This window comes from Bradyrhizobium sp. CCBAU 45384, from assembly GCF_028128665.1.
Classification (GTDB): Bacteria; Pseudomonadota; Alphaproteobacteria; order Rhizobiales; family Xanthobacteraceae; genus Bradyrhizobium; species Bradyrhizobium manausense.
This window is the reverse complement of record NZ_LBIZ01000101.1, coordinates 1-55,696: the sequence shown is the minus strand read 5'-3', so window position 1 is coordinate 55,696 and position 55,696 is coordinate 1. Positions and strand designations below refer to the sequence as shown.

Below are 55,696 nucleotides of genomic sequence, written 5' to 3'. Positions count from 1 at the left end.
GCGAGATGGGCCTGGGCGCACCATCCAACAGCCTGGCGGCCAGAGCTACGGCCTTGGCGGCAGATCAGGAGCGATTTCGCTTTCGACGCTCTCAATGATCGCCCGCTCAACCTCCGAGGCGAGCACGGTAAGATGCTCAGCCAATCTGGTAAATAACTCACGCTTTTTCGGATCGGTCGCTAGGTCCCGGATAAGAGCGCACTCCGCAGCGTCCCGCTGTAGCTTCTCTAGCTGAGCCTGCATGTCCTTCATCTGGGCCCCTATGTTCCCTTGTAGGAACATTACAAAGAACGAGTTTGGGTCACAAGTGAACAGAGGGGGTGCCTGATTGGGATTAGCCTAGTGATGCACGGCGCGCGTCTGCCGTGTGCGCCGGCCCATCGGACCGCCGGCCCATTCGGCTCCAGCCCCGCGAGTGGCCGGCTGGTCCGAGGCGACTTTGCGCAATATCAAAACGAGTTGGTTTACTCTGGCTAGGCTGCTCACGTAGCCGAACAACCTCTTGTCGGGCTGCTGAGGTTATGGCTCCTAGGCACACCGGGCCTCGCCTTACTGCTTATCCGCGTCGCCATGGCTTGCAAGGTCCCGTCATGCAAGTGCGACAGGAGGCTCGACATGTTCACCAGAGATTACGCCGACGATCTCAGCGCGACCGTGCGCTATGCGCTAGAGACAACGCGTGCTGTTGCGGTCTGCCCCTTCCATTCTGATGTAACCATCCGCATTTGTGATGATGCAGCCGAGAGCCATGCGTTCGAGCGCGCCAAGAGGGTCATCAAGAGCGATGGCACCAACTGGGAGCCGGAGGCTCTTCGGCGTGAGATCGGTCGGCAGCTCAGTGAAGCCGCAGACGGCAATTGTCCCCATTGCGCGTCGCATTGAGCCGCGATGCAAAAGAAAACCCGCCCGAAGGCGGGTAGCGCAAGGTAGCGCGATGGATGATCAATCAGTCAGAGACACACACACCTCCGTTGCTCTTCGGCGCGCTGGGCCTCGCTAGACCGATGGTGAGTTGGCTAGTATCCGCCGATGCCTCGACTATTCGAGGTTTTTGGTGCGGCGTCATAACCGCTATCTGATGGGGAGAAGCGGGCATCCCGGCCAAGGTTAGCTTTGGCGTAACCGAACTCTCCTCAACTTGTTCGGCTCCCAGCACTGCTACTTGGTGCCGCGAGATCGGAAAGCCCGTTACTTCAAAGGTCGGAAGGCGCAACGTGCATGCATTAGCTTGATGTGACGTTGCACCGGCAATGGAGGCAATGGCAGTTGCGATCAAGATCAGATTTTTCATGATGATACCCCACTCGGATTAGAGATAATTCCACCACGAATTCCGTAGTCACCTTAGTTTTAATTCAGCGACCCAACATGTGAACCTGTTCACTAGCGGCGGCGCCAATTCTGTTCGCACGCACTGCTGTTCTTTTGCAGTAAGTGCGGTGCCCCCCGACGAAAGAAACCCCGCCCCCAGTCATGGGAAGAACGGAAGTCTTGATTGGGGCGGGGGGCTAGTGCACTCAAAGCGGCGGCCCGAGCCTGTCGCCGGTCTGAAATCCTACGTTGCTGGTTAGTTTGGTCTGTTCGGTAAGGCACGTTCGCGTAAAGAATTTTAGGACAGTGTCCCGGACCGTAGATTTTCGGGATAATCGACCAGTGCTAAAGCAGGCACCGTTCTCGGCGGCAGTAGGAGCCGGAGATACGGGATGTTGGCCGAGGCTTTGGGCTGTAGTTCAGCCTCGCTGCGCTCAAGATCGCTGGGGACTACTTCTGCAACAGCAGTCCCAACGTTCGCGCCATGCGCCTCACCGATCCCGCGTGGCGGCCGAGTTCGGCGGCTATCCTCGATGTGCCAACTCCCTGCCGGGCGAGCCTGACCAATCGTCGGATTTCCTGCTCGGCCCATTGCTTTGGCTTCGGCGTTTTCATGGTGAGCGCGACCTGCAAAAAGCCGGAGAAGCTTCTCGGTCCGATAAAGATCGTCACTTGGAGAGCGGAGATATGTAGCTTCGGTCTAAGACGGTCGGTCTGACCGCGCCGTCGAACAGCACCGTCACGCCGGGGGTGCGAGTACTGATTTCGACAATGGGTACCGGTCTTGTCGGCCAAGTTTGGAAACTGAACGATCCCCAGCTCGCTCATCTTGAAGCGACTGCCGACAACAAGCCTGTCATCCTGCTGAGCGGGTCATTTGGCGACTCCGAACCCGTCTCATTGTGAGCCGACAAGACGTTTCTGTGGGCTCGCCTTGGCCTTCGTCTTTGCTGTCACGAATTGAACTCCGACGTGGGACCCGTCCACCAAACCAGCTCGCAGCGCCGAAATGCCAGTCCAGTTGACGACAGAACTAGGAAGAATTCCTGTGCCTTCAGGGGGTCCGTTGAGCCCTCGACCTCAAGCTTGGCGCCGCTTGCGGAGGCATCAACGAGAACGCAGCTTCTTCGCCACGTGCCATCAACACCCATGATGCTCACGATGTGTTTGTGTTCAAATCGAACGCGGTGCGCCTTTCGATTGTCCTCTGCCTTCTGCAATCCACGTTCAAATCAGTTCGTTCGAATAAACACGTCGCCTCTCTGCGGGTCTCTGCAATCAGCAGATCGATCCGCGCCGACTGAGCGAGTAAGGTCGTCCTGGTTGTCTCGTTCAGCTTAGTTTGTCCGACGATCAATCGGATGCAGCCATTCGCGACCTCAAGAAGGAAGATCGCGTGACGAGCGTCATCTACTGTTTGAATTCCGAGAGCTTGAACCCGCGACAATAAAGCGAGGACGTTCATCAAAACATCGCGTGGTCCATAGTACGAGGGACTCGTCGCGGTCTTTGCTTTGGATGGCCGTTCAAATTTTATCACTGACGACATCTGTCGCAAATCTCTAATGCCGATCGGCTGGTCGTGACGAAAGATCAAAAGCGATGATGAAAAAAGACAAGCTATACGCGCACAAGGGGATTCCTATCCCCACTCGGGCAAGCATTTGCCGCCGCAAGGATGGCCACGCCGACCGGCTGTAGACTGTCCCTGTTCAGAATTTAAGGTCAAAGCGGTTAAAAAACAGTTAACAGGTTGCGAGCAGCCAGTAACCTAGCACACAAGTTGCATCGAGAACGGATCGAAATTCGGCGAACAATGGTTTGCCGGGTTCCGAGGTCGCGGCCGATGTTCTAGACATTGCAGATGGGAGCATCAGGCCGCCGACCCGTTCACTTGGATCGCACCTTCCTTCGCGACGCGGAAGCTACGAACGTAGTACCCTTGTCGCTGAACGGCTGACCTAATCTCGTCGCTTACTTTGCGAATTCTTTTTCTGCTCTTACGCCACCTTTCGCCGGAGTAAGCCGGCGGAATCTTAGAACGAGCAAGTCACGCGTCCCGTTGCGATAGACATCAAACACTTTCCGCCCCCCGTGAATATTGAACTAAGAATTCAAATGCGCTTTGGGTCACCCTCAATCGACCAGCTTGGCGCCTATGATGGCGCGCAGGTTGTAACCCTGCAACAACATATGCCGCTTGTGAATTGCAGGGAGAAACGTGGTGCTGTGGCACCATCTACTTAGATTTCTGTTTGGATGTTGTTCGCATGCCACGCCAACGCACCAACTCTGATCTTGATCAATGCGAGCTGGCGGTCGAGGAGATCGTCGCCGCTTGCGACGGTGATCTGCGCGATGCGCTCCGAGCGCTAATGCTGCTGAATGAGCGGCTGGAGCTGAGATTGGGGCAGATGAGTGAGGTTCATCCTGCTCACCAGCGGGTGTGTTAGGGACATAGACGCTCGCATCGGGCCTGAGCCATTGAATGTGGATGAGGGCGTGCTTGGGTGGCAATCTCTTTGAGAAATGGCGTCCCTAGGGGAGACGAAGGGCAATTGAAGGCACTGAAACAAAGAACAAATCAGCCTTGCTGCAAGTCGATTGCTGCTACTCCCTGCTGCCACCTTCAAGCCAATAGCCGCCGAGGTTCTCAGGGCGACCGCCCAAGGGTAGCGAGCGACGCGGGGATTATTCCGGCAGGCCCGCCTTTCGTAGCAAATCGCCGATGAAGGCCCGCCCTTCGGCCGTTTGGTGCGGCAAGAAGTAATTTGATATCCGCTTATGAGGTCTGATCTGAAGCAATCGCCTCGTTGCGTCGCGCGCTTTTTCGAGGCGACCCGCCCCCGCATGAGCAACCACCATCGCGGCGAGCGCATCGCCTTGGTTCGGCTGATCACGGATTGCTCTTTCGGCCCAAGCGACGGCCTCATCATAACGTCCCGCTGACAAATGTGCGTGCGCCATTGCGGCCTCCATCGCGTGGAAGGCCAAATCGAGTGGACTCAGTCGCATCGCTTGCTGGAGATGAGCTATTGCCAGATCGGGCTCTCCGAGGAAGAGCCTGACCCAACCGCTTAGGTTCCATGAACGCGCAAGATTTGGGTTGAGCATCAGCGCTTTATCAACAATGGATGCACCTTCCTTTAGCTCCTCGCCGTTGGAAGCAAAGAAGGCCAATGTCGAGCCTCCCCAAGCGAGGGAAAAACCATCATCCATTCCGAACCGGATCGCCGCGCGTGAAAGTCTTCGCGCTTCTTCGAGGTCGCCGTCCCGCATTCGCCCCACCGTCCAGCGCCAAATATAACAATACGACGCGAACCCGTAGGCTTGAGCATATTCCTTGTCGAGCTCGATGGCCTGATACAAGAGCCGGAGCGCCTCTTCAGTACTCTCGTCCGTCCAACTGTAGATGTGGTCGGAGGCCCGCAAGAAGCAATCATAAGCATTGAGGTGTGAGGGGGTCTTGCGCTTGACACGCATCATCTCTGCCGTAAGTATCTTTGGGTCAATTGCGCCGACTACCCCGCTGGCAACTTGATCCTGCAGATCGAAAAAATTATCCAATGAGCCGTCAAAACGGTCAGCCCACAAATGCGCACCCGTGAGAGCGTCTATGAGCTGGCACGTGATACGGACTTTGCTCGCGGCCTTCCGGACGGAGCCCTCAAGGACATATCGCACACCCAACCTTCGCCCTACATCCTTCACATCAACAGCTTTGCCCTTGAACGCAAAACTCGAATTGCGAGCAATCACGAACAACCATTTGAAACGCGAGAGCGCGGTGATGATGTCCTCTACCACTCCATCCGCGAAGTGGTCCTGCTCCGGGTCGTCTGACATGTTCTGAAAAGGCAGGACGGCGATAGAAGGCTTGTCGGGAAGCGGTGGGAGGCTGTCAAAGTCAGGAATGCGAGCAGCAACCTCTCGCAGCTCTTTCGTTCCATCCACCAGATAAGCCCTGATCGGCTCTTGGATGTTCTTCACCTGTTGGGCACCAAGTTCCACAAAGGTCATCGGCATGACCTTGCGAACCTGGTCAAACGTTGCCCCGGAGATGCACACGGCTCCAGGTGTCGCCAATGTTTGCAGTCGTGCTGCAATGTTGACGCCGTCCCCAAAGAGGTCCCCTGCTCGCAACATCACGTCACCGATGTGAACCCCAATGCGGAAGTTGATCTGCTTATCGGAGGGGATACCCGCATTCGCTTTCGCCAGCGCTGCCTGAGCGTCGACTGCGCACTGCACCGCATCCACAGCGCTCCCGAACTCTGCAAGCACACTGTCGCCCGCCGTATTTGCTATGCGGCCCCTGTGGTCACCAATGAGCTTGTCGAGGATCGTGCGTCGCTCGGTGAGCTCCTTGAGCGTACCGACCTCATCGGCCCCCATGAGCCTACTGTAGCCCTCCACGTCCGCCGCAAAGACTGCGACGAGCTTACGGCTGACTGCCATGGGGTCTGACATGGCGGACGCTACCCTTCAGGCGCCCCGGCCAACCGCATGCCTTCGATTAGGCGATCGCGTCCAGCACGGTAAGTCGGGTTGTCGCTGTTCGAATAGGTAACATCGCGATAGCGGCGTATGGTGAAATGTGGATCGAGCGCAAGCCCCGCATTCACGCAAGCTCGCGCTTCGTCCAGCCTGCCGAGCCGCGCGAGTACGGCGGCAAGATCGAAATGGGTCGCGGAATAGTTCCGGTTTGCGTCGAGGCTCCGGCGCATCCAGATGACTGCTTCGGCGTCGGCGCCAAGCTGCGCCTTGGCAAGGCCTACCATTAACATCCATCGGTGTGCAAAGGTATCGCGAGGAGAGAGGCGGAAAGCTTCGTTGATGTGAGCTTCGGTCTCTGCTCCCAGACCGAGAAATACCTTGGCAAGCCCGATGAGACCATGAGCGCGGGCTAGATTCCGGTCGAGCGTCAACGCCTGCTCGCATTCCGTGATGGCCTGCGCAGCGCGTTTCGTGAACATTTGCACGAAACCCAGATTCGCGTGGGCCTGGGCGTGGTTTGGGGCGAGCGTCAACGCTTTGGTGAGAAACACTTCGGCCGAGGTGAGCCGCGCTGACCAGTCGTCAGTCATGACGGCACCTCCAAGAAGGGCGTCGGCACGCGCCAGTCCGACCATGGCCTCGATGTTTTCGGGATCGAGCGCAAGGGCCTTCTCGAAGAAACCACGCGCTTGTACCGTGCAGTTGGGCGTCAGCCCCTTGTTGAGCCAACTGGACCCTTGGAAAACCAGGTCCATCGCGTCTGGATGTGATGAACGCTCAGCCTGGCGGGCTTCAGCGGCGATGAGTTCGGCATCAAGGCTGTTGGCGAGCCTCGACACGATTTCGTCCTGCACGTCGAAGAGGTCAGCGATGGGCTTGTCAAAACGCTCAGCCCAGAGATGCTTGCCGGTTTCGGCATCAATCAGCTGCACGTTCACGCGGAGCCGCTTGCCACCACGCTGCACTGAGCCTTCGAGCACGTAGCGGACGTTCAGTTCACGCCCGAGCTTCTTTACGTCCACGGCCTTGCCTTTGAACGTGAACGCGGTGTTGCGCGCAATCACGAACGCACCACTGATGCGCGACAAGTCCGTAGTCAGGCTCTCTGTCACACCGTCTACGAAGTACTCTTGCTCGGGATCGCCGCCGAGGTTCGCGAATGGCAGCACTACAATGGACAAATGCGGAGCCGAAGACGGAGGCGGGACAACCCGGTCCGCGTAGCTCGCGTTCAGGCCAACCGCGTAGGAACGCACTGGACGCGCGATGTTCTTGAGGGTTTTTTCGCCCAGATCAGCGAACTCGATCTCGACCTTGCCACGGACCTGGTCGTAGGCCGAAGACGAGATACAAATGCCACCCGGTTCAGCAATACCCTCAAGCCTTGCGGCTACGTTGACCCCGTCTCCGAGAATATCATCGCCGTCAATAAGGATGTCGCCGAGGTTGATCCCGATCCGAAAGAGCATCCGCTGGTCCTGCGGTATCCCTTCGTTCCTCTGGGCCATCACTGCCTGCACCGCGACCGCACACTCGACCGCATCAACCACCGAAGGAAACTCAAGGAGCACGCCGTCCCCTGTGGACTTCACGAGCCTTCCCCCGCGCTTGGCCACGAGGGCATCAATGGCTACCCGGTGTTCGTGGAGGGCGCGCGCGGTGCCGACCTCGTCTAGCCCCATGAGGCGCGAATAGCCTGCCACGTCAGCGGCGACAATAGCCGCCAACCTGCGTCCGACCTTTGCTGGCTGCTCGCGCTCCATGGCCTAGCCGCGACAGGCGATCACCTCTGCATGGATGTCGCCTGCGGGCAGTCTCGGCCTGGGGGGCGGCGTTCGTCAACCAGTAGGAGGAGCCGAGGCTGTTTGCGACACTTGCTGACTGATTTGTATCAGCCTTTGGCCGAAAGCGATGGGGCCGATGCCTCTCAAGCCGAGCAGGCGACGACCCCATGGAAATTTTTGAGGAACATTGGATTGGGACACAATGGAGGACACAACCCGATTAGTGAACTGATTTTACTTACGTTTTCACCGCCAGACACTCCCTGCGCAGTGGTTTGACGGCTTATGTCGTGATCTCCCCGGGGAGCGATGCACTATTGCCCCCGTCGTCTCGCAGATGACTGATGCAAGGACCCGGTCGGGTCACACGCATCACCACGAGCCTTGGCGCACAGGCTCCGGGCGCCAGGACCACACGATTTTGCCGTACGCGGACCACACCGGTCGTTTGCGCGATGCCTTCGCTCACGGTTGCCCGCCCTGCAAAGCCCGATCGCGCCGATGTGGCCCACGCCCACCGCCGTCCGGCCCGCGTCGTGACGATCGCGATACGCCCCTCTTCCATGGGCCGGGTTGCCTCGACATATACGCCATTTCCGAATTTCGGTAAAGTTGAATATTTTTAGGCGAGCGGATTGACTGGCATTTTGGGTGTTTTGCCCGACAGCCAACGCAAGATCTTGTCGCCCCTTCGTAGGGTGGATTAGCCGAAGGCGTAATCCACCACTGTCCTCTTCGCGGTGACAAACGCGGTGGATTACGCCGTCGACTGCGCTTCGCGCAGCCGTCGTCTAATCCACCCTACGAGACCACCGGGGTCCCATTAATCGCGTGCCTTAACCAATAATTAATTATAGGTTTGCGGGCAGGTGATGGACCGGCCTAGCGTTGCGATGGGGAGCAGTCTCGCGAAGCCAAACGAGTGTGGTGCGTATCATGATGTCCAGATCATATGGGGCCTTGTTCGCCTCGTTCAGCGCAGCCGCGCTGCTTCTCAGCTCCAGCGAAAGCTTTGCACGACCGGGCGGCGCCGCGCCGCACGGCATGGTGACCGCCGCGCCGGCAGTGCGCCCGCCGATCGCGCCGGGCGCGCGGTTCCATGGCCACGGCCATCGCTTCAACAATCCCTGGGTTTACTGGCCCGGTGGCGGCGCTTTCTACAGCGACGGAGCCGGCTACAGCGAGCCGTTCGCTTACGCCGACCAGCCCGCCACCAACGATGTTCGCTATACCTACACCTACGACGTTCCCTGGGACTGGGCGCATCGCTTCCCGCCGAACGTCGTGCCGTCCGACCGGCCCTATGTGTCGAGCTGCCCAACGGAGCAGGTGACGGTGCCGGGCCGCGGTGGTGCCGAGCACACGGTCAACATCACGCGCTGCTACTGAGCAGCGCGCCGCATTTCACGGCTTGCTACAAAATGCCTACGGCGGCCGCCTGGTCGCGCTCGGACTGTTTTCGCCTGACATTGGCGAGCTCACGGCTGCAGACGACAAACGCGTTCGTTCCCGGGCGCAGCCCGAACTGACCGCAGATATCCCGATCCTCATCGGCAATGACGCGCGCGAGCTCGGCCTGCGCGGCTTCCCGGATCGTCGGCACAGAGACGAGCGTGTGAAGCCCGAGGGCCGCCACAACGGCAAGCACCAACGCGGCCGCGATGCCGAGGCGCTCCGTGTCATCGCCCGTATGCTGGGAAGAGGGGATCTTGGTTCTGGCTTCGCTCATGAAATCCTCTCGATGAAATAGCGCTGGTCAAGAAATGTCGTTCGAGCCGTGCGGCAAAATTGGCGGATGCAACACGCATACACGCTGCGCCACAGCGGCGACGTGAACCAGATTACAAATTCCAGGACGGCACGTGCCTAAATCAAGATCGGGACTAGCCCAGTTCAAAGCTGGTTACGCCGAACACGCGGTCAAGCCGCAGTGACGGGATCGGTCCAGTGTACATTCGCGCCGTTTCGAATGTCGGCTTCAGCCCAAGGCATTCCGCAAGCGCAACAGCATCGCGGTTCATCGCGGGGATGTCGAGCACAAATTCGTTGCAGCCGGGGCTCGCCAGCAAGGCCTGCGCAACCGCTTCCGCCGCGGCACGGTCATCGGCTACCAGCGGGCCGATCTTGTGGCCGGTCCGGCAGGGGCGGATCACGCCCCACGCGGCAAGCTTGCCGTCGCGCAGCAGTGCGCGGCCGACGTGTCCTGGCGTATCGATCCAGGCGCGCAAGAACGCCGCGCGCGGGGCAGGGAAGACGGTGGCGTCGTCAGCTTGTACAAGCGCAAATGGGATCGTATCGAGCGCAACAATCTCGGCGGGTGGCTTTGGCGGCGATGCAACGATGCCGCCATAGCGCATATTGGCGTAAGCGAACTGGAAGCCTGACTTCTTGTAGTTGTCCTGCTGCGCCACGACGCCGTCGAGCCCGATGACCCGCGCGCCCGCATGCGCGATCGCGGCGTTCCAGATACGTAGGCCGTAGCCTCTGCCACGAAAGCCTGCGCGCACGATGTAGAAGCCGAGGAAGGCGAAGCGTTCGTCATAAGTGACGCAGGACACGGTCGCGACCGGCTCGCCGTCGATCTCGCCGACGAAGAAGCCTTTTGCGTCTGATATCGCGAAGCAGGCGGCGTCTCGCAGGCCGGGATTCCACCCTTCCGCCGCGGCCCAGTCGATGGCGATGGAGATCTCCTCAGGGCGCAGATTGCGGATCTGCAAATCACTCATGTCGTGGTGCCTCGTGACGATGGGCTTATTAGCAAGTCTGGCTTGCGGGCAAGTCTGGCTGTAGAAGGCCAGACGATAGGCTGAGCCATAGCAGCCTGAATTTGGGTTCGCCTCTACGTTATCACAGGGATGATCAGTCATGGGAGCAGAGAAGGTCGCGCTCGTCACCGCAGGCGGCAGCGGCATGGGAGCAGGAGCCGCGCGGCGGCTTGCCGCCGACGGTTTTCACGTCGCGATCCTGTCGTCCTCCGGCAAGGGCGAGGCACTCGCAGCCGAGCTCGGCGGGCTTGGTGTGACCGGCTCGAATAAGTCGAATGACGATCTGAAGCGGCTCGTCGATGGGGCGCTGGCGAAGTGGGGACGCATCGACGTGCTGGTCAACAGCGCCGGCCACGGCCCGCGCGCCGCCATCACGGAGATCACCGACGAGCAGTGGCACATCGGTCTCGACACCTATCTGCTCAACGTGATCCGTCCTGTCAGGCTGGTGACGCCGGTGATGCAGGCGCAGAAGGGCGGCGCCATCATCAATATCTCGACCGCCTGGGCGTTCGAGCCGAGCGCGATGTTTCCGACCTCAGCCGTGTTCCGCGCGGGTCTTGCCGCTTTCACGAAGATCTTCACCGACACCCATGCGGCTGACAATATCCGCATGAACAACGTGCTGCCGGGCTGGATCGACAGCCTGCCGCAGACGGATTCGCGTCGCGACAGCGTGCCGCTGAAGCGTTACGGCAAGGTCGAGGAGATCGCGGCGACCGTCTCGTTCCTGGCGTCAGAGGGCGCGGCCTACATCACCGGCCAGAACATCCGCGTCGACGGCGGGCTGACCCGCTCGGTCTGAGGCAGGAGCTCAGGCGTGCGCCACCAGTCTCGCCAGCGCAGGCAGGATCTTGTAGCGGGCGATCTCGTGCGGATAGTCGCCGCGATTGGCGAGCAGCACGATGCCGATCCGGTGCGCCGGCACGAGGCCGATATAGCCCGATGCGTTGTTGAGGCCGCCCGGCTTGTCGACGATGGTGACGCCGGGCAGGTGGACGGTCTCCCAGGCCATGGCCTGGCCGAAGGTCGCCTGCTCGTATCTCTGGTCGACGTGGAAGGCTTCGCGCTGTGTCATGCGCAAAGCCTCCCGCAGACGCGGGTCGATGCTGCGGCCGTCGACACAGGCCGCGACGAATGTCGCGAGATCGCGCGCGGACGAGAACATCTGGCCCGTGCCGGGGAAGCCGAAATAACTCTGCTGGCCTCCGATCGGGCCGATCGCGCTGCCCTGGTCGGAATAGCCCTGCACGACGCGCCGCATTATGGCCTCATCCATGACCGCGCAGTTGTCCGGTCCTCGTTCGGGAACGGATGTTGCGTGCATGCCGAGCGGCTTGAGCACGCGGCTTTCGATCAGTCCGGCGATCGGCGTGCGATAGCAGCGCTCGAGCACGAGCTGAAGCAGGACGTAGCCGGCGTGGCTGTAGATGCGCTGCTTGCCCGGCGCGACGCCCGCGGGCGGCGCGAAGGCGTTGAGCATCGCGATGAACTGCTCCTGCGAATAGGACTCGTTGGGCCAGGGCGGGTGATCGGTCGGCAGCAGCAGTCCTGACGTGTGCGTGGCGAGCTCGCCGACTGTGACGTTGCGGATATAGTCACCGCTGAGTTCCGGCAGATATTTCGGCACGGGATCGTCGAGCCTGAGCTCGCCGCGCAGCGTGCCTGCTGCCACCAGCGCGGCCTCGAACGGCTTTCGCAACGAGGCGAGGTTGAACTGCGTGTCCGGCGTCACGGGCCGCCTGGTGGCGGCGTCGGCAAGGCCGTAGCTGAAGAATTCGACATGGCGGCCGGCATAGAGCGCGGCGGTGAGGCCGCCCGGGTGATCCGGCGTCGCGGTGGGCGCGAGCTCGGCAGCGACGATGTCGCGAATCTGGGCGATCATGTCGGAATCCGCCAAGGCACGGCGCGGCCTCGCCAGCGCGACCGCCAGGGGAACCAGCGCGGCGCGGGCGAGAGATCGCCGGGTGATGTAAGGGGAGATGGCAGCAGGCGGCACGTGCTCGGTCTGATCATGCGGTGCGCCCCCGAATGTTGTTCTAGCGGGGAGGGCTGCGCATCCCAATTCACGATTGCGCGTGCAGGTTCCGCTTCGGGCTACAGTAAATACTTAGCTTTTGAGCTAACAATCATTGACGCCCGCTCGCGATGCGGTTATAGTTAGCTTCATGGCTAACCAATTAACCCGGCTCGACCAGGTCTTCGCGGCGCTCGCCGATCCGACGCGGCGCGCGATCGTGATGCGGCTTTGCGCCGGCGAGGCCTCGGTCGGCGAACTCGCCGAGCCGTTCGACATGGCGCTGCCGAGCTTCATGAAGCACATCCACGTGCTGGAGCTGAGCGGCCTCGTGCAGTCGGAGAAGTCCGGCCGCGTGCGCACCTGCCGCCTCAGTCCCGAGGCGCTGGTCGGTGCGGAAGACTGGTTCCAGCACCAGCGCGCGATCTGGGAGTCGCGGCTCGACCGCTTCGAGGCCTATGTGATGAAGCTCAAGAGGGAGAGGGCGGCCGCCAAGCGGCCGGCCAAGACAACAGAGAAGACAACCAACAAGCCAAGCAAACGGAAAGGTGCTGAGTAATGTCGTATTCTGCCAACGCTGCCCTGTCGCAATGGTCGCTCGACCGAGAGATCGTGATGTCGCGCGTGATCGACGCGCCGCGCGATCTGGTGTTCGAGGCGTGGTCCGACCCGAAACATCTGCCGCAATGGTTCGGGCCGAAGGGCTTCAGCATCGAGACCTTCGAGATTGACGTGCGGGTCGGCGGCGTCTGGCGCTTCAACATGATCGGCCCCGACGGCACCGTCTATCCGAACCGGATGCGCTTCCTCCGCATCGAGCGGCCGTCCCTCCTGGAGATGCACCACGGCGACGACCAGGACGATGATCCCGGCATGTTCCGCTTCACCATCACCTTTGCCGAGCAGGCCAACGGCAAGACCGTGCTGATGATGCGGCAGCTGGCCGCGAGCACCGAACAGCGCGACGGCATGATCGGCTTCGGCGCCGTCGAATACGGCTACCAGACGCTGGACAAGCTGGCGGCCTATGTCGGCGGGCTGAAGAAATAGATGCCGACGGGATTCGGGGGCGCCCTCGAAGTGGCGTCCCCGGAATAGACCTGGAAGCGCAGGCGCCTTTGCGATTATGACAGCGCGCCCAGGCCAATTATGACAGTGGCGTCACTCAGATTTTTGTCGCCGGGAACGAAGGATTTATGACAGGATTGCTACCGTTGGATGTCAAGATGACTACGACGGAGCGGTTCATGTTGCGGTGGCAGGCACGGTCAAATCCCCTGGCGTGGTGGTGGGGGTCCCTGACGCTGGTCAGCGCCGCGAATATTCTCGTCTGGTTCATGCTGTATCGCGAGTTCTATCCGAACGTCGCCGGCAGCGTCGGCGGCGGCTCGGATATCGGGCTGATGTTCCTGCTCTGCGCGGCCTATGTGTTCGGCTGTGCCTTTCGCTCGGTATTGCCGCGCGCCGACGTGCAGCGCATCTGCCTGTTCGACACCTGGCTGTCGAGCGTGTTTGTCGGCCGCACGGTCGCGACCGTGGCCGAAGTCTGCTTCGCCGCGCAGTGGGCGATCATCCTGCATCAGCTCGGCCGGATGACGGGCGCCGACACCGCGGTGAACATCGCGCTGGTGATCGTGCCTGTTATCATCATCGCGGAGTGCTTCTCCTGGTACGCGGTGGTGACGACCAATTTCCTCTTCAACGCGATCGAGAACTCGCTGTGGGCGGTGACTTTCTTCCTCGCCGGCATCGCGCTGTGCCGCCTGACGCCGGAATTCCAGGGCGTGGTGCGCTGGGCGCTGATCGCGGGCATCGTCGGCATCGCCTGCTTCCTCGCCTTCCTCCTCACCGTCGACGTTCCCATGTATCTCAGCCGCTGGCGGGCAGGGCACGCCGAGGGCGGAAGATTCCTGGGCCTCCTCGAAGGCCTGCATGACGTTGCGACGCGCTGGGTGGTGACTCACGACATCGCGCATTGGAAGGGCGAGCTGACCTGGATGTTCCTGTATTTCAGCGCCGCCGTATGGTCGAGCCTCGCGCTCTGCGCGCTCTATGCCATGGAAAGCTATCTCACGCGGTATCTCGCCTGAGGGTTATTTCCCGACCAGGCTGCACTTGCTGCGGTCGAGCGGGCGAAAAGCCTGGTCGGGCGGAATGGTCGCGACCAGCTTGACGAAGTCCCACGGGCCCTTGGATTCCGCTGGCGTCTTGACCTGCACCAGATAGAGATCGTGCACCATGCGCTGGTCCTCGCGGATGCGCCCGTTCGTCGTATAGGCGTCCGACACGGGCGTCGCCTTCATCTTTGCCATCACGGTCGCGCTGTCGTCGGAATCCGTATCCTTCACGGCTTGCAGATAGTGGCGCACGGCGGAATAGACGCCGGCCTGGATCTGTGAGGGCATCGCCTTGCGGCGGGCATAGAACGCATCGGAGAACTTTCGCGCGGCCGGTGAGACGTCCTCGAAGAACGAGGTGACGATGAGATCGCCGCGCGTCGCCTTGAGGCCGACCGCCTCGATATCGACGTTCTGGAACGACATCGGCACGATCTTGATGCCCTGATCTGCAAGGCCGAACTCCTCCGCTTGCTTGATCGCGGTGGCATTGTCGCCCGCGACATTGATCGCCAGGATCTTGGCGCCCGAGGACTGCGCCTGGAGCAGGAACGACGAGTAGTCGGGCGTGCCGAGCTGGGCCTTGACGCTGCCGGCCACCTTGCCGCCGAGTGCGGCGATCCGGTCGCGCGCGGTCGCCTCGATGGAGTGGCCGAAGGCATAGTCGCCGGTGATGAAGAACCACGGCTCCTTGCTGGTCTGCATGACGCCGGAGACGACAGCGGTTGCGGTTGAATAGGCGTCCTGGGTCCACTGCACGCTCGAGGGCGCGCAGGCCTCATCGGTGAGCTGGTTGGCGCCGGCGCCGGAGATCAGGAAGATCTTTCCGTTGCCGCGCACCAGCTCCTGCACCGCGAGTGCCGCGCCGGAGCTGCCGCCATCGGCGATCGCCTGCACCCCGTCGCTGAACCATTTGCGCGCCAGCGAGGCCGCAAGATCCGGCTTGTTCTGGTGATCGGCCTGCAAGATCTCGATCGGCTTGCCGTTGATCTTGCCGCCGAACTCTTCTGCCGCCATCCGCGCCGCCTCGACCGAGCCGGGGCCCATCGCGGTCGCGAAGATGCCGTTCATGTCGGTGAGGACGCCGATGCGGACGGCGTCGCTTTTGATCTCGGCGCGGGCAGTGCCCGCCAGTGCCAATGTGATCAGCAGGATGGCAGTGGAGGGGGTGCGGATGGTGGCCATGGCGTTTCCTGATTTTATCGTTGATGGATCGGCTGCAAGGGGTCAGGCCGCCTCGGCGACGACCTTGTTGCGCAAGATTCCGATGCCGGAGATCTCGACCTCGACGGTGTCGCCGGGGCGCATCCACAAAGGCGGCGTGCGCTTGGCGCCGACGCCGCCGGGCGTGCCTGTCACGATGACGTCGCCGGGGGCGAGCGGGCAGATCGTCGAGATATAGGCGATCAGCTCGGGGATGGCGGTGATCAGCAGATCCGTCGTCGTGTCCTGCACCACGGTGCCGTTGAGGCGTGTCTGCAGCGTGAGCTTCGACGGATCGGGAATCTCGTCCGTCGTCACCAGCCAGGGGCCGAAGCTGCCGCTCTCGGCAAAGGTCTTGCCGGAGAGGAACTGGCTGGTGTGGCGCTGCCAATCGCGAATGCTGCCCTCGTTATAGCAGGCATAGCCGGCGATGTGGTCGAGCGCACCGCTCGCGGGGATGTGGCGGCCCTGCTTGCCGATGACGAGTGCGAGCTCACCCTCATAGTCGAAATCGTCGCTCACTTTCGGCTTCACGATCGGTTGGAGATGGCCGACCTGGCTGCAGGGGAAACGGACGAACAGCGCCGGCTTCTCGGTGACGGTGCGCCCGGTTTCGGCGACGTGGTCGCGATAGTTGAGGCCGACGCAAATAATCTTGCCGGGATCGGGGATGACGGGCGCGAAGCTGATCGCGTCGAGCGGATGATCCAGCGCGGTGGACGCAACCAGCTTTGCGGCTTCTGCGATACGGCCAGTTTCGAGCAACTGGCGCAGGGTGGTGCATCCTGCCATGCGCGTGCCGAGATCGACGACGCCGTTGTCCTTGACGGCTCCGAAGGAGGCGCGGCCGTCGGCGATGAAAGAGAGCAGCTTCATGAGGTATCCTGCGTAGGGTCAGGCCGCGGACGGCACTTGGGTTGAAGGCGCAACGGTGGCGACAAGCCGGTCGAGCTCGGCATCGTTGCGCGCGGCGCCGCGGATGTAGCGGTCGGGACGAACCAGCGCGGCGACGATGCCGTGCTCGCGCAGCCAAGGGCCGATGCCGTCGGCATCGTCGCTGGCGAGGATGTTGATCCCTGGCGGTGAACGAGCAAAGCGCGCCGCGCTTTCGACAAGCAGCAGGTGGCTGTAACCAATCCGGTCGTCGCTGCGGCTGCCGTCCTTCAGCGTGAACTGCGGGGCGAGATGTCCGGCGAGCGGCAGATCGCCAAGCGCGAGCCCGGGGCCGAGCAGGGGCTTTTTGACTTCAAGTTTGACTGGCGCATTCTTGCGCGCTTGCCCGGCGGCGAGGCCGGCTTCGATCGCCTTGGTGTTGATGACGCCGCCGAGGCGGATGGCGAGCTCGATGAACTCGCGGACATGCGGCTGGCGCTCGCTCTGATAGGTGTCGAGCAGCCTGGCATCGGCGCCGCCGTTGATAACGCTCGCCAGCTTCCACGCAAGATTGGCGGCATCGCGGATGCCGGCGCACATGCCCTGGCCGAGGAAGGGCGGGGTCTGGTGCGCGGAATCGCCCGCAAGCAGTAGCCGGCCGTTCCGCCATTGCTGCGCGATCACGGAATGAAAGGTGTAGACCGCGGCGCGCTCAAGTTCGACATCGTCAGGCGTGATCCAGCGCGACAGCAGCTCCCAGACCTTGGCGGGCTGCGCGACGTCGTTCGAATCCTCGTCCGGGAGAACCGTGATCTCCCAACGCCGCCGCGACCCGGTGCCGCGGACATAGGTCGCCGGCCGCCTGGGATCGCAATGCTGCAGGCTGTAGTCGCCGAGATCATCGCGGGGGCGCTTGAGCAGCGCATCGATCACCAGCCAGCGCTCGTGAAAGCCGAGATCGTCCATGCCGGAGCCGATGAAGCGGCGCACCAGAGATCGCGCGCCGTCGCAGCCGATGACGTAACCGGTGCGCACCTCGCGGAGCTTGCCGTTGGAGAGGTCCTCAAAGCGGACCCGCACGCCAGTCTCGTCCTGATCGAGTGCGAACACATCGCAGCGGCTCCGCAAGCTGACATGCGGCCAGCGCGCGAGGCCTGAGATCAGCACGTCCTCCAGGTCAGGCTGGTGGAAGCGGTAGCTGAGATTCCAGCCCATCGGCGTCAGCGTCTGCGGCCGCGACCAGTCCAGCAGCATCTTGCCCTGGGCATCGAGAAACAGCATGCCGGGGCTGAGGATGAGGTGCGGCAGGATGGCGTCGGCGAGGCCAATGGTCTGGAACACGCGCATGCATTCGTCATCGAAATGCACCGCGCGCGGCAGATGATAGGTCCGCGCCTCGCGCTCCAGCACCAACGTGCTGATACCGCAGAGGCCGAGCAGGTTGGCCAGCGTCGCGCCGACCGGGCCTCGGCCGACGATGACAACATCGAATTCTTCGAGGGTTGATTTATCTTGCATGGGGCTATCTCTTCCCCAAGCCGCGCCGCAGCATCAACGTCGTCGCGCCAAGTGTCCGCTCTGCGGACGGGCCCTAGACCTCGACCGGAATGGCCCGCGCCGTCTCCTGAAGCTGCGCCGCAAATTGCTTCACCGCTTCCTCGATCCCCAGCGCCGAGCGGATCCAGATGATGGAGATGCAACCGTAGACCGCGTCGTTCCGCACGATGGGGACGGCGATCGATGCCGTCTTCGGATTGTATTCGCCCTCGCTGCGGATCGCGTAGCCTCGCCCCTGCGTCTCCGCGATCATCTGGTCGAGGCGGCCCTGGTCGAGGAAGGGGCGGTCGTCGGCTTCGTCGATGCGGCGGAGATGGCTGATGATGAGGTCGCGCTCGCGCGCCGGGCAGGCGGCCAAATAGGCCCGGCCTGCGGAGGTCCGCAGCATCGGCAGGCGCTTGCCGATCATGCCGCGGTCGATCGAGAGCGGGCTGCGGGAATGCGTGGTCTCCTGCACCACCATCGCGGCGTTCTCGTAAGTGGAGAGATCGACCGGCCAGACCAGGGTTTTGCTGAGCTCGGCCAAATAAGGCGCCGCCGCCTGGCAGATCACCACGCCGGGGTCGTAGCCGTCGCCAAGGCTGAGGGCGAGCCGGGTGACGCGAAAGCGGTCGTCGCTGGCGCTGCGGGCGACATAGCCGAGTTCCTCCAGCGTTTCGAGCAGGCGGTAGACGGTCGGGCGGGGCAGGTCGAGCGCGCGGGCGACATCGCCAGCGCGGATGCCGCCGGAGCGGTTGACCTCCTGCAGCACGTCCAGACCGCGCTTGAAGGCGCGGACGCCTTCCGACTGCCGCGGTTGGCCGGTCCGCGTCCGCTCCTTGGACACTTCGTGTTTTCTCCCTTGTGGCAGATCGCGACGCGATTATCGTCTTTGCGAACGCGAAGCGATTGCGCCACCGTAGGATCGCGCGCGGCCGGTATCAAGATCGCCGCACTGCGGCGAAGGCGGTGCTCTCGGGAGGAATTCGATGGAAATCACCGCGCTCGGCTATATCGGCATCAATTCGTCGCAGCTCGATCAGTGGGGCCAGATGGCAACTAGCCTGCTCGGCATGCAGCAGGTCGATCGCGGCGGCAAGATGCGCGCCTTCCGCATGGACGACCGCAAGCAGCGCCTGATCGTCGACGGCAGCAGCGACGCCGGCCTTGCGGTGATGGGCTGGGAGGTTGCCTCGACCGCGGAGCTCGACCAGCTCGCCGGCCGGCTGGAAAGCCATGGCGTCAAGGTCACGCGCGGCTCGCGCGCGCTGGCTGACGAGCGGCATGTCGCCGAGCTCATCACGTTCGCCGATCCGGCCGGCAACAGGCTGGAAGCGTTCTGCAAGCCCGAGCTTGCGAGCGAGCCGTTCAAGCCGGGCCGCCCCATCTCGGGCTTCCGCACCGGCGCGCTCGGCATGGGACACGTGGTGCTCAATGTCGAGCATGTGGAGCCGTTGCTGCCGTTCTATCGAGACGTGCTCGGCTTCCATGTCTCCGATTTCGGGTTGAAGCCCTATGGCCTCTATTTCTTCCACGTCAATGGCCGCCACCATTCCTTTGCGATGGTTGGCTCGGGACGCAAGGCGATGCATCACTTCATGGTCGAGCTCGGCAGCCTCGATGATGTCGGGCAGGGCTACGACCTCGCGCAGATGGACGATGGCCGCATCGCCTATACGTTGGGCCGTCACACCAACGACCACATGACCTCGTTCTATGTGAACACGCCGTCCGGCTTCTTCATCGAATATGGCTGGGGCGGGCGTGTCATCGATCCCCAGACCTGGCAGCCGCACGAGACCTTCGACGGTCCGTCCCTCTGGGGCCACGAGCGGCTCAACATGCCGGATGAGCAGCGCAAGCGCCTGCGCGACATGCGGATGGATGCGGCCGCGCGCGGTGTGCGCGTTCCCGATCCGCGCGTGCCGCCGCTGAACTGCGCCTGGCTGGATCAGGTGGTCGCGCGTGAATGATCGGCTCAGGCCGCGCCGAGATCGGGCTCCGTGAGTATGCCCTGGCGCAGCGCCAATCGGACCAGCTCGATGTCGGAGCCGACGCCGAGCTTGTCCTTGATCAGCGAATGCAAATTGGCGACCGTTTTCGGACTGACGTGGAGCGTCTCGGCGATCTGCTCCGTCGTGTTCTCGGCGAGCAGCAGCCGCAGGACCTCGAACTCCCGCGGCGTGAGGACATCGGCGGCGGAGCTTTCGCCGCCGAGCCGGCTCAGCGCCAGCTCGTGGTCGATATCGGGGCTGATCGCGATCTTGCCGGCGAGCACGTCCATCACCGCACGCACCAGCGTCTCCGGCGGGCTGGTCTTGGTGACGTAACCCCGTGCGCCGGCGCGGATCGCCTGCACCGCAAACCCGGCATTCTCATGCATGGTGAAGACGAGGATTTTTGCCGCCTTGTCCCATTGCCTGATCCGCCTGACGGCCTCGACGCCGCCAATGCCGGGCATGCTGAGATCCATGATGACGAGGTCGGGCGCTTCTGATTTGAACAGGCGATAAGCCTCCGCGCCATCGCCGGCCTCGGCAATGACGCGAAGTCCCGGCTGCTTCTGCAGCACCGAGCGATAGCCTTCGCGGACCACCGAATGGTCGTCGACCAGCAGGATCGTCGCGGTCATGCCGCGTGCTCCAGCGCCTGCGGCCCCGCTGATGCGAGCGGAATGACGACGCGCAGCGCGGAGCCGCCTTGCGGGCCGGCTTCAAAGCTCAGCCGGCCGCGCAGCGCCGCGACACGCTCGCGCATGCCGAGCAGACCCATGCCTGATTTCGCGACAGGATCGGTCGAGCGTCCGTCATCGTCGATGGCAAGCGCGATCTCGCCTTCATGCATGGTCAGCTCGAGATTCACCTTGGTGGCGCCGGCGTGCTTGGCGGCGTTGGTGAGCGCTTCCTGCACGATGCGGTAGAGATTGGCGCTGATCGAGGCCGGTAGCGTCTCGAACGTGCCGTCGAAGCGAATGGCAAAGCGCGTCTCGCCGCGGCTGCGTCCGTTCCAGCCTGCAACGAGGCCTTCGAGACTGGCGACGAGGCCGAGCTCCTCGACATCCGGCGGTCGCAGCCGGAACAGCGCGCCGCGCAGCGTCTCCATCATACCCGATGCGGTCCGCGCGATGCCGTCGCATTCGCCGAGCAAGGAGGGGCAGTCCTGCGCGGCGGTCTGGCGGGCGGAGGAGGCGAGGGCGCGGATCGCGGCGAGAGACTGGCCGAACTCGTCGTGCAGCTCGCGGGCGAGGTGGCGCCGTTCCTCGTCCTGGAGCGCGATCAGCTTTCGTGTCAGTTCGGCGCGCTCGGCGAGCGCGGTGTCGAGGCTTTCGGCGAGATGGTTGAAGACGTCGCGCACCGCCGAGAGCTCCGCGAGGTCGAATGGCGGCAGCCGCGTTGTGAGGTCGCCGGCGGCAATCCGCTCGAGGCCGGTGCTGATCAAGCGGGTAGGGCGCAGCGCGCGTGCCAGCGCGGCATAGACCAGCACGCACAACAGCGGCAGGGCGATTGCAAGCGCCAACATCAGGCGGCCAGCCTCGTGCCAGGCATCGGCCGTCTGCACCGCGGGGTCGACCGAGACCACCGCCTCGCCCAGCCTGCTTCCACGCAGCATCACTGGCCGTGCCGCCTCGCGGCCGGGGTCGAACAGGCCATGGTAGAACGCCGTAAAAATCTGCGGCGGCGGGTCGGCCGTGACGGGCGCGCCGCTGCAGAAGCGCTGGATGATTTCGCCGTTCGGCCCCCGGAAGGCGAGGCACAGGCCGGGCGTCATCACATAGGCCGAAACGGGATCGAGGTTGGGAAAGTCCGGGCGCGGGTTCGCGGTCCAGAGCACCTTGCCTTGTTGCAGCTCCAGCGTCTTTGCGACGATGGCGGCAATGGCGTCGATGCGCGCATGTGCGGCGCGGTCCGCCGTGATCAGGAAATAGGCCGATATCGCGGCGAAGCAGGCGGCCGATATGGCGGCCACGCGCAAGGTCAGGCGGACCTTGAGATCGAATCTCGGACGGTTCCACATCGGCGCGCACCTGATGCGAACGGAATTGTCGCCTGCGCATTATCCGGCAGAACCCTGCCTGCGCAAAGCGCCACTCTTGCCGCGGTGCAACGTCGTGAAATTTTCCCGGTAACGGCCGGGAAAGCCACTGCTGCGATGCTTCGCTGGCGCAGCCCTGAAGCCGGCCTGCCCTCAGAACGTCAGCTGCACCTTCATCGATTGCGAGCGGTCGCTGGCGAGCTCGAACGCCGCGACCGCGTTCTCGAACGGCATGGTGGCGGTGATCAGCGGCCTGACGTCGATCAGGCCCTCGCCCATCAGTCGCACCGCCAGCTCGAACTCGGGATCGAAGCGGAAGGTGCCGCGAAGCTGCAATTCCTTGGCGACGATGGAATTGATCGGCAGCGTCATCTCGCCGCCGAGGCCGAGCTGGACCAGTGTGGCGCCGGGGCGGAGCACGTCGAGCGCGGTGCGCAGCGCGGCCTGATTGCCTGATGCTTCGAACAGCGTGTCGAACACGCCCTTGCCGGCGCGCCAGGGATCGAGCGCTTCCGCATTGGTCGCGACGTTGAGGGCGTGCGTGGCGCCGAGCTTTTTCGCGACGGCCAGTGGAGCGTCGGCGACATCGGTGACCACGATCTCGGAGGCGCCACCGAAGCGCGACACCAAGATCATCAGCGCGCCGATCGGGCCGCAGCCGGTGATCAGCACGCGCTTGCCGAGCAGGGGGCCGGCCTGCTTGCCGGCGTGCAGGCAAACCGCGAGCGGCTCGGCCACCGCGGCTTCCGCCAGCGACAGCTTGTCGGAGATGGGGACTGCCTGCGTCGCATCGACCGTGATGAACTCGCGGAAACCACCCTGGACATGGGGAAAGCGCATCGCGCTGCCGAGAAAGCGCATGTCGAGGCACTGGTTGCGCATGCCCTCCTGGCAATGCAGGCACTGGCCACACGGCTTGCTCGGATTGACCGCGACGCGGGTGCCAGCCTTCACGCCGGTGACGCCGTCACCGACCGCCGCGACCACGCCGGCGATCTCATGCCCCAGCGCCATCGGCTGCTGGATGCGCACCACGCCGAAGCCGCCGTGATGGTAGTAGTGCAGGTCGGAGCCGCAGATGCCGCCATTGGCGATCTTGACACGGACCTCGCCCGGGCCGGGCGCAGGATCCGGATAGGTATCGATCCGCAGATCCTTCGGGGCGTGAATGACGACGGCGCGCATGTGCTGTTTCCTTGTTCGCGACTACATCGCGGCGATCATGCCGCCATCGACATAGATGATCTGGCCGTTGACGTAAGTGGAGGCATCCGAGGCGAGGAAGATCGCCGCGCCCACCAGCTCGTCCGGCTTTCCCCAGCGCTTGGAGGGGATGCGGCCCATCAGCCAATTGTTGAAATCGGGATTATTGACCAGCGCCTCGTTCATGTCGGTGAGCATGTAGCCGGGGCCGATCGCATTGGCCTGGATGCCGTGCTGGGCCCATTCCACCGCCATCGAGCGGGTCAGGTTCTTGATGCCGCCCTTGGCCGCAGTGTAGGGCGCAATCGTCGGGCGCGCCAGCTCGCTGCCGAGCGAGCCAATATTGATGATCTTGCCGCGCTTGCGCGGGATCATGCGCTTGCCGGCCTCGCGGCCGATCACGAAGGCGCTGGTGAGATCGGTCTCGATCACCTTGCGCCATTCGTCGGTGGTGAATTCCGCCAGCGGCTTGCGGTGCTGGATCCCGGCATTGTTGACGAGAATGTCGACCGCGAGTCCTTCGCGGTCGAAGCGCTCGAACGCTGCAATGATCGCGGGCTCGTCGGTGACGTTGAAGGCCGCGCCTTCGGCCTGATGGCCGGCGGCGCGAAACTCGGCGACGGCCTGCTCGACACGCTTCGGGTCGACACCGTTGATGATGATTTTCGCGCCGGCCTTGGCCATGCCTTCGGCGATGGCGCGGCCAAGCCCGCGGGAGGAGCCGGTCACGAGGGCGGTGCGGCCGGAAAGGTCGAACAGGGCGGTGCTCATCTTAATAATCCTCAGGCGTTGGAGCGGCGCACGATCAGATCGGAGCGCTCAAAGACGGCGGGCAGAAGGTCGACGCCAAGGCCGGGGCCTTCCATCGGGAAGACGTAGCCGTCCTTGATCACGGGCATCGTGGTCACGAGCTCATTGTACCAGCCCTTGTAGAAGGCGCGCACGGATTCCTGGATCAGCGTGTTGGGCTGGCTGAAGGACATGTGGATGGCGGCGATGAAGCCGATCGGGCCGATGCAGTCATGAGGAGCAAAAGGCCGGTGATAGGTCTCGGCCATCGCGGCGATCTTGCGACCTTCGGTGAGGCCGCCGGTCCAGCACAAATCCGCCATCACCACATGCATGGCGTCGCGGTCGAGCATGTCCTTGTAGGGGAAGCGCGAGCCCAGCGTCTCGCTGGCGCAGACCCAGACATCGGTCGCGCGGGCGTATTCAGCGAGCGCCTGCGGCGAGTTCATGCGGATCGGGTCTTCGTACCACGTCGGCTTGTAGGGCTCGAGCGCGCGGGCGATCTGTTTTGCGGTCGGCAGATTCCACAGCGAGTGGAGCTCGACCATGATCTCCATCTTGTCGCCGACCGCTTTACGGATCTTCTCGAACGGCTCGATCGCCTGCTTCATCTGCGCGGCAGTGATGTAGAGCCCCTTGTTCTCCTGCGCCGCCGGATCGAACGGCCAGATCTTCATGGCGGAGATGCCGCTTTCCAGCAGGCTCTCGGCCAGCGCATCGGCGCGGTTCATGAAGCCGTCGAGATCTTCGTAGGGTCCCTTGGAGGCACCGAGGTTCCAGTTCGAGACCGGGCTGATATTGGTGGAGCGGACATATTGCGTGCCGGCGCAGGTGTTGTAGATGCGCTGCTTGTCGCGGCAGAGGCCGCCGAGCATCTGGTGCACCGGCTGGCTGCAGACCTTGCCGAACAGGTCCCACAGCGCGATGTCGATCGCCGAGGCTGCACGATATTCGACGCCGGTCGAGGACTGCGCCATCGGCAGGTTCAGCATGTCGCGATGGATCGCCTCGATGTGCAGGGGATTGCGGCCGAGCAGGCGGCCGGCAAAAGTATCGTGAATCTGCGCTTCGACTGCGCCCGCGCCATAGAAGGTCTCGCCGAGACCGATCACGCCGCTATCGGTGTGAACGCGCACCCAGATGACGTTGGAGAATTCCTCGGTGCGCAGCGTCTCGATCGACGTGATCTTCACGGCAAGTCCTCCCGTCAAAGGCGCCTCGCGCCATCGTGTTTTCATTTCGCACCGCAACATATTGCGGCGTCGGCGAAAGTCTTACCGTCGCTTGTAATATATCACAACATGTTTTAAGGGTGCCACAAATTAAGGCGCCGCCCTGCAGCGAGAGCGCAGGCGGTCGGGAGGACATGCGATGGCACGGCGCAAGCGCGCGCTCGAGGTGGTGAGACCAGAGGACGGCGGGGGCAGGCCCTCCCGGCGCAATCGTCTCAACTTCTTCGAGCTGGCCTATCAGCGGATTGAAGAGCTGCTGGTTCATTGCGAGCTCAAGCCCGGCCAGTTCATGACCATGCTGGAATTGCAGCAGATCACGGGCTTCGGCCGCACGCCGGTGCATCACGCCGTCAATCGTCTGTCCGCCGACACGCTCATCATCATCCGCCCGCGCCACGGGCTGCACATCGCGCCGATCGACCTCGCGCGCGAGCGCATGCTGCTGGACCTGCGCCGCGACATGGAGCGGTTTGTCATCCGCCTCGCGGCCGATCGCGCCAGTCTCTCGCACCGCAATCAGGCGCTGCACATCGAACGCCTGCTGCGTGAACGCCGCGCCACCTTGACCCTGGACGAGTTCAACAGCCTCGACCGGCGCATCGATGCGCTGGTGCTGGAAGCTGCCGGCGAGCCGTTCCTGGTGCATACGCTGCGGCCGCTGCACACGCTCTATCGCCGCATCGGCTACATCCATCATCGCTTCATGCCGGGACAGACCGATCTGTCAGGAACGATCGATCATCATCTCGGTATTCTCAACGCAGTTGCGAACCGCCGCGTCGAGGATGCCGTGAAGGCGAGCGACGCCTTGATCGACTACATGGGCGAGATGTTCTCAGGGATGGAGGCGGGGATCGATCCACGCCTGCTCGATTGCAGTATCGAGCCGCTGCTCGGCGCGTAGAGAGTTTTGAAGAGAGGACCAAACATGCAGACAATGGCCATGCCACAACCGACCGCGAGCGAAACCGCGGTCCGCTACCTCATCACCAATTACAGCCCCAAGGGCAACAAGGTCGGCTGGCTGATGATGGCCTCGATCCTGGTCGAGGCCTGGGATCTCTATTCGATCGCCTTCGTGCTGATCTTCATCAAGGAGCAGTACAATCCGGATCCCTTGATGCTCGGCCTTGCCGCCGCGGGCACGCAGGGCGGCGCGCTGATCGGCGCGCTGCTCGGCGGCTGGCTGTCCGACAAGATCGGCCGCCGCGTCATGTTCCTGATCACCATGGTGATGTTCATCGTGCTGGCCCTGGCGCAGGCCTTCGTGCCCAGCGTCGGCTGGCTGGTCGTGATCCGCTTCCTGCTCGGCGTTCCGCTCGGCTCCGACATCTCGACCGGTTACACCTACATCATGGAATCCATGGCCAAGGGTGAGCGCGAGGTGATGGGCAACCGCTGGCAGTTCATGTTCGCCGTCGGCGAGGTGCTGACCATCGGCGTCATCGTGATCTTCCTCTTGATCGACATGCAGCACGAGATGCTGTGGCGCGTGACGCTCGGCCTCGGCGCGGTGCCGGCGCTGATCATCCTGGTGATGCGCCACGACGTGCCGGAGACGGCGGTGTGGCTGGTGCAGAAGGGACGCTACCGCGAGGCCAAGCGGGTCGCGCGCGAGATGTTCAACGACGATCTCGCCATGCTGCCGGACCAGGACGTCGAGGTGCCGAAGGTTTCGACCCGGGCATTCCTCGCCGACCTCAAGAAGGATCCGATCCGCTGGCGCGCCACCGTCTACGGCTGGATCGCCTGCTTCGCGCAAGGCAGCGAATTCTCGACCTTCGCCTTCTACCTGCCGGTGCTGTTCGTGATGGTCGGCGTCTCCAGCGTGCTCGGCAACAATCTGGTGACGATGGGCCTGTTCTGCTTCGCCGCGCTGTCGGGCTGGGTCGGCCCGCTGCTGACGCCGAAGATCGGCCATCGCGGCATCGCCATTGCGGGCTTTTCCATCGTGTTGGCCTCGCTGCTGGTCGCGGCCTTCGCGCTCTACACCGACAACAAGATGCTGCTGCCGTTCGCGGCCGCCGCCATGCTCTGGGGGCATTATTGGGACGCGTCGAACTGCATGACGATCCCGACCATGGTCGCCAAGCCGAAGTACCGCGGCACCGCGAGCGGCTTCGCCTACATGTTCGTGAAGCTGCCGTCGTTCCTGGCGATCTTCCTGTTCCCGTCGCTGTTCGCGGCGATCGGGCAGGCCAGCGCGACGCTGTTCGTCGCGATCTTCCCGCTGATCGGATTGCTTGCGGCAATCTTCATCCTGCCAGAGGTCTACGGCTACGAGAACGACTAGGAGAGAAGCTACCTGATCGCGGCAGCCAGTGCCGCGATCAGGGCCGGCGGCGTCACCAGCACGCCGAGCTTGAGGAAGGGCCAGGCGCCGACCTCGATCTTCTCCCGCCGCAACGCCACCAGCCACAGGATGGTGGCAAGCGATCCCGTGACCGACAGATTGGGCCCGAGATCGACACCGATCAGGATGGAGCTGACGACGGACGTGGGCAGGTGATCGCTGGCAGCGACCGAGCCTGCGACGAGCCCGACCGGCAGATTGTTGGCGATGTTGGTGGCGATCGCGGTTGCGATGCCGACGCTCCAGGCCGCCTTCGGGACCGATTGCGCCACCGCCTCATGCAGCAGCGCGCTGAGCTGGCCGATGACGCCGGTCTTGATCAGCGCCTCCACCATCACGAAGAGACCGCCGACCAGCGGAAGCACGCTCCAGGATACGCCTCTCAGCACCGGCAGCGGCGATTGGCGGCTGATCAGCAGCACGACGGCCGACGTCACCACGCCGCAGACGAAAGTCGGCAGCCCGAGCTGCTTGTCGAGTGCGGACGCCGTGACCAGCACGATTCCGACAGCGATGATGCCGACAGCCGTGAGCTTGCCGCCACGGCCGAGTATTGGATGCGGCACGCTGCTTGCGATCGTTTCCTCCTTCAACGCGTGATGCTGGGTCAGGCGCAACACGATATAGGTCAGCAGGATCGACGCCGCCGAGGGCAGGGCGAACAGGCGCAGCCATTCGCTGAGCTGCGGCATGCGCGCGCCGAACACGACGAGATTGGCGGGATTGGAGATCGGCAGCACGAAGCTCGCGGCATTGGCGATGAAGGCACAGACGAAGAGATAAGGCAGCGGTTTTGCGCCGGCCGCACGCGTCGCGGCGTAGACGGCCGGCGTCAGCACGATCGCGGTGGCGTCGTTGGAGAGCAGCACGGTGACGACAGTGCCGACGATGTAGATCAGCAGGAACAGCCGTTGCGGCGATCCGCCGGCATATTCCACCGCAACCGCGGCGAGATAGTCGAACAGGCCCTCGAGCCGCGCCAGCTCGGCGATCAGCATCATGCCGATCAGGAAGAGATAGACGTCGATGCCTTTCTCGATGCCGACAAGCGCATCCTGCCACGGCAGGAAGCCGAGCAGCACCAGCGCGCCGGCGCCGAGCACGGCCCAGACCGCCTCGGGCAGGTGGAAAGGGCGGATGATGACGCCGGCAGTCGCGGCGACGATGATGCTCCAGGCCCAGATGGCGTCAGACGGCAGGGTCGGCACGGACAGTCCTTGGCGTGGAATGAATTTGGAAGCGTCAGAATTTCACGGCGAGCAGCACCGCCCCGGCACCGATCATGGTGATCCCGGTCCAGCCCTGCGCGCTCGGCCGCTCGCCGAGAAAGACGAAGGCGAACAGCGCCACCAGCACGACGCTGAGCTTGTCGATCGGCGCCACCAGCGTCGCCGGCCCGAGCTTCAGGGCACGGAAATAGCACAGCCACGACGCGCCGGTCGCAAGCCCCGACAGCACCAGGAACAGCCAGGTTTTCGGCGAGACCGCAGACGGCACCGTGAACTGGCCGGTGAAGAACAGCAGTACCGAGAAGGCCAGCAGCACCACGATGGTGCGAATGAAGGTGGCGAGATCAGGGTTGATGGTCTCGACGCCGACCTTGGCGAAGATCGCGGTCAGCGCGGCGAAGCAGGCGGAGAGCAGCGCCCAGGTTTGCCAGGCGGAGAAGAGGGCGGGTTTCATGAGGGACGTATCGCTCGGTTCGACATGATGCAGGCAGGTGCATCCTAGCACTCTGCCGTCGTCCCGGCGAAGGCCGGGACCCATACCCCAGGGACGGGTTTGACACGAGATGGTTATTGGCAATCTTCCGCAAAACACCTTTTCGTGGTTATGGGTCCCGGCCTTCGCCGGGACGACAGCGGAGCGTGTGGCTCGCACTCACCTCGCCACCGACAGTTTCTCCATGATCGCCTTGCGCAGGATGCGCGAGAGCGATTCCACCGAATACGGCTTCTGGATCAATTCAAAGCCGCGGTGAGCATTTTCCGCGAGCACGTTGCTGTAGCCGGAGGTGAGCACGACGGGCAGGCCCGGATAGCGCTCGCGGATGATGCCGGCGAGCTCGACGCCGTTCATGCCGGGCATGATCACGTCGGAAAAGACGAGATCAACCGCGAACTCGTTCTCGCCAAGGATGGCGAGCGCGGCGTTGGCGTTGGCGACGCGGCGGGTGACGTAGCCGAGGTCCTCCAAGAGCTCCGTCGAGAACTGGCCGACATCGTCATTGTCCTCGACCACGAGCACGCGATAGCCCCGGCCGGTGGTGGCGCCCTCAGTGGTCAGCGAGGACGCTTCCCTCTCGGCGCTGGGGCTCTGCGCCTGCGGCAGATAGATGGTGAAGGTCGCGCCCTGGCCCGGTGTGCTCGTCACGGCGATGTCGCCCTCGGACTGTTTTGCAAATCCAAAGGCCTGGCTGAGGCCGAGCCCGGTGCCCTTGCCGACCTCCTTGGTGGTGAAGAAGGGTTCGAAAATGGCGTCGATGTTCTCGGGCGCGATGCCGCTTCCGGTGTCCGCGATCGAGATCGCGACATAGTCGCCGCTGCGCGCGGACTGCGCGCGCAGGTTCGGAATGCCCTGGACCTTGCGCACTGAAATGGTGAGCCGGCCTTCATCGTTCATGGCGTCGCGGGCATTGATGGCGAGGTTGATCAGGGCGGTCTCGAACTGCGCGATGTCGGCGACGGTGAAGCAATCGGCATCGTCGATCTCGACGACAATCTCGATGCGGCCACCGACCAGCGGCCGGACCAGCTGCGCCACGCCCTCGACCTGGCTGCCGACATTGAAGATCTGCGGCTTCAGCGGTTGCCGGCGCGCGAAGGCCAGCAGCTGCGCGGTCAATTTCGAGGCGCGCTCGACGGTGTCGGAGATGGCGTCGACATAGCGGCGGCGGCGCTCCTCCGGCAGCTCGCGCCGGCGCAGGAAGTCGGTCGCCGAGCGGATGATGGTGAGCAGGTTGTTGAAATCGTGCGCGACGCCGCCGGTGAGCTGCCCGATCGCCTCCATCTTCTGCGACTGCCGCAGCGCTTCCTCGCCGCGGCGGCGCTCGGTGACGTCGACGGCTTCAGGCACCGCGCCGGTGATGTTGCCATGGCGGTCGAGCACGGGGCGGATGCTGAACTCGAAATCGCGCTCGCCGATGGGCAGACGCAGCCGCATCTCAAGCCGCACGGCTTCGCCCTTCAGCACGGTGTCGAAGGCCTCGCGCACGGTTGCGCTCATGCGTTCCGTACCGGTGAACCAGGGCGTGTCCCAGAACGGCTTGCCGATGACCCCAGCAGAACTCGCCTTGATACCGTCGAGCGCGGTCTTGTTGGCGTAGAGCAGCTCGCCCTTCAGGTTGACCAGCCCCTGATACTGGTTGCTGGTCTCCAGGATGGCGCGCAGCCGGGCCTCGTTGGATTCGAGCTCGGCGGTGCGCTCGACGATGCGCTCTTCCAGCGTCTCGTTGAGCTTCCGCAGCTCGATCTCGGCCTGCTTGGCGGCGGTGATGTCGTGGGCGACGCCGATGAATCCGATATGCTTGCCGGTCGGGTCCCAGCGCGGCTGCGATTCCGAGCGCAGCCAGCGCCATTCGCCTGATGCGTTCTTGTAGCGCGCCTCCAGCACGAACGGTTTGAGCGAGGCTTCGCCCTGGACCGATTGCTGCAACACATGCGGCAGGTCGTCAGGGTGCAGCACCTTGCGCCAGTCGAAGGCGATGGCCTGCTCGTAGGGCAGGCCGAGGAAGTCGACATAGGCCTGGTTGGCGAAGGAGCGGGTGCGGTCGAGCTTCGTCACCCAGATCGGCACCGGCGCGCTGTCGGCGATCAGCCGGAAACGCTCTTCGCTCTCGCGCAACGTCTCGCGCGCCAGAGCCTGGTCGGTGATGTCGATATGGGCGCCAACCAGGCGGATGGCGCGGCCGTCGCGGTCGCGCTCGATCTTGGCGACGACACGGATCCAGCGAGTCTGACCGTCGCTGGGGCGGATGATGCGATATTCGGCCGCGTAGTCCTCGCCGGTCGCGGCCAGCGCATCGAAAAAATGCTTCACGGTGGCATCGCGGTCGTCGGGATGGATGCGGTTGACCCAAGCCTCATGCGTCTCGTCGACGGCGTCGGGGGGCAGCCCGTGGATCATCAAATATTCCGGCGAGCGGCGGTTCTTGAAGCCCTCGCGGAAGTCGACCTCGACCCCGCCGACCATGCCGATGCGCTGAATGCGCGCGAGGTCGGCCTCGCGCTCCTGCAGCGCGCGATAGGCCTCGTCCCGCTCGCGCGCGATTTCTTCGAGGTGCTGGCGCAGCCGTTCGGCGGCGATGGTCTCGGGCAAAGGATCGTTCAAGGTATCGGCCGTTGTGATGCGGGGGCGCACGTGCCGGACCGATATTCACATAGACACGGCGTGATAGCCATTGCTCAAAAGGGAATAGCTTGAGGAAACGCCCACCGCACCGCATCCGGTGATGTGAATGAACGTGGGGGCTGGCTATTTGTTCCTAAAGAAGGAACGATGAGCGGCCTGCGCGCGTATCTGCGTGGCGCCATAGTTGACATCAGTAAGACACACCTTCCCAAGAGGCTCGATCTTGAAGCTCTTTGTTTGCCAGGATTGCGGCAACGTTCTCTATTTCGAGAACCGCGCCTGCGGACGCTGTGGCCACCGGGTCGCCTTCCTGCCGGAAAAGGAGACGATGTCGGCGATCGAGCCCGATGGGGAGGGTTGGAAGACGCTTGCGGACAAGGGCGAACGCCGGATGCTCTGCCGCAATGCCGATTACGACGCCTGCAACTGGCTGACCGATGCCGGCGATACCACGGGCTATTGCCGCGCCTGCCGTCACAACGGCATCGTGCCCGATCTCTCCGACCCCGCGCAGCTCGCCGGCTGGCGCGAGTTGGAGGTGGCAAAGCACCGGCTGTTCTATTCGCTGATCCGCTGGAGGCTGCCGCTCCAGACCCGACAGGACAATCCCGAGCACGGCCTGACCTTCAATTTCCTCGCCGACGATCCCCACACCGGGCAAAGGATCATGACCGGTCATGACAACGGTTTGATCACGATCGCGCTCACCGAGACCGATACCATCGAGCGCGAGCGGCGCAGGCTGGAGATGGGCGAGCCTTACCGTACGCTGCTCGGGCATTTCCGCCACGAGGTCGGGCACTATTTCTGGGACGTACTGGTGCGCGAGGGCGGCAGACTGGACGAATGCCGCGCCGTATTCGGCGACGATTCCGCCGATTACGGTGAGGCCCTGCAGCGGCATTATGCCCAAGGCGCGCCGCCGGACTGGCAGCAGAATTTCGTCTCGTCCTATGCGACGACGCATCCCTGGGAAGATTTCGCCGAGACCTGGGCGCATTACCTCCACATCGTCGATACGCTGGAAATGGCCGGCGAGTTCGGCCTGGAGGTGCGCCCGAAGGTCGACCGCGATGGGGAGCTGTCGACGCGGATCCGCTTCAACCCTTATGAGGCGCGGGACATTCAGGCGATCGTCGATGCATGGCTGCCCTTCACCTTTGCCATGAACAGCGTCAACCGCGCCATGGGCCTGCGCGACCTCTATCCCTTCATCCTGTCGCCGGCCGTGGTCGCCAAACTCGGCTTCATCCACAGCCTGGTCCGGAACGTGGCCAAGGGCGGAAAGCCATAGGGCGTCAAGGCCTCAGGCCCACACCGGTCTTGCGCTGGTACGCCAGAGCGGGCCGGATTTTGCCCGTTGCCTCCGGCCCATTTTGCTGTACCACGACAGGATACGGCCCCGTCCCACCGGCCCGCCAAGGCGTGGGGCAGGGTCCCGCCCAGGGGACGAAGCTCAAGAAAATCATGTTCAAACGCATCCTGATCGCCAACCGCGGCGAAATCGCCTGCCGGGTCATCAAGACCGGCCGCAAGATGGGAATTCAGACGGTTGCCGTCTATTCCGAGGCCGACCGCGACGCCCTCCATGTCGAGATGGCCGACGAGGCCGTCCTGATCGGGCCGCCGGCCGCGGCCGAGAGCTATCTGGTGATCGAGAAGATCGTCGAGGCGTGCAAAAAGACCGGCGCCGAGGCCGTGCATCCCGGCTATGGCTTCCTGTCCGAGCGCGAGGCGTTTCCGCGCGCGCTGGAAGCCGCCGGCATCGTCTTCATCGGCCCGAACCCCGGCGCGATCGCCGCGATGGGCGACAAGATCGAATCCAAGAAGGCCGCCGCCAAGGCCAAGGTCTCGACCGTGCCGGGCTATCTCGGCGTCATCGAGGACGACAAGCACGCGGTCAGGATTGCCGACGAGATCGGCTACCCCGTCATGATCAAGGCCTCCGCCGGGGGCGGCGGCAAGGGCATGCGTATCGCGCATTCGAAGGCCGAGGTCGCAGAAGGCTTCAATCTCGCCAAGGCGGAAGCCAAAGCCTCGTTCGGCGACGATCGCGTCTTCGTCGAAAAGTTCATCGTCGATCCCCGCCACATCGAGATCCAGGTGCTGGGCGACAAGCACGGCAACGTCATCTATCTCGGCGAGCGCGAGTGCTCGATCCAGCGCCGCAACCAGAAGGTCATCGAGGAAGCGCCGTCGCCGCTGCTCGACGAGGCCACCCGCCGCAAGATGGGCGAGCAGGCGGTCGCGCTGGCGAAGGCCGTGAATTATGATTCCGCCGGCACGGTCGAATTCGTCGCAGGGCAGGACAAGAGCTTCTACTTCCTGGAGATGAACACGCGTCTCCAGGTCGAGCATCCCGTCACCGAGCTCGTCACCGGCGTCGACCTCGTCGAACACATGATCCGCGTCGCCGCCGGCGAAAAGCTCGCCATCGCGCAGAAGGACGTCACGCTCACGGGCTGGGCGGTGGAGTCGCGCCTCTACGCCGAGGACCCGTTCCGCAACTTCCTGCCCTCGATCGGGCGCCTGGTGAAGTACCGCCCGCCGGCGGAAGTGAGCAAGGACGGCATCACGGTGCGCAACGACACTGGCGTGCAGGAAGGCGGCGAGATCTCGATCCACTACGATCCGATGATCGCCAAGCTCGTCACCCACGCGCCGTCGCGTGCGGCCGCGATCGAGGCGCAGGCGACCGCGCTTGACTCGTTCTATGTCGACGGCATCAGGCACAACATCCCGTTCCTGTCCGCGCTGATGCATCATCCGCGCTGGCGCGAAGGCAATCTGTCGACCGGCTTCATCGCGGAAGAATTCCCCAAGGGCTTTTCCGTGCGCGTGCCCGAGGGCGAGGTCGCGCGTCGCATCGCCGCGGTTGGCGCCGCGATCGATCACGTGCTGGGTGAGCGCAAGCGGCAGATCTCCGGCCAGATGGGCGGGCGCGTCGTGCAGCGCGAACGCCGCCGCGCGGTCTGGCTCGACCGCCAGGAGATTCCGCTCGAGATTGCCCGCGAGGGCGATGCGATCGCGATCCGTTTCGTCGATGCCGACGGCAAGGCCGGCAAGGCGCATCTGTTGCAGTCGTCATGGAAGCCGGGCGACCCGGTCTGGCAGGGCACCATCGACGGCCACTTCGTTGCGGTGCAGGCGCGCCCGATCGCCAACGGCATTCGCCTCGCGCATCAGGGCGTCGAGGTGCCGGTCTATGTCTGGACCGAAGCCGAAGCCGCCTCGGCGCGGCTGATGCCGGTGACGGCGGCCTCCGACACCGGCAAGAAGCTGCTCTGTCCGATGCCCGGGCTCATCGTCTCGATCGCAGTGACCGAAGGCCAGGAGGTCAAGGCCGGCGAGACGCTGGCCGTGGTCGAAGCCATGAAGATGCAGAACGTGCTGCGCGCCGAGCAGGATGGCACGGTGAAGAAGATCCACGCCAGCGCCGGTGCGACGCTCGCGGTGGACGCGCTGATCCTGGAGTTTGCGTAAGTGTGTGAGTGGGGCCCTGCTGGCCCCACCAACATCGTCATTGCGAGCGCAGCGAAGCAATCCAGACTGCCTCCCTCGGAAAGACTCTGGATTGCTTCGCTGCGCTCGCAATGACGGAGTATGTTGCGGCTGCGTCGCAATAGTGTGAGAGGGCACCATGGCCTTTCGTTCCCGCCGCGAGAAACTGCGTTCGATCATTTCGGGCCCCACCTGCGTCCATCCCGGCTCGGTCTATGACGCGATCTCGATCCGCATTGCCGAGGATCTCGGCTTTCCGCTCGGCATGTTCGGCGGCTCGGTCGCCTCGCTCGCCGTGCTCGGCGACCCCGATGTCACGCTGATCACACTCACCGAGCTTGCCGAGCAGATGCGCCGGATGTCGCGTGCCGCAGGCCTGCCGGTGCTGGTCGATGCCGATCACGGCTATGGCAATGCGCTCAACGTGCGCCGCACGGTGCAGGAGCTGGAGACGGCGGGCGCCGCCGGCCTCACCATCGAGGACACGCTGTTGCCGGCGGCCTTTGGCGAGGCCAAGGCGCAGCTGATCTCCCTGGAGGAGGGCGTCGGCAAGATGAAGGCCGCGCTCGATGGCCGCGGCGATCCCTCGCTGGTCATCATGGGCCGCACCGGCGCTGCCTCGATCACCTCGGTCGAGGATGCGATCCGTCGCGCCAGAGCCTATGAGGCGACCGGTGTCGACGCATTGTTCTTCACCGGCATCAAGTCACGCGCCGAACTCGAGGCGATCGCCGGCGCCACGCGTCTGCCCATCGTGCTCGGCGGTGCACCGGACGAATTGAACGCGATCGACTATCTCGCGGGCCAGCGCGTGCGCATCGCGCTTCAGGGCCATGCGCCGATCGCGGCTGCCATACAGGCGGTCTACGACGTCCAGAGGGCGTTGCGCGAGGGCACGCCGCCGAAGGCTCTGAAGGGATTGCCGTCGGCCGAGCTGATCAACCTGGTCATGCGAGAGGCCGAGGTCAAAGCGCGCAGCGCCGATCTCCTTGGACTGAAAAGATGAGCCGGGCGATCCTCCAGGTGATGATCCGTGGGCGCGTGCAGGGCGTCGGCTATCGGGCCTGGGTCGAATACCAGGCAACCGCGAGCGGCCTCGAAGGCTGGGTCCGCAACCGCCGCGACGGCAGCGTCGAAGCGCTGTTCGCGGGCGCGCCGAAGCATGTCGCCGACATGGTCGCGCTGTGCCGCCACGGTCCGCCATCATCGCGCGTGGACAGCGTGACCAGCGAGACGGCCAGCGTCGATGAACTGAACCTGCGCCGGGCAGGGGAGGCATTCTCGGTGTTGCCGACGGTGTAGCTTCAAAAGAGATCGTCATGCCCGGGCAAAAGCGCGAAGCGTGTCTTCGCGCTAGATGTCCCGGGCATCCACGTGCCTCAAGCGCGCGAAGCGATCATCACCGCGGCAGCTTCGAAATCGCTTCGCTGAGTTCGTGGATCTCATACGGCTTGCGCAGGATCGGGAAGTCGCCGCGGACGCCGGCGGCGGCTTCGCTGTAGCCGCTGGCGAGCAGGATCGGCAGGTCGGGGTGGGTCTGGCGCAGGACGTGGGCCAGGCCGAGCCCGTCCATCTTGCCGGGCATGACGATGTCGGAGAACACGAAGTCGACGCCGTCGCTCTCGAGCTCGCGCAGGGCCGCTTCGGCATCTGCAACCCGGCGCACGCTGTAGCCGAGCTGTTCCAGCAGACCGGTGCTGACGAGTGCGACATCGGGATTGTCCTCGACCAGCAGCACCGTGCCGCTGCCGCGCACCGTCGCCGCCTCTGGCGTCTCGTTCGACGCGGTCGTGGTTTCGCGCGGCAACAAGATGGTGAAGGTCGTGCCCTTGCCGAGCTCGCTTGCGACCTTGATCGTGCCGCCAGCCTGATGCGCGAAGCCGTGCACCTGCGACAGGCCGAGGCCAGTGCCTTTTCCGACCGGCTTCGTCGTGAAGAACGGTTCGAAAATCTTGTCGACGACGTCGGAGGGGATGCCGAGCCCGGTATCGTTGACGGTGATGGCGACGTATTCGCCGTTATGGAGCGGATCGTCGAGGACGATGTTGTGCGCGCCGATCGTCACCGTGCCGCCGTCGGGCATGGCATCGCGTGCGTTGATGACGAGATTGAGCAGTCCCGTCTCGAACTCGGAGATGTCGGCCTTGACGGGCCAGACCTCGCGCTCGATGTCGAAGGCGAGATGAACCGCGCTGCCGACGCCGGCGTAAAGCACTTCGCGGATCGCCTCGATGCGGTCGGCCAAATGGATCGCCTGCGGATTGACGCTCTGCCGCCGCGCGAAGGTTAATAGCTGGCCGGTCAGTGCGGCGCCCCGCTTGGCGGCGGTCTCGATCGCCGAGATGGCGCGCTGGAACCTGGAATCCTCGGGATCGCCCTTCTTGAGGATGTGAAGGCTTCCGCTGATGATCATCAGGAGATTGTTGAAGTCGTGGGCGACGCCGCCGGTGAGCTGGCCGAGCGCATCGAATTTTTGCGACTCGGCAAGCTGTGTTTGCATCGCCTCGAGCCTGATTTGGGCATTGCGCCGCTCGGTGATGTCGCGCGTGATCTTGGCGAAACCGACCAGGGCTCCGTTCTCGTAGATGGGGTCAATCACCACGCTGGCCCACAAGAAGGTGCCATCCTTGCGGACGCGCCAGCCTTCCTCCTCGTAGCGGCCCTGCTCGCGGGCGATGCGGAGCGCACGGGCCGGCTTGCCGTTGGCCCGGTCGGCCTCGGTATAGAAGCGCGAGAAATGCTGGCCGAGAATCTCTTGGGGCGAATAGCCCTTGATCCGCTCGCCGCCAATGTTCCAGCTCGTGATGATCCCATTGGGATCGAGCATGTAGAGCGCGTAGTCCGCGACTCCTTCAACCAACAGCCGGAAACTCCGTTCGCTTTCGAACAAGTCTCTCTGTTGACTGGACTTTTTGACCATTACGTACCCCGCCTCGACCGGAGCAAACGCCTTGAAGGGCCTTTGGTTCCCATCTGCTGAGAGGTTTTTAGGCAAATGTTGCGGACGGTATGCAGGTGGGAAGGCTTCGACAAGTGCTTGACATGCGGTCTATATCGTCAGATATTTCTGTTATGACAGAAATAACCGGAAAGAAGAAACTCCCCGCCGCCGTCGAGCGCTTCATCCTGCATTGGGGCGACATGGGCGATCAGTGGGGCGTCAACCGCTCGGTCAGTCAGATCCATGGGCTGCTCTATCTCGCCGAGGCGCCGATGACCGCGGAGGACATCGCCGACACGCTCGGCATGGCCAGGTCCAACGTCTCCAATTCGTTGAAGGAGCTGCTCGCCTGGAACCTGATCCGGCGCGTGCCGATCCTCGGTGACCGCCGCGACCACTACGAGGCAGAGACCGACATCTGGGAGGTCGCAACGCGTATCGCGGCGCGGCGCAAGGAGCGCGAGTTCGATCCCGCGATCACGGCGCTGCGGGCCTGCGTGACCGATGCGGCCGACGATCCGACCATCAATCCGGTCGCGAGCAAACGGCTGAAAGAGATGCTCGCCTTCACCGAGCTCGCCGACCACTGGTTCATGCAGATGCTGAAAGTGCCGCGGCCGCGCCTGGTCGCCTTGATGCGGCTTGGCGAGAAGATCGCCAACCTGCTGCCGCTGGGCAAAGCCAAATAGGTTTGAGGAGGGTGCGATGACGTCGGCTCGATTATCAGGCTCCAACGCACCAACCACTGCTCACATCAAACTGCTCGATGATCGGCGCTTCCGCACATTGCTGTCGGACGAGGATTGGGGCCGGCTGCCGCTCGCGACCTGGCGGCGCTTCTCCAAGCGCGTCGCCGATGGCGACAGCGTGGTCTATGCCGGCGTGGTCGACGAGGTCGCCTTCAGCGACATCGGCTGGTGGTTCGCGCAAGCCGCGCGCCTGATCGGCGGGCCACTTCCCACGGGGCGCGACACCGGCGTGCCCATGATCGTGACCGTCACCGAGGACGGTACGACAGGCGGTCAGACCTGGACCCGGATCTGCGCGCGCAAGCGCGGCTTTCCGCAGGTGATCCATTCGGCCAAGCGTTTCGCCGGCCCTACCGGACTGGAGGAATATGTCGGCTTCGGCGTCTCGATAGCACTGCGCATCGCGGTCGAGGGTGAGACGCTGACCTTCCGCAGCGCCGGTTACGGCCTTCAGCTCGGACGCCTCTGGATCCCGCTGCCGCGATGGCTCGCGCCGGGCGATCTCACCGTGACGCATCGGGATCTCGGCGAGGGCGCCTTCCGCTTCACCCTCGATGTCATTCATCCGCGTTACGGCGCGCTGATCCACCAATCAGCCTTGTTCAGGGAGGCCGTGTCATGACGCCGCTGTTGTGGACGCTCATCGCCATCCAGATCGTGATGGGTGTGTTCGACACCTTCTATCATCACGAGTTCACCGAGCGCCTGGCCTGGCGTCCGTCGCAGCGTCTTGAGCTGAAGCTGCACGGCATCCGCAACATGCTCTATGCGCTGCTGTTCCTCATACTGGGCTGGCTCGAGGTCTATGGCGTGCTGGCGCTGCTGATCGTCGCGGTGCTGGTTGCCGAGATCGTCATCACGCTGATGGATTTCGTCGAGGAGGATCTGAGTCGCAAGCTGCCGCCGAGCGAGCGGATCAATCACACGCTGCTTGCGATCAATTACGGCGCCATCCTGGTGCTGCTGCTGCCGCTGCTGATCGCCTGGGCCATGCGGTCCTTTGGCGTCACCGTCGTCTATCAGGGCCTGCTCAGCATCGCTGCGACCGCCTGCGCGGTTGGCGCGACACTCTGCGGTATCCGGGATTTTGCCGCGATGCGCCGGCTCGGCCGCCTGCGAAGCGCTCCTACGGACGGTCTCGTCGAGAAGCTGCCCGGCCGCAAGACCGTCCTCATCACCGGCGCCACCGGCTTCATCGGCAGCCGTCTTGCAGCGAGCCTCAGCGGAGCAGGGCACCACGTCATTGCGCTGATCCGCAATCCTGCGAAGGCCGAGATGCTGCCCCCCCGGTGACGCTGATCACCAGCCTTGATCAGCTCCCAGCCGATACGCATATCGACGCCGTCGTCAATCTCGCCGGCGAGCCGATCGGCAACGGCCTGTGGACCGAGGCCAAGCGCGCCAGGATCATCGGCTCGCGCATCGACATCACCGGCGAGGTCGTGAAGCTGATCGCAAGGCTCGAACGCAAGCCGGAGGTCCTGGTCAGCGGCTCCGCGATCGGCTGGTATGGTCTGTGGGCCGACCAGGTGCTCACGGAGTCCGCCAAGTCTCACGCCTGCTTCAGCCATGAGCTGTGCGCGGCCTGGGAGAAGGCGGCGCGGCCGGCGGAGGCGCTCGGCGTCCGCGTGGTCTTCTTGCGCATCGGCCTCGTGCTCGGCACCGAAGGCGGCTTCATCACGCGCCTCTTGACGCCGTTCGAGTTCGGGCTCGGTGGTCCCCTCGGCACCGGGCGACAATGGATGTCCTGGATCGAGCGCGACGACCTCATCCGGCTGATCGCCTATGTGATCGCCACGCCGGATCTGGCGGGCCCCGTCAACGCCACGGCGCCGATTCCGGTGACCAATGCAAAGTTCACCGAGGAGCTCGGCCGCCGGCTGCGTCGACCCGCGGTGTTTCGCATCCCCGGTGGCCTGCTTCGCCGGATCGGCGGCGGCCTTGCCGATGAGCTGCTGCTCGGCGGCCAGCGCGTGCTGCCGAACAAGGCGCTGAGCCGCGGTTTCGTGTTCCGTCATGAGACGCTGCGCAGCGCGTTCGAGGCGATTTTGTAGATGCTCGCGGCGTTAAGCCGCCGCGCTCCGGAACGTCGCCGCCACCGCGCGCAGCGCGGTCAGCTTTGCGGGATCGCTGACCTTCGAATGCAGCATCACCTTCGAGCTGCCGAGTTTCGGGAGCTTGTGAGTGGGACCGATATCGACCAGCCCGGGAGGCGCGATCCGGCGTGCCAGCGGGGCGATCGCAAGCCCGGCAAGCGCGGCTGCGACCACCGCCGTCACGCCGCCGCCGACAAAGCGTTCGCGCCAGGGGAGGTCGGCCTTGTCGAGTGCCCGCACGGCAATCGCCCGGACGCCGCAGGGCGGGGCGAGCGTTGCCAGCGGCAACGCTTCGCCCTTCGGCAGCGTGAAGCGTCGCGACGCGAACCAGCCGAACTCGTCCTCGGCGAGCTTCTCGCCGCCGCGGCGGCTGCCCTCCTGGCGGACGATCACCGCGTCGAGCTCGCCGGCGTCATAGGCCTCCTGCATCTCGCGTGAGAAGCCGATGGTGACGGCAAGCGTCAGGTTTGACGACATCGCGTGCAGCCGTTCGAGCAGCGGCACCAGCTCGGGGCCGGCGGCATGATCGGAGATGCCGAGGGAGAGCGATTGCGCGGCCGGTGCGTCGCCCGACAGCGCGCGGTCGTGCGCCGCCATCAGCGCGCGGGCACGATCGAGGAAGCCAGTGCCGTCGGCGGTGAGCCGGACCGCGCGCGGCGAGCGCTCGACGAGACGTTTGCCCAGCAGCGTTTCCAGCCGTTGCAGCTTGAGGCTGACCGCAGCCTGCGTCGTGCCGAGCGCTTCGGCGGCGCGGGTGAAGCTCTGGAGGTCGGCGACCAGCAGAAAGGCCTGGACGGTCGTGATGTCGAGGATGGGCTTCATTACAAACCGTTATCACTGGTATCATCTGAGATAAGATACCAATATGACGGCGGAAGGTCTAGTTTTCTCACCGCCGCAAGTTCAGCGGCATCTGAGGAGAACAACCATGCCCCTGATCACCGTATCCTACAGCACCTCCCGCCAGTCGCCGTCGCTGAAGGCCGACATCGCGAGCGCCGTGTCCGAACTCACGGCAAGAATCCTGCACAAGGATCCCAAGGTGACCGCCATCATCGTGAAGTCGGTCGATGCGGACGACTGGTTCGCCGGCGGCAAGTCGCTCGCCGAGCAGAAGCTCGCCAGCTACTGGATCGACATCCACGTCAGCGAAGGCACCAACACCAAGGACGAAAAGGCGGCCTATCTCGCCGCGATGTTCACACGCATGGCCGAGATTCTGGGGCCGCTGCATCCGGAGACCTATCTGCATGTCGACGAGGTCAAGGGCGATGCCTATGGCTTTGGCGGCCTGACCCAGGAGCGGCGTTACATCGCCGGCAAGCTTGACGTGTCGCTGAAGGCGGCGTGAAGCCTTCGAGCCGCGGGTGAGCGATCTCACCCGCGGCTCGCCGGTCAGCTTGCGGCCCGGAACTCGATCTCCGAATTGTTGATGAAGCAGGTCTTGTCGAACAGCTTCAGGTCGAGCGGGTTCGGCAGCCTGACGTCGCTGATGTCAGGGCAGGGCTTTGTTGAGGAATCATAGGAGCGGTCGATCTGCGAGATGAAGATGACGATCAGCCCCTTGTCGCGCGCGAAGGATTTCAGCGCACGCACCTGAACGGTGAGGTCAGGGTTTTCGCGCCGCTGATCGAGCAGTTGCAGATAGTCGATGACCACGACCGTGCCGCGCGGCGCCGTGGCCATCTGCTTGACGACATAGTCGGCGCTGATCGCGTCGGAACAATCGACCTCGAACAGCTTGTCGAACTGCACAGGCTCCACGCCGATCGCGCGCAAGCGATCGAGCACGTCTTTCTCGGTGTATTCGAGCGAGAAGAACGCGGCGCGTTGGCCTGATTTCATCGCCTCCACGGCGAGTTCGAGACTCATCAACGTCTTGCCCTGACCGGGACGCGCCCCGACCAGCACGAGGTCGCCAGGCTTGAATTGCGGAAACAGCTTGCTGGCTGGTGTGAGTGCCGCAGCTTTTGCCGCGAGCAAGCTCCAGGCGGAAAACCCTTCCGTCGTCGCGACGCGGTCGAGCGCCTCGTGCAGAGGGATGCCTTCCTCGCGGGACAGGCGCTTTGCTTTGCGCTTGAGATGATAGATAGGCGCAGACAATTTCATCGTCAGAACCTCCTGATGCGAGCGGAAAGCGCAATCCCTCCTTATGCCCGATGCTCGAACAGTCGGTCCGATGGCTTAGTCGCCCGGCATGATCTCTGCTTTCCCGGCGGAGGGGGGAGGCGTGGGCGGCACCTGATGCAAGCGTAACTGATTCCGCGCGCGTGGAGAACGTGCAGCAGCTCATCGCCAACAGGAATGCATCAGGCGGCGGCTTCCGGCAGCATCGCGCGGGTCGGCCCGAACAGGTCTTCAAACGACTGCCGCAACGCGACGTCGACATCTGCCATGGTCACGAGCTGGCCGAGATCGACCAGCGAGGTGACGCCGTAGCGGGGATCGGCGACGCCGCAGGGAACGATGCCTGCAAAGTGTTCCAGCTCCGGCTCGACATTGATGGCTATGCCGTGGAACGAGACCCAGCGCTTCAGCCGCACGCCGATCGCCGCGATCTTGTCCTCGTGCTCCGCCCCTTTGTCCGGGCGCTTCACCCAGACGCCGACCCGGTCCTCGCGCCGCTCGCCGCGCACGTTGAAGGCGGCGAGCGTCTTCAGGATCAGCTCTTCGAGGCTCGCGACATAGGCCCGGACATCAGGCCGGCGGCGCTTGAGGTCGAGCATGATGTAGGCCACCCGCTGGCCGGGGCCGTGATAGGTCAGCTGGCCGCCGCGCCCGGTCGCGAAGGTCGGGAAGCGGGAATCGAGCAGGTCGGTCGCCTTGCCTGATGTGCCTGACGTGTAGAGCGGGGGGTGTTCGAGCAGCCAGACCAGCTCCAGCGCCTCGCCGGCCGCAATCGCGGCGACGCGGGCCTCCATGGCGGCCACCGCATCCGGATAGGGCACGGGGCTATCCGAGATTCGCCACTCGACGGGCTCGCCGCCGGCGGCGGAAAACGACGTCAAATCGAGCTCTTGGCGCTTGTTCTGGCGGGGGTTTTGCGACGAATTAACCATTGGCTAACCATAACGTGGTGATCATCTGGGGAGCAAATGCCAAGTCCCTAGGTATCGTTCTCCAGTTGCGGCGGTCCTGACAGTGCCCACACTCGATAAAGTCACCGTGGATCTCATGGTCGTCCTCGGGACGACCACCATGCCGATCCATCAAGTATTACGTCTTTCCCGCGGCGCCATCATCGAGCTGGACGCAACTGAGGCCGACGAGGTCAAGGTTCTCGCCAATAATCTGCCTGTAGCTTCCGGCGTCGTGCTGGTCGACCGCAACAGGATCGCGGTCGAGGTCAAGCAGATGCTGCCGCGGACGCCCGGGAGCCGATAGCGGCCGGGGCACGCATTCGCAGCCGGATAGGGCCGATCCGGGCGGGGATAAGACTTTCCTGCCAGGCCTGTGGAATTCCCCGCCTTTGCAGGCTTGTATCCCCCTGATGGATTTGTTAGATCGGCGGCCGCTGATCCGGCCAGCCTCAAGACCTCAGGCCGGTATCTCCTAGCGCTCGTGGCGGAACTGGTAGACGCGCTGCCTTGAGGTGGCAGTGGGTAACACCGTGGGGGTTCGAGTCCCTCCGAGCGCACCACTTTCAAATCTCATTCCTGGAAGCCAGCGGCCCGCTCGGGCCTCTCAGCCATATTCCTCGCCGATCCCGTATTCCCGGTAGATCTCGAGCGGGTCGAGATCGGGGAACAGGCGGCATTTGGCCTGGGCCAGGTGCAGGCTCACGGCGTTCGGCTCCTTGCCGTGCGACAGCATCTTGCGGATGTCGTCCATGTGCGCGCTCGGCTGGTGCTTGGCCTCGAGCTGCTCCAGCGCGACCAGGGCGGTGGCGAGCGCCTCGGTCAGAACCCACTCGTCGTGGCCCGTGATTCCCTTCTTCGGCATCGGCAGACCTCACGCATCAGCGGCGGCAGCAGTCTACCGTAGCTTTCCTTGAATCTCCATCGAGCAGCACTGGGTGGCGGCGGCGCGCGCTCTCGCTTGCATTATGGCGGCGCGTGGCTAAAAGGCGGCGGCGCGCGGGCGATGGGCTTCTTGATACAATATTGGCGTAGACGGGCCTTGCGCGACCTCTCTCGGCTGGAGCCAGCATGGTCTTTCTAAGCTTCGTTTACCGATTCCTGACCAACTTTGCGTTCATGGCGCTGGTCTATTTCAGCCTGAACTTCATGGAGAAGTACCAGAACCGGGCGGTCCTCGCGATCCTGGTGCTGGTCTATGCCGGCATGCGCGCAGCCTCGACGCTGCGGGCGTTCTATTTCTTCCAGAAGATCGAGAAGCTGGAGGCCGAGACCAAGCGCCTTCAGGCGCCGATCAATGACGGCTCGGGCGGGAGCAGCGCACGCAAGCAGATCGTGACCGACGTTGCGCGGCTGCGCCGTGACGGCGAGCTCAAGTCCTATATGGACCTGTTCTTCCTGGCGCTGATCGTGCTGCTCTGCGTCGCCAATATCATGCGGCAGTAACGCGCTTAGCTCAGGCCCGCTTCTTCAGGCTGGTGGCGAGCCGGGTCGGGCGGGACGCCGTGCCCTTGGCCTGAGCCGCGTGCTTCGGCGCGGAGGACGCAGCCGTCCGACGGGCTTGAATTCTGCCTGCCTTGCCCTTGCCGGCATGCGGCGTCTCTGCTGCCATCGCGAGCCGCGTCGCGGCGCGCCGCGACAGGGTCGTCGACAGTAGCACCTCGACCGAGCCCTCGGGGATTGCGAAGAGATCGCGGCCGGGCGCGGGCAGGGTGGAGGCGACATCGGCCTGCGCCATGGTCTTGCGCGGCAGCACCCGCGGCTGGTGCGCGGTCTCGGCGTTGAGATCGGCAAGACCCGGCGCCGGCAGCGTCGCGGTCTGCGCGAACACGAAATTCGGCACTTGAGGCCAGCGCGCGATCGGCGTCGTCTCCGTCGGCGGATGCAGCAGCCATTCCACCGGCGTGGTCGGCGTCGCCGGCTGGTCGGCGGTCGCGGGCACCACATGCACGATGCGATAGCCGCGCGCCTTGAGGTCGCGGATGATCTTGGGCAGCGCTGCCACGGTGCGCGGCTGGATGTCGTGCAGCAGCAGGATGCCCTTGCCCTTGGCCTCCAGCCGCTGGATCGCGAGCTGGTAGACGCGATCGGGCGAGACGTGGCGCCAGTCGTCCGCCGGGAAGTCGGCGCTCCACACCTGGATGCCGCGCGAGATCAGATAGTTCTCGACGCCGTCAGCACGCATCAGGCCGGGAATGCGGAAGAACGGCGCCAACTTGGACGGGTCCGTCATTGCCGCCGACGTCCATTCGATGCCGCCGTTGATCTCGGCCTCGGCCTTGTCAATTGGCATCCTGTTCATCGTCAGCGGATGGGTCATGCTGTGCGTGCCGACGGTGTGGCCCGCCGCGACCAGCTTGCGCACGCCTTCCGGATTGGCCTTGGCCTGCTGCCCGATGATGAAGAACGTCGCCTTGATGCACTCGCCCGCGAGGATCTGGAGCACCTGGTTGGAATATTTCGGCAGCGGACCGTCGTCGAAGGTCAGCACCACCTCGTGATCCCTGAGCGGCAGCGTCTCGCGGTACTGCATGGTGCCAATGCGTGGATGCTCGTGCGGGTCGACGACGAGCGTGCGCGATGTGCCGAGCGCATCGGGGTGTCCCGGGCAGTCGGCCGCGAAGGCAGCCGGCGACGCGATGGTCAGCGAGCCCAGCAGCAGGACGGTCCACGATCGCGCCCGAAAAACAACGCTACTTCCGATCATGAAACCCCGTCTGCCCTCATCTACATTGGCTGCGATATCGGTAGGTCGGAGACATCGGGAAACGGTTCAGGTGCCAAGACCTTTCCCGCCCGAGGCGCCCCTCAATCATTGCATGGCGTAGTATGAACAGAATGTTAATAGGGCTCAAATCACCCCAATTTGGTCAGCCGTGACATTCCGGCATCAATGCGCGTCGGCGTTCTTCTGGGAGGTGCCCGCCGGCACGATATGGACCACGCGATAGCCATTCTCCCGCAACCACCGCAGGAAGTCCGGCATCATGGCGGCCGTCCGCGCCTGGGCATCGTGGAACAGGATGATACCCTTGCGGGCGGCGGTGACGCGGTCGGTGATCAACTTGAGTTCCTGCGCCGGCGTCATGTCGTTCCAGTCGCTGGCCCAGAAATCGGCGCCGAACACGACGATGCCGCGGTGCTCGAGCAGGTCGAGCTGGGCCGGCGTGGACTCGAAATAGGGGAAGCGGAAGAACGGCGTCGACGGTGTCGTGGTCGAGACCCCGTGCAATGCCTTCTCGTCGGAGGCGATGCCGTGGTCGATCTCGTAGTTCGCCGTATCAGCCGGGATACGCGCCATGTACGGATGCGACCAGGTGTGATGACCGATGGTATGACCCTCGCGGGCGATGCGCTTGACGAGATCAGGGAATTCGGTGGCGCTGCGGCCGACCAGGAAGAAGGTCGCGCGCACGCATTCGTGCGCCAGCGCCGCCAGCACCTTGTTCGTCGAGGGCGGACGCGGACCGTCGTCAAAGGTCAGCACCACCTCGTGATCTTCAAGCGGCAGCGTCTGCGGAAAGCTCTTCAAGCCAACCCGTGGCGTGGTCTTGGCATCGACGCTCAGGATCCGCGAGGTGCCGAGTGCATCGCTCCGGGGGCAATCCGCCGCCCGGGCCGCGCCGATCACCGTGAGGCCGGCGAGAGCCAGGCCCGTCGTGATCGAGGTCCATTTCGGCCGATGCATCTTTACCATTGCGCTCGCGATTGTCTTGTGGGTATTGCCCTCACCGTCAGCCCAAACCATCAAACCTGTGAAACGGCGAGGCGTTCCCATGGATGAACAGATCGATGGCGCTGCTTCCGCCGAGGCATTGGTACTCGACCACGTCCCCATGCGCAATGAAGACGGCGAAATCAGGCATGAATTCGTCGAGGAAATTGCCCATGCGATCGAGGCCGCCGACAGCGCTGCGCTGCGCGCCTGCGTCGCCGAGCTGCACGAGGCCGACCTCGGTGATCTCATCGCGGCGCTTGCGCCCGACGACCGCGTCCGCCTGGTCGAGCTGACCGGCGCCGATTTCGACTTTTCCGCGCTGAACGAGGTCGACGAGAGCGTTCGCGAGGAGATCCTCGACGAGCTGCCGCCGGAAACGGTAGCCGAAGGTGTCCGCGAACTGGAATCCGACGATGCGGTCGAGTTGCTGGAGACCCTCGACGAGGCGGAGCAGGAAGAGATCCTGGAGAAGCTGCCGCTCAAGGAGCGCGTCGCGCTCGAGCGCAGCCTGCTGTATCCGGAAAACTCCGCCGGCCGGCGCATGCAGACCGAGTTCATCGCCGTGCCGCAGGATTTCACGGTCGGGCAGGCGATCGACTACATGCGCGACACGCCCGATCTGCCTGACCGGTTCTACGAGATTTACGTCGTCGACAAGGACCAGCACTGGCAGGGTGCGGTTCCGCTCGACGTGCTGCTGCGCGCCCGCCGCCCGGTGCCGCTGACCGAGCTGACCGACGAGGATCGCCGTCGCGTCTCCGTCCTGGAGGACCAGGAGGAGGTGGCGCGCATGTTCGGCAAGTATAATCTCGTCGCAGTCCCCGTGCTCGATACCCAGGATCGCCTCGTTGGCGTCATCACCGTCGACGACGTCGTCGACGTCATCGAGGAGGAGGCCGACGAGGACTTCAAGGCGCTCGGCGGCGTCACCAGCGACGAAGAGTTGTCGGACACCTTTCTCACCATTGCGCGCGGCCGCTTCAACTGGCTGCTGATCAACCTCGCCACCGCCTTCCTGGCCTCGTCCGTGCTCGGCCTTTTCGAGGGCCAGCTCGAGAAGATGGTGGCGCTCGCCGTGCTGGCGCCCATCGTCGCGAGCCAGGGCGGCAATGCCGCGACCCAGACCATGACGGTCGCCGTGCGCGCGCTCGCCACCCGCGAGCTCGGTTCCTCCAATGCCTGGCGCGTGGTGATCCGCGAGACGCTGGTCGGTCTCGTCAACGGCATCGGCTTTGCGGTGATCACGGGCATCGCCGCGGTGGCCTGGTTCAAGATCCCGGGCCTCGGTGTCGTCATCGGGCTTGCGATCATCGTGAACCTCGTCGCCGGCGCGCTCGGTGGCATCCTGATCCCGATGGCGCTCGAACGCGTCAGGGCCGATCCGGCCGTGGCCTCGGGCACGTTCGTGACGACGGTGACTGACGTGGTCGGCTTCTTCTCCTTCCTCGGCATTGCGACACTGTGGTTCGGGCTGAAGTAAGACCCGTGTCCGCTCCGTCATTCCGGGGCGCGCCACTTGGCGCGAGCCCGGAATCCATCTGTCCGCATGCGCCGGTGCTCAATGGATTCCGGGCTCGCGCTTCGCGCGCCCCGGAATGACGGTGAGACCATCTTTAATCCGACCTTAAGCGACCTCCCGCATGATTCCCTCGCGCTTGGGGGAATGAGCATGCGGTTGCGGCTGAAGGCGGACGGACGGGTCGTTGAGTTGCGGGATGGGCAAGAGCTTCCCGTTCCGCCGTTTTCCATCCAGCCGGTCCAGCCTGCAGTCGAAACTCCGCCGGTGGAAGCCGGCTCGCTCGGGGTGCGCGATCTGCGCCGGCGCGCCTGTCTGACCCAGATGGAGTTCGCCGCCAAGCTCGGCGTGCCCGTCGAGACCATCCGCAATTGGGAGCAGGGCAAGCGCGCCCCGCGTGGACCCGCCCGCGCGCTGCTAGCCGTGATCGCGCATTCGCCTGATACGGTGTTCCAGGCGCTGGCCAAAGCCTGACGCATCTACAGCCAGCCTCGTCCGTTGCACTCCGGCGGACCAGGCCCATAATGACGGCGTTGACGACTCCCGGGGGCTGCCGCAACAGAGAGGATTCCTCATGCTGTTCGTCGAGGGCAATGGCGCCAAAATCCCGGCGATCGGGCTCGGGACCTGGGAGCTGAGCGGCCGGACCTGCGCCCGCGTGGTCGAGCAGGCGCTGCGGCTGGGCTACCGCCATATCGACACCGCCCAGGCCTATGACAATGAGCGCGAGGTCGGCGACGGATTGCGCGCCTCCGGCGTCCGCCGCGACGACGTCTTCGTCACCACCAAGGTCTGGACCAACCATTTCGCGCCCCACGATCTCGAGCGGTCGATCAAGGAGAGCCTGGTGCGCCTGAGGCTTCCCGCTGTCGACCTCGTGCTGTTGCACTGGCCCAATCCGCACGTGCCGCTGGAGGAGACGTTGGGCGCGCTGGCGCATGCCAAGCGCATGGGCCTCACGCGCCATATCGGCGTCTCCAATTTCACGGTCGCGCTGATCGAGCAGGCGGTCGCCCTGTCAGGCGAGCCGCTGGTCTGCAACCAGGTCGAATATCATCCCTATCTCGATCAGGCGAAGGTGAGGGCGGCCTGCGACCGGCACGGGATGGCACTCGTTGCCTACAGCCCGATCGCCAAGGGCCGCATCAAGTCCGACCAGACACTCTTGGACATCGGCCACGCCCATCGCAAGACGCCGGCGCAGATCTGCCTGCGCTGGCTGGTGCAACAGAATGTGTCTGCCATTCCCAGAACCTCGCGCGTCGAACGTCTTTCGGAGAACATCGAGATCTTCGATTTCGAGCTCTCGGATGGCGAGATGGCTGATATCGCCGCACTGGCCAGTCCCAAGGGACGCCTGACCGATTTCGGCTTCGCGCCGAAATGGGATTGAGGGGGAACTTGGGTATGCTAGGAGCAGGATGGCAACCCAAGATCGGGCGATGGAACTGCGCAAGATCATCCGGACGGACATTGCGGCGTCGGCGATCGCGCATCTGACGCTGGTCGCGCTGATCATCCTGATCAGCGAGGTCCATCCATTTCATTCCGCGCCGCCCGAGACCGTTGCGGTCGACATCGTCACGCCGGAGCAGGTGAAGCAGCAAGAGGCCAAAGCAGAAGAAAAGGCAGAGGAGAAGGCCAAGAAGGAGGCGAAGGAGGAGGCGAAGGAGAAGCCGTCCGAGCCGCCCTCTGACCTGAAGCTGCCGAAGCTCGACTTCACCGACAAGGATAAGCCGGACACATCGCCCCAGCCTGCGGCCAAGGAGAAGCTGGCGCCTCAACAGAAGCAGGCTGCGCACGAGGCGCCACAGCAGCAGCCTGCGGTGCCGCAGCCGCAGGCGGCCGCTCCGGCCTATCAGCCGCCGGAGCCTGATGTGACGATCAAATACGGCGTGATGCTGGGCCTGCCGCCCGAACTGCCGCCCGCGTCGAAAGACGCCCCCAAGGATGATGGCGGCGATGCCAAGGACTCGATCGCGGCTAAGCTGCCGCCGGAGGTCATTGCCGAGCTAAGGCGTCACCTGAGAAGTTGTTCGAAACTCCCGGCGGACGTCGCGCCGACCGATGCCGTGCGCATCAGGCTGCGGATGGTGATGGCCACCGACGGTACGCTGGCGCGGCCACCCATCCTGATCGAGGCGCCGCCGTCCGCGAAGGGCGTGGCCATCGTGAAATCAGCGATCAGTGCGACGCAAGCCTGCCAGCCCTACAAGATGTTGCCGCCGGACAAGTACGAGGAATGGAAGGTGATGGACCTTTCGTTCACGCCGCGGGATTTCGGGTCATAGTTTTCGGGTGGAATGACGCGAGCGCGCGACGTGTCTGCGTCTACACGCTCGCTGTCATCGCCCGGCCAGTGCGCAATTGCACACCAGGACCGGGCGATCCAGTACACCGAGACGGCGCGGATAGAACCGAGAAGCTGCGGCGTACTGGATTCCCCGCCTCCGCGGGGAATGACAGTGTCACTTGGAGAACCATGCCGTCGCCTCATACTCCGTCATTGCTAGCTGCGCTCGCAATGACGACGTGGAAAGAGCTCGGCTCACCGGCCGCGCTTGCCCTCATCGCCCGCGGCCACCTCCGGCGCCATGGCGGCCCAGGCGCTGGAGGCGAACTGCCGCCGCCAGGTCACCACCACCACCGCGGCCGTGGTCACGAACAGCACCCAGGGGCTGACGAACCAGCCGAGATAGCCGAGCGCGAAGAAGAAGGCGCGCTGGCCGCGGTTGAAGTGGCGGCCGGCGGATTCGAACAGGCGCGTGGTGCGCATGACATGGGCTTCGGCCTCCGGCGTGTCGCGCTGCGAGGCCGGCGGCATGCCGCCATAGAGGATGGCGACATAGTTGAACAGGCGATAGGCCCAGGCGAACTTGAAGAAGGCATAGACGCAGATCAGCACGAGGCCGACGCATTTCAGCTCCCACATTGCGGGCGAGGTGCTGAGATCGATCGGCAGCTTGGCCAGAATCGTGATGGCATCGTTGGTGGCGTGCAGCAGCGCGAGCGCGCCGCCGAGCGCGAACAGGCTGGTGGAAGCGAAGAAGGCGGTGCCGTTCTGAAGCGAGGCCATGATCTGCATGTCGACCATGCGCGCCTCGCGGTCGAGCAGGCGGCGCACCCAGACTTCGCGGTATCTGTTCATCCGGGCCGACAGGCTGTCGCGGCCATAGGCGGAGTGCTCGAGCGTGGCGGCATAGACCAGCCACTCGATGATGAAGAAGCCGACGGCAGTGATGTCGACCCAGTGCCTGCTCATATCTGTCTCCTCGCGGGCCACCACGATTGCCATGCATGCTCCTGTGCGGCAACGATTGATTGGCGGCAGGCGATGGCGCTAAAAGCAGCCGCACAGACGGATTTACGGAAGGACACGAGACATGGCGGCGCTCAAGCTCGCGATCGGCAACAAGAACTACTCGTCATGGTCGATGCGGCCCTGGCTTGCGCTGCGCGCCAACGACATCCCGTTCGTGGAGACCGTGATCCCGCTCTACACCGACAATCCCGCGGACAAGGAGCAGATCCTGTCCTTCAGCCGCGCCGGCAAGGTGCCGGTGCTGGTCGACGGCGACATCACGGTGTGGGATTCGCTTGCCATCATCGAGTACATCGCCGAGCGTTATCCGGAGAAGAAACTGTGGCCCGACGATGTCGCGGCCCGCGCCTTTGCCCGTTCGGTCTGCGCCGAGATGCATTCCGGCTTCATGGCCTTGCGCAGCGAATGCGGCATGAACCTGCACCGTCCGGTGCGGCCTGTGACGCTGTCGGCGGACGCCAAGGCCAATGTCGCGCGCGTTGAGGAGATCTGGCACACGTGCCGGACCCGCTATGGCGCCGGCGGGCCGTTCCTGTTCGGCCGCTTCGGCGCGGCGGATGCGATGTATGCGCCGGTCGTGCATCGCTTCCGCACCTACGCCATCGAGGTCACGCCGGAGACCAAGGCCTACATGGATACGATGATGGCGATGCCGGCGTTCCAGGAATGGACCCGCGATGGCCTCGCCGAAACGCTTGTCATCGAAAAGTTCGAGGACGCGTAGTCGAAAGCATGAGCCGGAGACGTGGATATCGGTTCTCCGATAAGCTGATGCTCGCTTGAAATGTGAAGGGGCGCCGCTTGACGACGTGCCGAACGGCGGCGCTCAATCATAGGGAATAACGAAGAGGGGACGGCCATGGGACTTCTGGACTCGCTGGAGAACAATCCCGCACTGCGCAGCGCGCTTGGGCAGCTCGGCGCCGCCGTCCTGCCGGCCGTGCTGAGCGAGGTGATGGGCAGCAACAACCAGGGCGGCTTAGGCTCGATCGTCGCAAAGCTGCAGCAGGCGGGCTTTGGCGAGCAGGTGAAGTCCTGGCTCGGCAATGGCCAGAACCTGCCGATCTCGGCCGACCAGCTCCGCGCCGTGCTTGGCAACGACACCGTCCGCCAGCTCGCGGCGCGCTACCACATCCCGGTTGACCAGCTCGGCGAGATCCTGGCCCAGGAGCTGCCCAAGGCGGTGGACCAGGCAAGCCCGAACGGCCATCTGCCTCACGGCGCTTGAGGGCGGGGCGTTCCGGCGGTATCGCAGGGGGCCTGGTGCCCTTACTATCGTACTGAAAACATTGCCGGATTGTCCCGTTTGCGATGGTTGTATACTGCTGGCCAAAACGCCGCATCGCGTGCTATAGGTCACACCGGGTTTTCAGCCGGTCCGTCGCAGTGGGACCCTGGGCACGGCCGGCGCTGTTTGAGTGATGGAGATGGGCGTTGAAGCATAAATTCCCCGTGGGAACGCGCGTATTGTTCACTGCCAGCAACGTCGCGCGCCCGGCTGCGAGTGGCTCATACGAGGTCATTCGCCTGCTGCCGACGGAAGGCGACGACTGCCAGTACCGGATCAAGAGCTCCACCGAGGCCTTCGAACGGGTCGCCAAGGAAAGCCAGCTCGCGCTGTCGTAATGCGCCGACGCTAGCTGCGCGTTGACATCGCGGACGAATTTGCGCCGCTCGCCGTCAAAAGGCCCGCTTCACCCCCGCAAGGTGGGCCGGGGGCAGTTGCCGACTCGCGGTGCTCGCTTGACCATCAGCTCTTTGCTCGCGTGAGGGGACATCGCGCATGAACTGGGCCTGGGCCTCGTCGCTCGACCAAACCTGGCGCTCGCCATCTTTCCCGATGTGGTTGACGCTGGCGGCTGCCGGCTTCTTCGGATTGATCATGCTGATCACGCTGCTGCGCGCCGAGAAATCCGTCGCCAACGGCGCGCTGACCGTCATCACGCTGCTCTCGATCGGCATCGCGGTGGCCGCCACCATGAAGATCTACGGACCGGTGGGGCAGGCGGCTCCGGCCGAAGCCCGCACGCAAGCCACTGTCACCGCGACCCTCCCGGCGCTGGCCTGCCTCGACGATCTCGCCGGCGATGCCGTGGCCGCCGGCTGCGAGAGGGCATTGTTCGGCGCGCCTGACACGGCGGCAGCCGCAGTAGCTTATACCGCGGCCCGGATCGATCGGCTGACCGCGCTTGGCGATGCCGCGACCGCCGACAAGAGCCTGACGCTCGACACCAAGGTGCTGCGCAAGGCGCTGGAGCGCGATCGATTCGGCCTCGTGGCGCAGGTGCTGGTCCGCCGCGACGGCTGCACCCAGTTCGATTGCGCCGCGTTCCGCTCGCTGACGGATCAGCAGCAGGTCGCGGCCAATATGGATTCCCATCTCTATGATCAGCTGGTCGCGCGCTATGCGCCGATCTGGAATTCGCCTGTAGCGGCGCCAGGAGCGCTGCCGCCCAATCCGATCGCGGCATTGCCGCCATCGATGCCGTCGGGCAAGCCGACCAATGCCGAGTTCCCGAGCGCCTCGTCGACCCCGCCGGTGAGCATCATGACTCCGGAGCCGCCGACGGCAGCCACGCGCCAGTCGCCGGCCGCCAATGCGGCGGCCGCGCCGGCTGCGGCCTCCCGTGCGCCGGCTGCGACCTCGGCTCAGGCCGCCGCGCCCGCTGCGAAGAAGCCGCCCGCGCCGAAGGCTGCGCGCGCGCCGGCCGCCG

General features: G+C 64.1%; 55 protein-coding genes, 1 tRNA gene and 3 pseudogenes. 29 read left to right on the top strand and 30 right to left on the bottom strand.

What is annotated here, in order from left to right:
• Window positions 1-45: 45 nt before the first annotated feature.
• Entirely contained in the window at window positions 46-252 is a 207-nt protein-coding gene (locus tag XH80_RS12660; protein WP_271598880.1) for a hypothetical protein, read from the bottom strand.
• 363 nt (window positions 253-615) lie between these two features.
• Between XH80_RS12660 and XH80_RS12655 the strand changes: the two genes are divergently transcribed.
• Window positions 616-882, top strand: coding sequence for a hypothetical protein (locus XH80_RS12655; protein WP_271598879.1), 267 nt, complete (start codon window positions 616-618; stop codon window positions 880-882).
• Window positions 883-946: 64 nt separating this feature from the next.
• On the opposite strand, the gene XH80_RS12650 is transcribed toward XH80_RS12655, so the two are convergent.
• The 4 genes and pseudogenes from XH80_RS12650 to XH80_RS12635 all read right to left on the bottom strand — a co-directional run bounded on the left by XH80_RS12650 (window position 947) and on the right by XH80_RS12635 (window position 3,393).
• Complete coding sequence (locus tag XH80_RS12650; RefSeq protein ID WP_271598878.1) at window positions 947-1,291, bottom strand: hypothetical protein; 345 nt, start codon at window positions 1,289-1,291, stop codon at window positions 947-949.
• A gap of 470 nt (window positions 1,292-1,761) precedes the next feature.
• Window positions 1,762-2,139 carry a hypothetical protein gene (locus XH80_RS12645; protein WP_271598877.1) on the bottom strand — a complete coding sequence of 126 codons (378 nt, stop codon included), beginning with the start codon at window positions 2,137-2,139 and terminating at the stop codon, window positions 1,762-1,764.
• Window positions 2,140-2,208: 69 nt separating this feature from the next.
• Window positions 2,209-2,531 (bottom strand): annotated as a pseudogene (locus XH80_RS12640) (PilZ domain-containing protein).
• A gap of 653 nt (window positions 2,532-3,184) precedes the next feature.
• A pseudogene (locus tag XH80_RS12635) lies at window positions 3,185-3,393 on the bottom strand (hypothetical protein).
• 188 nt (window positions 3,394-3,581) lie between these two features.
• Between XH80_RS12635 and XH80_RS12630 the strand changes: the two are divergent.
• Entirely contained in the window at window positions 3,582-3,764 is a 183-nt protein-coding gene (locus XH80_RS12630) for a hypothetical protein (RefSeq protein ID WP_271598876.1), read from the top strand.
• A 238-nt stretch (window positions 3,765-4,002) separates the two neighbouring features.
• Here the strand turns inward: XH80_RS12630 and XH80_RS12625 are convergent, their stop codons facing one another.
• Together XH80_RS12625 and XH80_RS12620 are read right to left on the bottom strand one after the other, a co-directional pair.
• Complete coding sequence (locus XH80_RS12625; RefSeq protein ID WP_271598875.1) at window positions 4,003-5,781, bottom strand: adenylate/guanylate cyclase domain-containing protein; 1,779 nt, start codon at window positions 5,779-5,781, stop codon at window positions 4,003-4,005.
• A gap of 8 nt (window positions 5,782-5,789) precedes the next feature.
• A complete protein-coding gene (locus XH80_RS12620; protein WP_271598874.1) occupies window positions 5,790-7,571 on the bottom strand; it encodes an adenylate/guanylate cyclase domain-containing protein in 1,782 nt (593 codons plus the stop codon).
• Window positions 7,572-8,528: 957 nt separating this feature from the next.
• On the opposite strand from XH80_RS12620, the gene XH80_RS12615 reads away from it, so the two are divergent.
• Window positions 8,529-8,981, top strand: a complete 453-nt coding sequence (locus XH80_RS12615) for a hypothetical protein (protein ID WP_271598873.1) — start codon at window positions 8,529-8,531, stop codon at window positions 8,979-8,981.
• Between the two features lie 25 nt (window positions 8,982-9,006).
• Here XH80_RS12615 and XH80_RS12610 read toward each other — a convergent pair whose 3' ends face one another.
• Both XH80_RS12610 and XH80_RS12605 read right to left on the bottom strand, forming a co-directional pair.
• Window positions 9,007-9,321: a hypothetical protein gene (locus XH80_RS12610; RefSeq protein ID WP_271598872.1), complete on the bottom strand. Its 315-nt coding sequence runs from the start codon at window positions 9,319-9,321 to the stop codon at window positions 9,007-9,009.
• A gap of 154 nt (window positions 9,322-9,475) precedes the next feature.
• On the bottom strand, window positions 9,476-10,318 hold the full coding sequence (locus tag XH80_RS12605) for a GNAT family N-acetyltransferase (protein ID WP_271598871.1): 843 nt from the start codon (window positions 10,316-10,318) through the stop codon (window positions 9,476-9,478).
• Between the two features lie 139 nt (window positions 10,319-10,457).
• Here XH80_RS12605 and XH80_RS12600 point away from each other — a divergent pair, with 139 nt between their 5' ends.
• A complete protein-coding gene (locus XH80_RS12600; RefSeq protein ID WP_271598870.1) occupies window positions 10,458-11,162 on the top strand; it encodes an SDR family oxidoreductase in 705 nt (234 codons plus the stop codon).
• 9 nt (window positions 11,163-11,171) lie between these two features.
• On the opposite strand, the gene XH80_RS12595 is transcribed toward XH80_RS12600, so the two are convergent.
• A complete protein-coding gene (locus tag XH80_RS12595) occupies window positions 11,172-12,356 on the bottom strand; it encodes a serine hydrolase (protein ID WP_442869142.1) in 1,185 nt (394 codons plus the stop codon).
• A gap of 169 nt (window positions 12,357-12,525) precedes the next feature.
• On the opposite strand from XH80_RS12595, the gene XH80_RS12590 reads away from it, so the two are divergent.
• The 3 genes from XH80_RS12590 (at window position 12,526) to XH80_RS12580 (ending at window position 14,464) form a co-directional block, all read left to right on the top strand.
• Entirely contained in the window at window positions 12,526-12,933 is a 408-nt protein-coding gene (locus XH80_RS12590; protein ID WP_271598869.1) for an ArsR/SmtB family transcription factor, read from the top strand.
• Window positions 12,933-13,424, top strand: a complete 492-nt coding sequence (locus tag XH80_RS12585) for an SRPBCC family protein (protein ID WP_271598868.1) — start codon at window positions 12,933-12,935, stop codon at window positions 13,422-13,424. The genes XH80_RS12590 and XH80_RS12585 overlap by 1 nt, the downstream gene beginning before the upstream one ends.
• A 197-nt stretch (window positions 13,425-13,621) precedes the next feature.
• Window positions 13,622-14,464 carry a hypothetical protein gene (locus XH80_RS12580; protein ID WP_271598867.1) on the top strand — a complete coding sequence of 281 codons (843 nt, stop codon included), beginning with the start codon at window positions 13,622-13,624 and terminating at the stop codon, window positions 14,462-14,464.
• Window positions 14,465-14,467: 3 nt separating this feature from the next.
• Here the strand turns inward: XH80_RS12580 and XH80_RS12575 are convergent, their stop codons facing one another.
• From XH80_RS12575 to XH80_RS12560, 4 genes are all read right to left on the bottom strand, one after another.
• Window positions 14,468-15,676, bottom strand: a complete 1,209-nt coding sequence (locus tag XH80_RS12575) for an ABC transporter substrate-binding protein (RefSeq protein ID WP_271598866.1) — start codon at window positions 15,674-15,676, stop codon at window positions 14,468-14,470.
• Window positions 15,677-15,718: 42 nt separating this feature from the next.
• Complete coding sequence (locus XH80_RS12570) at window positions 15,719-16,570, bottom strand: fumarylacetoacetate hydrolase family protein (protein WP_271598865.1); 852 nt, start codon at window positions 16,568-16,570, stop codon at window positions 15,719-15,721.
• A gap of 18 nt (window positions 16,571-16,588) precedes the next feature.
• The gene (mhpA, locus tag XH80_RS12565) at window positions 16,589-18,085 is read right to left on the bottom strand and encodes a bifunctional 3-(3-hydroxy-phenyl)propionate/3-hydroxycinnamic acid hydroxylase MhpA (protein WP_271598864.1); all 1,497 of its coding nucleotides are present in this window, start codon (window positions 18,083-18,085) and stop codon (window positions 16,589-16,591) included.
• A gap of 73 nt (window positions 18,086-18,158) precedes the next feature.
• Complete coding sequence (locus tag XH80_RS12560; protein ID WP_271598863.1) at window positions 18,159-18,950, bottom strand: DNA-binding transcriptional regulator; 792 nt, start codon at window positions 18,948-18,950, stop codon at window positions 18,159-18,161.
• Window positions 18,951-19,092: 142 nt separating this feature from the next.
• On the opposite strand from XH80_RS12560, the gene XH80_RS12555 reads away from it, so the two are divergent.
• Window positions 19,093-20,076 carry a VOC family protein gene (locus tag XH80_RS12555; RefSeq protein ID WP_271598862.1) on the top strand — a complete coding sequence of 328 codons (984 nt, stop codon included), beginning with the start codon at window positions 19,093-19,095 and terminating at the stop codon, window positions 20,074-20,076.
• A 5-nt stretch (window positions 20,077-20,081) separates the two neighbouring features.
• Here XH80_RS12555 and XH80_RS12550 read toward each other — a convergent pair whose 3' ends face one another.
• From XH80_RS12550 to XH80_RS12530, 5 genes are all read right to left on the bottom strand, one after another.
• Window positions 20,082-20,735, bottom strand: coding sequence for a response regulator (locus tag XH80_RS12550; RefSeq protein WP_220005258.1), 654 nt, complete (start codon window positions 20,733-20,735; stop codon window positions 20,082-20,084).
• Complete coding sequence (locus tag XH80_RS12545) at window positions 20,732-22,117, bottom strand: sensor histidine kinase (RefSeq protein ID WP_271598861.1); 1,386 nt, start codon at window positions 22,115-22,117, stop codon at window positions 20,732-20,734. Before XH80_RS12545 ends, XH80_RS12550 begins: the two co-directional genes overlap by 4 nt.
• Window positions 22,118-22,288: 171 nt before the next feature.
• Window positions 22,289-23,320 carry an L-idonate 5-dehydrogenase gene (locus XH80_RS12540; RefSeq protein WP_271598860.1) on the bottom strand — a complete coding sequence of 344 codons (1,032 nt, stop codon included), beginning with the start codon at window positions 23,318-23,320 and terminating at the stop codon, window positions 22,289-22,291.
• A gap of 21 nt (window positions 23,321-23,341) precedes the next feature.
• Window positions 23,342-24,109 (bottom strand): SDR family oxidoreductase, encoded by a 768-nt coding sequence (locus XH80_RS12535; protein WP_271598859.1) that lies wholly within the window; start codon window positions 24,107-24,109, stop codon window positions 23,342-23,344.
• 11 nt (window positions 24,110-24,120) lie between these two features.
• On the bottom strand, window positions 24,121-25,320 hold the full coding sequence (locus XH80_RS12530) for a mandelate racemase/muconate lactonizing enzyme family protein (protein WP_271598858.1): 1,200 nt from the start codon (window positions 25,318-25,320) through the stop codon (window positions 24,121-24,123).
• Between the two features lie 178 nt (window positions 25,321-25,498).
• Here XH80_RS12530 and XH80_RS12525 point away from each other — a divergent pair, with 178 nt between their 5' ends.
• Together XH80_RS12525 and XH80_RS12520 are read left to right on the top strand one after the other, a co-directional pair.
• Window positions 25,499-26,263, top strand: a complete 765-nt coding sequence (locus XH80_RS12525) for a GntR family transcriptional regulator (RefSeq protein WP_271598857.1) — start codon at window positions 25,499-25,501, stop codon at window positions 26,261-26,263.
• A 24-nt stretch (window positions 26,264-26,287) separates the two neighbouring features.
• Window positions 26,288-27,652: an MFS transporter gene (locus XH80_RS12520; RefSeq protein WP_333932676.1), complete on the top strand. Its 1,365-nt coding sequence runs from the start codon at window positions 26,288-26,290 to the stop codon at window positions 27,650-27,652.
• A gap of 8 nt (window positions 27,653-27,660) precedes the next feature.
• Here the strand turns inward: XH80_RS12520 and XH80_RS12515 are convergent, their stop codons facing one another.
• From XH80_RS12515 to XH80_RS12505, 3 genes are all read right to left on the bottom strand, one after another.
• Window positions 27,661-28,911 carry an arsenic transporter gene (locus XH80_RS12515; protein WP_271598941.1) on the bottom strand — a complete coding sequence of 417 codons (1,251 nt, stop codon included), beginning with the start codon at window positions 28,909-28,911 and terminating at the stop codon, window positions 27,661-27,663.
• A gap of 43 nt (window positions 28,912-28,954) precedes the next feature.
• The gene (locus XH80_RS12510; protein WP_271598855.1) at window positions 28,955-29,395 is read right to left on the bottom strand and encodes an EamA family transporter; all 441 of its coding nucleotides are present in this window, start codon (window positions 29,393-29,395) and stop codon (window positions 28,955-28,957) included.
• Between the two features lie 198 nt (window positions 29,396-29,593).
• Window positions 29,594-32,071: a hybrid sensor histidine kinase/response regulator gene (locus tag XH80_RS12505; protein WP_271598854.1), complete on the bottom strand. Its 2,478-nt coding sequence runs from the start codon at window positions 32,069-32,071 to the stop codon at window positions 29,594-29,596.
• A gap of 214 nt (window positions 32,072-32,285) precedes the next feature.
• Between XH80_RS12505 and XH80_RS12500 the strand changes: the two genes are divergently transcribed.
• The 4 genes from XH80_RS12500 (at window position 32,286) to XH80_RS12485 (ending at window position 36,865) form a co-directional block, all read left to right on the top strand.
• On the top strand, window positions 32,286-33,356 hold the full coding sequence (locus tag XH80_RS12500) for a zinc-binding metallopeptidase family protein (protein WP_271598853.1): 1,071 nt from the start codon (window positions 32,286-32,288) through the stop codon (window positions 33,354-33,356).
• A 173-nt stretch (window positions 33,357-33,529) separates the two neighbouring features.
• Entirely contained in the window at window positions 33,530-35,545 is a 2,016-nt protein-coding gene (locus XH80_RS12495; protein WP_271598852.1) for an acetyl-CoA carboxylase biotin carboxylase subunit, read from the top strand.
• 157 nt (window positions 35,546-35,702) lie between these two features.
• Window positions 35,703-36,569 carry an isocitrate lyase/PEP mutase family protein gene (locus tag XH80_RS12490; RefSeq protein WP_271598851.1) on the top strand — a complete coding sequence of 289 codons (867 nt, stop codon included), beginning with the start codon at window positions 35,703-35,705 and terminating at the stop codon, window positions 36,567-36,569.
• Window positions 36,566-36,865, top strand: a complete 300-nt coding sequence (locus XH80_RS12485) for an acylphosphatase (protein ID WP_057751581.1) — start codon at window positions 36,566-36,568, stop codon at window positions 36,863-36,865. The genes XH80_RS12490 and XH80_RS12485 overlap by 4 nt, the downstream gene beginning before the upstream one ends.
• Window positions 36,866-36,962: 97 nt before the next feature.
• On the opposite strand, the gene XH80_RS12480 is transcribed toward XH80_RS12485, so the two are convergent.
• Complete coding sequence (locus XH80_RS12480) at window positions 36,963-38,483, bottom strand: PAS domain-containing sensor histidine kinase (protein WP_271598850.1); 1,521 nt, start codon at window positions 38,481-38,483, stop codon at window positions 36,963-36,965.
• A 152-nt stretch (window positions 38,484-38,635) separates the two neighbouring features.
• On the opposite strand from XH80_RS12480, the gene XH80_RS12475 reads away from it, so the two are divergent.
• From XH80_RS12475 to XH80_RS12465, 3 genes and pseudogenes are all read left to right on the top strand, one after another.
• Complete coding sequence (locus tag XH80_RS12475; protein ID WP_271598849.1) at window positions 38,636-39,193, top strand: GbsR/MarR family transcriptional regulator; 558 nt, start codon at window positions 38,636-38,638, stop codon at window positions 39,191-39,193.
• Between the two features lie 16 nt (window positions 39,194-39,209).
• A complete protein-coding gene (locus XH80_RS12470) occupies window positions 39,210-39,875 on the top strand; it encodes a DUF4166 domain-containing protein (RefSeq protein ID WP_271598848.1) in 666 nt (221 codons plus the stop codon).
• A pseudogene (locus tag XH80_RS12465) lies at window positions 39,872-41,307 on the top strand (TIGR01777 family oxidoreductase). The gene XH80_RS12470 and the pseudogene XH80_RS12465 overlap by 4 nt, the downstream one beginning before the upstream one ends.
• A gap of 12 nt (window positions 41,308-41,319) precedes the next feature.
• On the opposite strand, the gene XH80_RS12460 reads toward XH80_RS12465, so the two are convergent.
• Window positions 41,320-42,171, bottom strand: coding sequence for a LysR family transcriptional regulator (locus XH80_RS12460; RefSeq protein ID WP_271598847.1), 852 nt, complete (start codon window positions 42,169-42,171; stop codon window positions 41,320-41,322).
• A gap of 106 nt (window positions 42,172-42,277) precedes the next feature.
• Here XH80_RS12460 and XH80_RS12455 point away from each other — a divergent pair, with 106 nt between their 5' ends.
• The gene (locus tag XH80_RS12455) at window positions 42,278-42,700 is read left to right on the top strand and encodes a tautomerase family protein (RefSeq protein ID WP_271598846.1); all 423 of its coding nucleotides are present in this window, start codon (window positions 42,278-42,280) and stop codon (window positions 42,698-42,700) included.
• 44 nt (window positions 42,701-42,744) lie between these two features.
• Here the strand turns inward: XH80_RS12455 and XH80_RS12450 are convergent, their stop codons facing one another.
• Window positions 42,745-43,458, bottom strand: coding sequence for a DNA helicase (locus XH80_RS12450; protein WP_271598845.1), 714 nt, complete (start codon window positions 43,456-43,458; stop codon window positions 42,745-42,747).
• Between the two features lie 200 nt (window positions 43,459-43,658).
• The gene (gene lipB / locus XH80_RS12445; protein ID WP_271598844.1) at window positions 43,659-44,408 is read right to left on the bottom strand and encodes a lipoyl(octanoyl) transferase LipB; all 750 of its coding nucleotides are present in this window, start codon (window positions 44,406-44,408) and stop codon (window positions 43,659-43,661) included.
• A gap of 82 nt (window positions 44,409-44,490) precedes the next feature.
• Between lipB and XH80_RS12440 the strand changes: the two genes are divergently transcribed.
• Entirely contained in the window at window positions 44,491-44,733 is a 243-nt protein-coding gene (locus tag XH80_RS12440; RefSeq protein WP_057751563.1) for a FliM/FliN family flagellar motor switch protein, read from the top strand.
• 171 nt (window positions 44,734-44,904) lie between these two features.
• Window positions 44,905-44,989, top strand: a tRNA-Leu gene (locus tag XH80_RS12435).
• Between the two features lie 44 nt (window positions 44,990-45,033).
• Here XH80_RS12435 and XH80_RS12430 read toward each other — a convergent pair.
• Window positions 45,034-45,291, bottom strand: coding sequence for a hypothetical protein (locus XH80_RS12430; RefSeq protein WP_271598843.1), 258 nt, complete (start codon window positions 45,289-45,291; stop codon window positions 45,034-45,036).
• Window positions 45,292-45,497: 206 nt separating this feature from the next.
• On the opposite strand from XH80_RS12430, the gene XH80_RS12425 reads away from it, so the two are divergent.
• Window positions 45,498-45,872, top strand: coding sequence for a hypothetical protein (locus XH80_RS12425; RefSeq protein WP_057751504.1), 375 nt, complete (start codon window positions 45,498-45,500; stop codon window positions 45,870-45,872).
• 10 nt (window positions 45,873-45,882) lie between these two features.
• Here XH80_RS12425 and XH80_RS12420 read toward each other — a convergent pair whose 3' ends face one another.
• Both XH80_RS12420 and XH80_RS12415 read right to left on the bottom strand, forming a co-directional pair.
• Window positions 45,883-47,133: a polysaccharide deacetylase family protein gene (locus tag XH80_RS12420; RefSeq protein WP_271598842.1), complete on the bottom strand. Its 1,251-nt coding sequence runs from the start codon at window positions 47,131-47,133 to the stop codon at window positions 45,883-45,885.
• A gap of 183 nt (window positions 47,134-47,316) precedes the next feature.
• Window positions 47,317-48,123 (bottom strand): polysaccharide deacetylase family protein, encoded by an 807-nt coding sequence (locus XH80_RS12415; protein WP_271598841.1) that lies wholly within the window; start codon window positions 48,121-48,123, stop codon window positions 47,317-47,319.
• A gap of 79 nt (window positions 48,124-48,202) precedes the next feature.
• Between XH80_RS12415 and mgtE the strand changes: the two genes are divergently transcribed.
• From mgtE to XH80_RS12395, 4 genes are all read left to right on the top strand, one after another.
• Window positions 48,203-49,624 (top strand): magnesium transporter, encoded by a 1,422-nt coding sequence (mgtE, locus tag XH80_RS12410; protein ID WP_271598840.1) that lies wholly within the window; start codon window positions 48,203-48,205, stop codon window positions 49,622-49,624.
• Window positions 49,625-49,807: 183 nt separating this feature from the next.
• On the top strand, window positions 49,808-50,134 hold the full coding sequence (locus XH80_RS12405; RefSeq protein WP_271598839.1) for a helix-turn-helix domain-containing protein: 327 nt from the start codon (window positions 49,808-49,810) through the stop codon (window positions 50,132-50,134).
• A 100-nt stretch (window positions 50,135-50,234) separates the two neighbouring features.
• Window positions 50,235-51,053, top strand: coding sequence for an aldo/keto reductase (locus XH80_RS12400; protein WP_271598838.1), 819 nt, complete (start codon window positions 50,235-50,237; stop codon window positions 51,051-51,053).
• Window positions 51,054-51,102: 49 nt separating this feature from the next.
• Entirely contained in the window at window positions 51,103-51,951 is an 849-nt protein-coding gene (locus XH80_RS12395) for a hypothetical protein (RefSeq protein WP_271598940.1), read from the top strand.
• A 257-nt stretch (window positions 51,952-52,208) separates the two neighbouring features.
• On the opposite strand, the gene XH80_RS12390 is transcribed toward XH80_RS12395, so the two are convergent.
• Window positions 52,209-52,922: a DUF599 domain-containing protein gene (locus XH80_RS12390; protein WP_271598939.1), complete on the bottom strand. Its 714-nt coding sequence runs from the start codon at window positions 52,920-52,922 to the stop codon at window positions 52,209-52,211.
• Window positions 52,923-53,043: 121 nt separating this feature from the next.
• Here XH80_RS12390 and XH80_RS12385 point away from each other — a divergent pair, with 121 nt between their 5' ends.
• From XH80_RS12385 to XH80_RS12370, 4 genes are all read left to right on the top strand, one after another.
• Window positions 53,044-53,706 (top strand): glutathione S-transferase family protein, encoded by a 663-nt coding sequence (locus tag XH80_RS12385; RefSeq protein WP_057751492.1) that lies wholly within the window; start codon window positions 53,044-53,046, stop codon window positions 53,704-53,706.
• A gap of 135 nt (window positions 53,707-53,841) precedes the next feature.
• The gene (locus XH80_RS12380) at window positions 53,842-54,210 is read left to right on the top strand and encodes a YidB family protein (protein WP_271598837.1); all 369 of its coding nucleotides are present in this window, start codon (window positions 53,842-53,844) and stop codon (window positions 54,208-54,210) included.
• A gap of 206 nt (window positions 54,211-54,416) precedes the next feature.
• Window positions 54,417-54,608 carry a hypothetical protein gene (locus tag XH80_RS12375; protein WP_026312695.1) on the top strand — a complete coding sequence of 64 codons (192 nt, stop codon included), beginning with the start codon at window positions 54,417-54,419 and terminating at the stop codon, window positions 54,606-54,608.
• Window positions 54,609-54,765: 157 nt separating this feature from the next.
• Window positions 54,766-55,696: hypothetical protein (locus XH80_RS12370; protein ID WP_271598836.1), on the top strand; the 931-nt coding region annotated here is incomplete at its 3' end.

Coding starts and splice junctions, on each gene's coding strand:
- XH80_RS12390 (WP_271598939.1), bottom strand. CDS start 52,922: ATGAGCAGGCACTGGGTCGACATCACTGCCGTCGGCTTCTTCATCATC.
- XH80_RS12425 (WP_057751504.1), top strand. CDS start 45,498: ATGGTCTTTCTAAGCTTCGTTTACCGATTCCTGACCAACTTTGCGTTC.
- mhpA (WP_271598864.1), bottom strand. CDS start 18,085: ATGCAAGATAAATCAACCCTCGAAGAATTCGATGTTGTCATCGTCGGC.
- XH80_RS12535 (WP_271598859.1), bottom strand. CDS start 24,109: ATGAGCACCGCCCTGTTCGACCTTTCCGGCCGCACCGCCCTCGTGACC.
- XH80_RS12430 (WP_271598843.1), bottom strand. CDS start 45,291: ATGCCGAAGAAGGGAATCACGGGCCACGACGAGTGGGTTCTGACCGAG.
- XH80_RS12470 (WP_271598848.1), top strand. CDS start 39,210: ATGACGTCGGCTCGATTATCAGGCTCCAACGCACCAACCACTGCTCAC.
- XH80_RS12420 (WP_271598842.1), bottom strand. CDS start 47,133: ATGATCGGAAGTAGCGTTGTTTTTCGGGCGCGATCGTGGACCGTCCTG.
- XH80_RS12380 (WP_271598837.1), top strand. CDS start 53,842: ATGGGACTTCTGGACTCGCTGGAGAACAATCCCGCACTGCGCAGCGCG.
- XH80_RS12405 (WP_271598839.1), top strand. CDS start 49,808: ATGAGCATGCGGTTGCGGCTGAAGGCGGACGGACGGGTCGTTGAGTTG.
- XH80_RS12485 (WP_057751581.1), top strand. CDS start 36,566: ATGAGCCGGGCGATCCTCCAGGTGATGATCCGTGGGCGCGTGCAGGGC.
- XH80_RS12585 (WP_271598868.1), top strand. CDS start 12,933: ATGTCGTATTCTGCCAACGCTGCCCTGTCGCAATGGTCGCTCGACCGA.
- XH80_RS12655 (WP_271598879.1), top strand. CDS start 616: ATGTTCACCAGAGATTACGCCGACGATCTCAGCGCGACCGTGCGCTAT.
- XH80_RS12625 (WP_271598875.1), bottom strand. CDS start 5,781: ATGTCAGACCCCATGGCAGTCAGCCGTAAGCTCGTCGCAGTCTTTGCG.
- XH80_RS12630 (WP_271598876.1), top strand. CDS start 3,582: ATGCCACGCCAACGCACCAACTCTGATCTTGATCAATGCGAGCTGGCG.
- XH80_RS12540 (WP_271598860.1), bottom strand. CDS start 23,320: ATGCGCGCCGTCGTCATTCACGCCCCGAAGGATCTGCGGATCGATACC.
- XH80_RS12525 (WP_271598857.1), top strand. CDS start 25,499: ATGGCACGGCGCAAGCGCGCGCTCGAGGTGGTGAGACCAGAGGACGGC.
- XH80_RS12510 (WP_271598855.1), bottom strand. CDS start 29,395: ATGAAACCCGCCCTCTTCTCCGCCTGGCAAACCTGGGCGCTGCTCTCC.
- XH80_RS12610 (WP_271598872.1), bottom strand. CDS start 9,321: ATGAGCGAAGCCAGAACCAAGATCCCCTCTTCCCAGCATACGGGCGAT.
- XH80_RS12555 (WP_271598862.1), top strand. CDS start 19,093: ATGGAAATCACCGCGCTCGGCTATATCGGCATCAATTCGTCGCAGCTC.
- XH80_RS12650 (WP_271598878.1), bottom strand. CDS start 1,291: ATGAAAAATCTGATCTTGATCGCAACTGCCATTGCCTCCATTGCCGGT.
- XH80_RS12570 (WP_271598865.1), bottom strand. CDS start 16,570: ATGAAGCTGCTCTCTTTCATCGCCGACGGCCGCGCCTCCTTCGGAGCC.
- XH80_RS12620 (WP_271598874.1), bottom strand. CDS start 7,571: ATGGAGCGCGAGCAGCCAGCAAAGGTCGGACGCAGGTTGGCGGCTATT.
- XH80_RS12590 (WP_271598869.1), top strand. CDS start 12,526: ATGGCTAACCAATTAACCCGGCTCGACCAGGTCTTCGCGGCGCTCGCC.
- XH80_RS12460 (WP_271598847.1), bottom strand. CDS start 42,171: ATGAAGCCCATCCTCGACATCACGACCGTCCAGGCCTTTCTGCTGGTC.
- XH80_RS12545 (WP_271598861.1), bottom strand. CDS start 22,117: ATGTGGAACCGTCCGAGATTCGATCTCAAGGTCCGCCTGACCTTGCGC.
- XH80_RS12480 (WP_271598850.1), bottom strand. CDS start 38,483: ATGGTCAAAAAGTCCAGTCAACAGAGAGACTTGTTCGAAAGCGAACGG.
- XH80_RS12495 (WP_271598852.1), top strand. CDS start 33,530: ATGTTCAAACGCATCCTGATCGCCAACCGCGGCGAAATCGCCTGCCGG.
- XH80_RS12395 (WP_271598940.1), top strand. CDS start 51,103: ATGGAACTGCGCAAGATCATCCGGACGGACATTGCGGCGTCGGCGATC.
- XH80_RS12520 (WP_333932676.1), top strand. CDS start 26,288: ATGCAGACAATGGCCATGCCACAACCGACCGCGAGCGAAACCGCGGTC.
- XH80_RS12615 (WP_271598873.1), top strand. CDS start 8,529: ATGATGTCCAGATCATATGGGGCCTTGTTCGCCTCGTTCAGCGCAGCC.
- XH80_RS12385 (WP_057751492.1), top strand. CDS start 53,044: ATGGCGGCGCTCAAGCTCGCGATCGGCAACAAGAACTACTCGTCATGG.
- XH80_RS12490 (WP_271598851.1), top strand. CDS start 35,703: ATGGCCTTTCGTTCCCGCCGCGAGAAACTGCGTTCGATCATTTCGGGC.
- XH80_RS12415 (WP_271598841.1), bottom strand. CDS start 48,123: ATGGTAAAGATGCATCGGCCGAAATGGACCTCGATCACGACGGGCCTG.
- lipB (WP_271598844.1), bottom strand. CDS start 44,408: ATGGTTAATTCGTCGCAAAACCCCCGCCAGAACAAGCGCCAAGAGCTC.
- XH80_RS12580 (WP_271598867.1), top strand. CDS start 13,622: ATGTTGCGGTGGCAGGCACGGTCAAATCCCCTGGCGTGGTGGTGGGGG.
- XH80_RS12475 (WP_271598849.1), top strand. CDS start 38,636: ATGACAGAAATAACCGGAAAGAAGAAACTCCCCGCCGCCGTCGAGCGC.
- XH80_RS12550 (WP_220005258.1), bottom strand. CDS start 20,735: ATGACCGCGACGATCCTGCTGGTCGACGACCATTCGGTGGTCCGCGAA.
- XH80_RS12605 (WP_271598871.1), bottom strand. CDS start 10,318: ATGAGTGATTTGCAGATCCGCAATCTGCGCCCTGAGGAGATCTCCATC.
- XH80_RS12450 (WP_271598845.1), bottom strand. CDS start 43,458: ATGAAATTGTCTGCGCCTATCTATCATCTCAAGCGCAAAGCAAAGCGC.
- mgtE (WP_271598840.1), top strand. CDS start 48,203: ATGGATGAACAGATCGATGGCGCTGCTTCCGCCGAGGCATTGGTACTC.
- XH80_RS12600 (WP_271598870.1), top strand. CDS start 10,458: ATGGGAGCAGAGAAGGTCGCGCTCGTCACCGCAGGCGGCAGCGGCATG.
- XH80_RS12400 (WP_271598838.1), top strand. CDS start 50,235: ATGCTGTTCGTCGAGGGCAATGGCGCCAAAATCCCGGCGATCGGGCTC.
- XH80_RS12455 (WP_271598846.1), top strand. CDS start 42,278: ATGCCCCTGATCACCGTATCCTACAGCACCTCCCGCCAGTCGCCGTCG.
- XH80_RS12645 (WP_271598877.1), bottom strand. CDS start 2,139: ATGAGCGAGCTGGGGATCGTTCAGTTTCCAAACTTGGCCGACAAGACC.
- XH80_RS12660 (WP_271598880.1), bottom strand. CDS start 252: ATGAAGGACATGCAGGCTCAGCTAGAGAAGCTACAGCGGGACGCTGCG.
- XH80_RS12575 (WP_271598866.1), bottom strand. CDS start 15,676: ATGGCCACCATCCGCACCCCCTCCACTGCCATCCTGCTGATCACATTG.